We start from the raw sequence: 56,837 nt of genomic DNA on the forward strand, positions 1-56,837 counted from the left end.
CGACCCCTCATGCAGTAGAATGTGGTGCCGAAGCAATTGGCCTACTTAGGACTGAACTTGTTTTTATGGCTCATAGTAGTGCTCCGAGTGAAGCTACCCAAGAAGCAGATTATCGCATCGTTTTAGATGCTCTTGCAGGCCGTCCCCTCGTAGTACGTACGCTAGATGTAGGTGGTGACAAACCACTCCCTTACCTTCCAATTGCTGAAGAAGAAAACCCATTTTTAGGATTGAGAGGTATTCGTTTAACGCTAAGACAGCCAGAGCTGTTGCGTCAACAACTTATTGCTCTGCTTAAAGCTGCAGATGACCGCCCTTTAAGAATTATGTTTCCAATGATTGGACGTGTAGAAGAATGGCGTGCTGCAAAAGCTATTCTTGATGAAGTTAAAGCGACATATCCATGCGCCGACTTACAAATTGGGATCATGATTGAAGTTCCTTCTGCTGCTTTACTTGCACCTATCCTCGCACAAGAAGTGGACTTTTTCAGTATCGGAACAAATGACTTAACTCAATATACATTAGCCATTGACCGTGGACACCCTATTCTATCGGCAGAAGCAGATGGGCTACACCCAAGTATTTTGCAATTGATTGATCAAACTGTAAAAGCTGCACATAAGTATGGCAAATGGGTTGGTATATGTGGTGAACTCGCAGCCGATCCAAAAGCTGTGCCCATTCTAATGGGCTTAGGGGTGGATGAGCTTAGTATGTCACCGAATAGTATTCCTTTGGTTAAAGCCCAAATTCGTACACTTAACTATAGCCAAGCTCAAGTGCTTGCAAAGCGTGCACTTGAATGTGATAGCGCTACTGCTGTACGTCAGTTATCCGAACAAGAAATGTAAAGATTAGGAATGGTAATGGCTAAAGTTTTAACAATTACTTTAAATCCTGCAATTGATGTGACTATACAACTCAATGAGTTACAGATAGGTGAAGTAAACCGCCAAGAATCTGTAGAAATACATGCGGCAGGCAAAGGTTTAAATATTGCACAAGTTTTAAAAGATTTGGGGCATGAAGTTGTTGTTTCTGGTTTTCTAGGAGCAATAAATAGACAGATTTTCGATGACCATTTTAAAGAAGCTCAATTTCAATCTGAATTTATTTATATTGAAGGTGAAACTCGCCAAAATATAAAAATTGCTGAACATTCAGGACGTATGACGGATTTAAATGGAAAAGGTTTTTTCGTATCTGAACTAGATAAGAAGCACCTCTTCCAAAAAATTGAAATGATTTTGCCTCTGGTAGATGTGGTTGCTATTGCTGGAAGCCTTCCGCAGGGATTTAGTGTTGATGAGTTAAAACAACTTATTAAACTTATTCAAGCGCAAGGGAAAAAAGTTGCACTAGATACAAGTGGTAAAGCGTTGGTTGCTGCCATTGAATGTCAGCCATGGATGATTAAACCAAATACAGATGAGTTAGTAGAAAGTTATCAGCTTCCTGCTACAACCTATGCTGAACAAAAAATGCTTTTTGAAAACCTAGCCAAAATTGAACATGTCGTTATTTCGATGGGTGAAGACGGTGTAAACTGGTTACATGACACTCACCCACTTCATGCCACAGCACCTAAAGTAATAGTTAAAAGTACAGTTGGTGCGGGTGACTCTCTTTTAGCAGGTATGATTCATGGCTTATTGAGTGGCTTCTCTGCTGAAGAAACATTAAAAACTGCTACAGCAATTGCAAGTCACGCTGTAACACAAGTAGGCTTTCGTATTCCTAATACTGAAAAGCTAAACCAATTAAAAGCCCAAACAACAATCAATTCATTGAGTGAATCTGATGCCAACTGCTAAACGTTTATTATTTGTTATTAATAGTCCGCAACAGCAAGTCAATGCTTTGATTTTAGCTCGTAAGCTTGCACAAGTCGCGTCCCAACAGGGTTATCAAAATAGCATTATTTCACTTGATGAATTCGAAGTGAATGAAAGCTTTGACCAAATTATCGTTGTTGGACAACGCCCGAAAAATCTTAATATTTTTGGTACGCACCCTTTATCTTTTATTAATATTGAAGAGATCAAAAGTGATGCTCAGTCAGCTCTTCAAACTGCTTTAGATCATTTTAAGTCTGCTCAAGACTGGCAAAATGATAATAGCTTATCAGCATCTACAGCTAAAAAATTTGTTGCGATCACTGCATGTCCTACGGGCGTTGCGCATACTTTTATGGCCGCCGAAGCTTTACAGCAAGGTGCAGAAAAACACGGTTATGATATTGAAGTAGAAACTCAAGGTTCCGTTGGCGCAAAAAATATCTTATCACCTCAAGCTATTGCTGATGCAGACATCGTTATTCTTGCGACTGACATTGAAGTTAATACAGACCGTTTTGTAGGTAAACGTGTTTATAGATGTAGTACAGGTTTTGCTCTAAAGCAAACAGATAAAGCTTTCGCCGAGGCAATCAGTAATGCGCAAGTTTTAGAACAAGGTAAGCAACAAACATCTACAGAAAATAAAGATAAAGCCGAAAAAGTTGGCGTATATAAACATCTCTTAACAGGTGTCTCTTATATGTTACCAATGGTGGTGGCAGGAGGTCTTTTAATTGCCCTCTCTTTATGCTTTGGTCTCAATGCAGCTGAGCAAGCAGGCAGCTTACCAGCCATATTAAAACAAATCGGGGCCGCAGCATTTATGCTTATGGTTCCAATGTTATCTGGTTATATTGCCTACTCAATTGCTGACCGTCCTGGTCTCGCACCTGGTTTAATTGGAGGCTTACTCGCTTCTCAGCTACAAGCAGGTTTTCTAGGAGGTATTGTCTCTGGTTTTCTTGCAGGCTATATCGCACTTTTTATTGCAAAAAAACTCAAACTTCCTACAAGTTTAGAAGCACTTAAGCCCATTTTAATTATTCCGTTATTAGGTACATTATTTGTTGGCCTTATCATGTTTTATGTGGTTGGACAGCCCGTAGCGCATATTTTTGAGCTAATGAAAGATTTCTTAAACAACATGGGTACAACAAATGCCGTGTTAATGGGAATTATATTAGCAAGCATGATGTGTATTGATTTGGGTGGTCCAATCAATAAAGCAGCTTACGCTTTTACTGTGGGGTTACTGACTACAAATACTTATATGCCTATGGCAGCCACGATGGCCGGTGGTATGGTCCCTGCTCTTGGTATGGCTATTGCGACTTTCATTGCTAAAAATAAATTTAGTACAGGAGAAAAAGATGCAGGTAAAGCAGCTTTTGTATTAGGTTTATGTTTTATTTCTGAAGGTGCTATTCCCTTTGCAGCTAAAGACCCTATGCGTGTAATCCCAACATGTATTTTAGGTGGAGCTGTGACTGGCGCACTTGTTGCATTATTCCATTGCGAGTTAGTTACTCCTCACGGCGGTGTATTTGTTCTTTTAATTCCAAATGCAATTAATCATGCTTGGCTATACCTTGCTGCAATCGCTGCTGGGAGTGTGGTTACAGGCATAAGCTATGCTATTGTTAAGAAAAAAATAGAAGATAAAACAGCAACTATTTCATAATTAAAAAGGGAGAAAATAAATTCTCCCTTTTTAATAGTCATTCATTTTATAGAACTTATATCATTTGATTTGAACAGCTCTTGCCATAATGTGTGCAGGCACTTCTTCTGCCAACATTACAGTTAAAGATGGTTCTTTTTGCGACTTAGTAGATAAATTTTGCGATTCTAAAACTGCGCTTACATCTTTTGGAGCTAATCTAAACATGGCACCTGTTGCAGGATCTACAATTAAAATGCCAATTAGCCCACCAAAAAGAATATTACCAAAATACCATCCACTTAATGTACCCGTAACTTCTACAGTCTTACTTTGATAACCTGCTTTACTAAAAGTGACCTGATAACTTTCTGGTTTAAAATAGCCTGCTCCCTTTTTCAAACTTACGGTTGCTGGAGTTTGTCCAGTATGGATTTTTATTCCTTTACGATTTTTAATCTCAATGGTCGCAGACTCTGGAACACTAGTGAAAGTAAGTGTTTGAGAAGAACCAGAAACTATAGTTGCGCAACCATTAATTCCCACAGTTAATGCAATCAACGAACTAATTAGTAATTTTTTCATCATTAAGCTCAAAGAGTTATCAATATTTATTGGAACGCGCACTATAATAAATGAAACAAAAAATAACAATTAAAATACATTTCTTTAGATTAACTATTGAACATTTACTAACATAAATATTATTAAAATTATAATTTATAGATAAAAATAGCTCTATTTCAATAGCTCATTATCTCAAATTACTGTTGAAATTTATTAATAAAAATCAAATACTTGAAACATAAGGCTGATTTTATTTTACTAAATAATAGATGTTTCATGTTAAATGTATGGTAAATTTTACCAATATCAAAACAATACAAACCATTGATATACATAAATATTTATTATTTAAATATATTAATTTTTCATAGTTATGACTTTAGAGACAAAAACTTTCTCGTTCAATGCCACGGTCAAATCATAATTTTTTTTCTACGATGCCTTTGCAAGCAACATCGTTCAATTAACGAGCAAGCAAGTTTAGATGTAATCTCATATATCTGTTCAAAGAGTTTTAGGTCAGGCCCTGATAAGCAGTATGAACCTTTAATAATCTTTGATTATAGAGGAAGAATATTTGCAGTCTATGCAAAGTAAAGTGGCATTCATAAAGATAAGGACAGTTAAACCATGTCATTGTTAAGTGAAGCTATATAACTTTTGCTCAACAAGTAAAGTCCTGATATAACTTGCTTGATGAAACTATATTTTTCAACTATTAAAGATAGTTCACCAGAAATGCGATCCACCAAGGTATGGGGAAAAGTCAATGACAAAGAAGTATGCGCGTTTTTTACCTACAACAGAATCTTTCACTCTTGAAGATTTTCCATATTATTGGATTACTCAAGTACATGCTCAGTATGTACAAAATATTGATAATGCTTTAAAAAAATATGGTTTAGATAACTCACGTCGACGCATTATGTTGGCCTTAAGCAGCAAGCCTCATGCGAGTGTTTCTGAACTTTCAGATATGATTATTTCAAAAATGTCGACCACCACAAAAATTGTTTATCGTTTGAAAGATGAAGGATTGGTTGAGACCTACTCTTGCCAGACTGATGGTCGTATTACTCGTGTAGTACTTACAGAAAAAGGCACTGAAATGATCAATAAGATCAATGACCTAACCAGTGTAGTACTTGAACAGTCTTTTGAAGGTATTACTCCTTTGCAGTTAGAAAAAATGATGGAAAGTTTAAAATTACTTTTAAAGAACCTTTCTCGCTAAGATGAAATAAGAATCTATTTATAAGCAATAGTTAAGCTCTCATTACGAGAGCTTAACTATTTTAATGTCTCTACTTTGATATTGAGAGAAATAGCATCCCACATAAAATAATCAATTAACCTTCTATCTGTTGACTTGAGCTCTTAAGTCCAGTAGAAATTCTCTTTCAATAACTGAATAGCAAATTTCGGAAAATGGCTAAAAGAAAATACAAAAGTGACAAATTTCAGGTACGTCGTATTAACCGTAGCTGGTGGGTACTCGAGAAAGAGCTTGAATCAAACTGCTATTTAAAACATGAGCAAGTGGCAACAAAAACCTTAGCAAACAACTACGCCGATGATTATATCGAACAATACTATATGAACTTGTACATTCAACAACAGTTGAAAAAACCAGAAATCGTATAAAAAGCCTTTTTGGCTTTTTTTATTTTATATAGATTTAGTTTATAAAAACTAAAAATTATGAATAAAAAAAACCTACATCTTGGGGAAAATGTAGGCTATAAAATGCACAAAAAGGAAATATATATCCTTTTTGACAAAAGAATTTTACGATAATATAAGCTATTATTTTATATTACTTTTGTAAACTTAATAGTGCTTATTGTATTTATTTAAACTCTGTTTAGGATACCTTTATTTATATATTGTGAATAAAATTTGATAAATCAAATTTATTAATTTTTTAATTTACTACTTTTCATCATTACATTTAGTTTCGTTAAAATAAATACATAAATATAATTATAAGTTTCTGTTTTAATAAGTTTTTTACAAAAATAAGCATAAATATTTTTTTTACTTAACATGAATAAAAATCAATAAATAACAAAAACATAAATTAAATATTAAGTATATATTGGTTTTAATCTCCCAATTTTAGTTCAAAAAAAGCACACTTAAAATTTATTTATCGCTGTTTTGATTACTACAGAAAGATTACAATAACGACTAATAAATAGATTAATCAACTTGCAATCTTTCTAGGCATGTTATGACTTCAATGTCGAACAACACCCAAAAGCATTTTATTGTTGAGCAAATTCCTCTACCCACCTGGGTTAGTGATGAAAATGGCTTGATATTATATTGCAATGTAGAGTGTACAGAATATTGGCTGGATACCTTTTCTCCATTGCCTCAGCGATGGCTAGATTTTATATATCCTGTCGATTTAGATGAAGTCAAAAATAGATGGCTCGAAGCAATTCGCCTACAAAAAAGAATAGAATTTAAATGTCGACTTTTACAAGTTGAAAATGAATATAGATGGTGCAAACTCTCCATCCAAGCTTCTAAGTATCGCGGCCTATCTCAAAATAATGAATGGTATGTTAGCTTTTTAGATATTGATCACGATATTCAAGAACAACAAAACTTACAGAAGAACATTGAAATACAAAATCAAATGTTAGATATCAGTGTAGATTGCATTAAGGTGCTTAATGTAGACGGCACAGTTTCACATATGAATAAATCAGGATGCCTCGCTTTAGGCATCCCTGTTGATGAAACAGAATTTGGAATGAAATGGCTTGAGTTATTGCCACCTCACATTCGTAAACGCGGGCGGGTCGCTTTAAAAAAAGCCCTTCAAGGTAAAGTTGCCAGATTTGCAGGAATGAGCTGCTTACCAGATCAAGATCCTGAGTATTGGGATAATATGCTTACCCCTATTCATCGGGAAAATGGAGAAATCAGACAAATACTCTGTGTCTCACGTAATGTTACTCAACAGCATTTGGCAGAAAACCAACTTAGGAATATGAGTGAGAGAGATGAACTGACGGGGTTATGTAATCGACGCTCATTTAAATTTCAGCTTAAACGTACCCTTGCCTATTCAAAAGACACGCAAACAAGTGTGGGATTACTTTTAATTGACCTCGATCATTTTAAACATATTAATGATACTTTGGGTCATAGCGCAGGTGATCATTTATTAAAAGTTTTATCCAAACGCTTTAGTCATTGTATGGATGATGAAAGATGCTTTGTTGCCAGATTAGGTGGCGATGAGTTCGCAGTTATTATCAATAACCTCAAATCTGAAAACGATGTTCGTGAATTAGCAGCAATTTTACTGCAACAGTTAAATCAGCCAATTACTTATTTAGGAAATGTATTAAATGGTGGCATGAGCATTGGGTGTGCGATTTATCCCCAAGATGCTATAGACCAGTCAGGTTTACTTAGTTGTGCTGATATGGCATTGCATGACTTAAAAGCGCGTGGTCGTGGTGGTATCCGCATGTATGATCCGTGCATGATGCAAATGACTGAAACTGTCGCTTCTCAGCTTAATTTAGCTCGCCAGTTGATTCGTCATCATACAATCCAGCCATACTATCAACCTAAAGTAGACCTAAATACCCATCGTGTAGTGGGGTTTGAAGCTTTATTGCGCTGGCATACAACCTCAGCACAAAGAGGTTATCCCGCACAAATTGCTGAAGCTTTTAAAGATTATAATTTAGCGAGTAAAATTGGTGAAACAATGCAACACCAAGTTTTACGTGACATAGCCAAATGGATAAATCTTGGTATTAAGCCGCTCCCTGTTTCATTAAATGCGGCTCCAGTTGAATTCTTGAGAGACACCTATGCTGAAAGGCTTTTGAAAAAGATTAATCAATTTCAAATACCGACTCATTATATTGAAGTTGAGGTCACCGAACACATGCTAGGTGATCGTGGTTCAGAATATGTAATCCGTGCACTTAATAAATTAAAGCAACATGGTGTACGTATTGCACTCGACGACTTTGGTACTGGTTTTTCATCATTAACACATATTCGCGACTACCCAATTGACAGTTTAAAAGTAGATTGTAGTTTTATACAAAAGATGCAACACGACCCATCAATTTACGCGATTGTTCAGGCAATTGGTTTACTCGCTCCAAATTTATCACTTGGACTCATCGCAGAAGGAATTGAAACTCCAGAACAAGAAGAGTTACTTCGTCAATTTGGATATAGCATTGGTCAAGGCTTCTTATTTGAATCGGCTATAGATGCCAATCAAGTCATTTCAATACTTAAACAGAATCAACCTTACTTAGTAAGCCATTACAATCCCTGAAGATAAAACATTTAATAAACTTTCTGGCTTTTATTCATACTAAAAATAAACAATATTACTTTTAAAATTGTTCATAATATAAGCACAAAGATAATAATTCGGTGTTTCCACACCATACATTGTCAAAGGACAATAAGGAGCAATATATGAGTTATCACCATATCTTGGTTCCAGTCGATGGCTCTCCTACTTCACTCATTGCTGTTAATCACGCAACAGCAATTGCTAAAGCCTTTGGTAGTAAAGTGACTCTAGTATATGCGCTGACCATAGATCCTTTCATTTCTGTAGAATTTATTGATAGTACAGAATTAGCACAGGATTATTTTAATAAAGCTAAAGCATCTATTCAGAGTATTCTAGACGAGGCTAAAGAACAATTTAGCAAACATGGAATTTCTGTTGATACAAAAATTGTTGAAGGTCAAACAATTCATACAGAAATTATTAAAGCAGCTACTGAGTTAAAAGCAGACTTGTTAGTCATTGGTTCTCATGGTCGAAAAGGCTTTAAAAAATTCTTCTTAGGAAGTGTCACTCAAGCCCTTTTAGGAGAAATTCATTTACCAGTATTAGTCGTAACAGAATAGTTTTACTGAAGCTAAAAAAACCGATCTTTATAGATCGGTTTTTTAATGGACTGTATTACTTAGCCTTATATGTAAACTTAATGAGAGATCCTGGATTCTCTAATGTATTTGTTACGGAGCCATCATCTTTTTGAACATTCCCAGCTGTATCCGTCAACACGTATAAAACATTCCCGTCTGGACTCGCAATCACATCACGATAGCGGTTATTGCTTTTAAACATCGGCACCGCATCATCATAAGTAGTACTGTAAGTTGGATCTAGCTTAATACGGAAAATAACACCGCGTTTTAGAGATGGAACCAATAATGTATTTTCCCAACCAGAAATTGCTTTTTTGCCGCCTTTATAGACATAGGCAGATGACGGCGCAACTGTTGGCCAACAAATATAGGTCATCTCTCCACAAGTTGGATCGTTATAGTTGTAGGTGTCTTGAACGGTATATAAAGTTTTTAATGGTGGGACAAAGTTTTTACCAGTCCATTCAGATTCTTTCGTCACAGGAACCCCTGCGGCTACTTTTACTCCGTTCTGAGCTAAATCCTTAATTGACTTATTGGCTGCTGTTGAATAATTTGCATAAGCATAGCCGCTATCGTCTTTATAACCAGCTACGTTCGGCCAACCATAGTTGCCACCTTTGACAATGAGATTAATTTCATCGTCAGAGTTTGGACCTTGTTCAGACTGCAACAATTTACCATTTGGAGTGAATGCTAAGCCCTGCGGATTACGATGCCCGAGTGTATAGATATGGCTAACCACTCCATTAAAACTTGGATTATCTTTTGGAATACTTCCATCAAGATTTAAGCGTAGTACTTTACCCATGTAGGTGTGATAGTCCTTGCCATTCAGCTCTTGTTGAGTCGGCGTATGTTGTGCTTGATTTGGCAAGAACAAATAAGCAAGCTGGTTACGCCCTTGGTCACCAATCGTATAATAAATCTTTTGATCTGGACCAATGACAAGACGACCAGACTGATGGTCTTTCGATGATGGTAATCCTGCCAATAAATCTACTGGCTTCTCAAGCGTATCTGTTGACTTATTATAGGTATATCGACGAATAATAGTTTGATTCGGTAGCTCTTTATCTGTAGATTTCGGATTTTTAAATGTACCTGAAATGTAGATATAAGGATTATTTTTAAAATCCGGATGGAAAGCAAAGCCTAATAAACCATTTTGTCCATCAGCATCATTGACAATCTCTGGCACCTGAAAAACTGTCTTTACACTGCCCGACTCAGGATTAACTCTTAAAATCTTGCCTGTTGCCCGCTCAGTTAACCAAATTTGATTATCAGGCCCCCATAACAAAGCATGTGGCTTATTTAAATTAGATAGAATAACTTTCTTGTCAAAGTTTTCTGTTTTCGCCTTAGCGAATTGAGATGGAGTAAGAGGAACATCAGCAAATGCTGAATTGAGAGTAACTAACTGAGCGGCGCTTAATAAAGCAATTTTTGCCAGTAAATGTTTATTCATGAGTCCACCTTATAAAATTGTCAAAATTTTCCGAGAATTTTTAAACCTTTACGGATTGGTTTATACAAGTTCTCTATATGATTTGTATTATGATGAATAGCAGAACTATTAAAATCCAAATTTATGAAAGGCTCTGTTGCATAAAAGTAGCTATGCAATTTGTGTAACTAGCATTTTTAAATATCTTTAAGCTTAGTAGAATTAGGTTAGTCAACCTTAAAAACTTATGTTATTCTTCGGGCACTTTTAAATGCCTCAAATCTCTATACCTATGACACTTACGCCACCTTAAGTTTATTTACTCGTCTCATCCGTAAATAACTCATCACTGTTTAGTGATGTGGTGTAGTCGCTTGTGTTGGTATATCACATCACTAGCCTTTTAAATTTAGAACTTAGGCTATTTCTCATGTTATCCAATGTCCGAGAACAATGGTTCTCTAATGTCCGTTCAGATATTCTTTCTGGTCTTGTTGTTGGTCTTGCTTTAATTCCAGAAGCAATTGCATTTTCAATTATTGCGGGTGTAGATCCAAAAGTCGGTTTATATGCCTCTTTTTGTATTGCCGTTATTATCTCTTTCGTAGGCGGTCGTCCGGCTATGATTTCGGCAGCTACGGGTGCCATGGCGTTGGTTATGACAACGCTCGTAAAGGACCACGGGCTTCAATACTTATTTGCAGCGACAGTATTAACTGGCGTCATACAGATTTTGGCCGGATATTTCAAACTTGCCAAACTCATGCGCTTTGTTTCCAAATCAGTGGTCATTGGATTTGTTAATGCACTCGCTATTCTCATTTTTATGGCCCAATTACCGGAATTAATAAGCGTTACATGGCATGTCTACTTACTAGTAGCAATTGGTTTAGGAATTATTTATCTTTTCCCCTATATTCCAAAAATTGGAAAGTTCTTTCCCTCACCCCTTATTTGTATTGTAGTAGTCACATTACTCGCTATTTTTTTAGGGTTTGATGTTCGAACGGTTGGTGATATGGGTTCATTACCAGACACTTTGCCAATATTTCTGATTCCTAATATTCCTTTTAATTTAGAAACTCTTATTATTATTCTTCCATATTCTTTAGCGCTGGCTGCAGTTGGCCTACTTGAATCCATGATGACTGCAACAATTGTTGATGAAATGACAGATACTTCTAGCGATAAATTTCAAGAATGTAAAGGTCAAGGTATTGCTAATATCGCTTCAGGTTTCATGGGGGGTATGGCTGGTTGTGCCATGATTGGTCAATCAATGATTAATGTAAAATCTGGTGGCCGTACACGTTTATCCACTTTTTGCGCAGGAATATTCTTACTTATTCTAGTTGTGTTTTTAAGTGACTGGTTAAAGGTTATTCCTATGGCTGCTTTGGTTGCGGTCATGATTATGGTATCGATCAGTACTTTTGAGTGGAGCTCTCTAGCACAATTTAAAAATAATCCTAAAAGTAGTAATGTCGTTATGATCACTACCGTTATTGTAGTGGTTGCGACCCACAACTTAGCGTTAGGCGTATTAACTGGCGTATTACTTTCAGCACTTTTCTTAGCAAATAAACTGGAAAATGATATTCGTATAGAAACTTCATTTGAAGATCAAGCTCGTCTATACGAATTAAGAGGCCAAATATTTTTTAGTTCTTCTGAAAAATTTATGCAAAGTTTTAACTTTAACGAAGATGCTAAAGAAGTCATTATTGATCTTACCCACTCACATATTTGGGATGTGACTTCAGTTGCGATGCTAGATTCAGTAGTGAATAAATTTCAAAAAAACGGTATTAAGGTAACGGTTCGCGGTTTAAATGAAGCCAGCTCAATCATGATTGATAAATACGGTACTCATGCAAAAATCTAAAAAAGGTCCTTCGGGACCTTTTCTAATTTAAATAACTGCTTTTACTGAGGAGATTTATATAACAACCGATTTGGGCTACCAGAAGGATTTTTTACAACATTACTACTTGCTTGATTTAAAAGATTGGTCGAGATTGTCTGAGGCGTTGCAGTGGGCGTACTTTGCAACATTTCAGCTACGACACCGACAACATGTGGAGCTGCCATTGAAGTTCCATTCAAAACTTTAGTTGCTGTATTACTCCCAATCCAAGAAGAGTTAATCTGGCTTCCAGGCGAAAAAATATCAACACAACTTCCATAATTAGAATAACTAGCTCGAGTATCTGTACTATCTGTAGCAGCAACAGTAATTGCCTTACTTACTCTGGCTGGTGAAGTACTACAAGCATCTGTATTCGAGTTTCCTGCAGCCACAACCATTACGTAACCATTATTAAATAAATTTTCTACTGCACTATCTAAAGATGTGTTTGCTTCACCACCTAAAGACATATTCACTTGTATTAAAGCTTCTTAAAAACTTCAAGATATCCATAAATAAAATATAAACAGTGAATTATAAAAATTCTTGCAAATTTCAATACTAGCTTCAACTAAAATAAATTTACCATTTCTTTAACTATATGTATTCAGTATCAAATATGTAAAGATATATTGCAAAAATATGTGATAATCAAGGAAATGTACAGTCTTTTAAATAGCCATAATTAATAAATACCAAAATCAATTATATTCTATATTTTTTTAATTTTAGTTCTGGCAGCTCAACCTTACACCCAGCTAAATGATGCCTACAATTAATGCTATATTCGATAAAGCCATCTTTAATAAAGTAATTACAACATTCATTTATACTTATGATGGGATCAAATGTCGGTTTTTCCAAGTGACCATTAAAAAACCATTGGTTGCCGTTAGAGAAAGGATAATGTACAGGAATATAATGAAGATATCCGCAAACAGGACACATATGTTTATACATGCCTCCTTCGAAATACTGTACTTTCATCAACACTCCTTTAAAAATAAAAAAGACAACTCACAAGAGCCGACTAAACCAATTATTTGCAGATGATATATATTATTAAACTATACGCCATAGCCTTCTCTTTTTATTTTTCTGTGTTTAATTTATCTAACCTATATGACAAATTCATGAAGTTCTGAGCGTAATCTCACACTCTGTCAGTTTGGTAAAATATATTTTATATAATCCATTAATTAAATGATAATTCCAGTTAAATAATGAAAAGTAAATACTATTTTTTTATTTAACAGAGGGCTATGTGATTAATTTATTTGAATAATTAAATAGATATTACCGCCATATCCAAGAATAAAATTCGCTTTATATTATTGTTTTTAAAAGTCAAATAAAAAAGTCCGTATCTTGGGAAGCTACGGACTTGAAACTCAACTAAACAACAGCTAAACATTTTGCCGCTTAGTGAGAAAGCACTATCTTTTTAATCTAATTAAGTTCTATAGTCAGGTCAATAAGAACACTTAATTTTTATAAAAATCAGGTTGAGTTGTGATTGATCTCACATTTTATCTTCTAATAAGTTTAATCTGTTTTTCTTTACTCAATTACATTCTATTTCAAACAATTAAATTAAAATATTATTAAAGTAATGATTTAAAATAGAATAATGGTTAACTCCAGAAATAAGCTTGAAAGAAACAAAATCCTGATCTTGCCTTTTCTTCATTTCAAAATAATTTTGGCTTTGCCATTTCAACTCATCAAGTTCGAGTTCACCACAGAAAATTGAACATGGAGTAGTAACTCGTTTTGACTGGTGAACAGGGCTATATTTTAAGATATCTTCGCTTGAAAGCGTGAGAGCATGATTTAAATGGGTACTTTGTATAGGTTCCAGATCATAAATTCCACTTAACAAAACCATCTCAGATATCAGTGGATGACCTAAGAACAAGGCTGCTAGATGTGCTCCTGCCGAATGCCCAACTAAAACTACCTCATCAGTTTTCCAGTCTTGCTCTCGAATAAAATCGAGAGCTTGATTAACTTGAGAAGCAATATCTGAAATTTTACTTTGTGGTGCCAAATCATATTCTAAAAGAACACACTGGGCTCCTTTTGCTAGAACATACAGTACGATGAATCCAAAATCTGATTTATCACACCATTGCCAATATCCACCATGAATAAAAATAACAGTCTTTTTGGCTTGTTCTAATGGGAATAAATCTAAAGTTGACCTTGGGTGCGTCCCATATTGAATATCTGCGATATGGGTAAATTTTTGATAGCTCAACAAGCTTGTTCTTTTAAATTCTGCCAATATTTCATGTTCATTCGCTACGGTTCTAGAATTATCATATGGTCGCATAGGTCTCTCACTTCAAAGATTCTTCATGACTATTTAAAGCAAGCTTGGCTGATGAACGTTTGAAATAATAGAAAAATGTAAGAACAACAACTAATGGGACTCCAAACTGTAAAGTTGACTTAAATTCATTGGTAAACCACGTTGTGATAGTAATACTCAAAATTGCGATTAATCCCAACAGTGAAATTAACTGGCTCGCTGGAACCTTAAATTTTAACTGTTCTCCTTTTCGTGCCATATTCCTTCTAAAAAACATATGGGTAACAAAAATACTGCCCCATGTGAACAACGCACCAAACATAGATAAAGCAATCATGATCGGGAAAGCAGAAGCTGGGTTAATCGTATAAACAATACTCGCGACTCCAATACCTACTGCTGACAATAACAATGCATTAATTGGTACACCATTATGACTAATACGGCCAAATAGTTTTGGTGCATCACCAGCTCGTGACAAGCTAAATAGCATACGTGTTGAGATATACAACATACTATTCATGGCTGATAAGGCCGCGACAATTACAATAAAATTTAAAATACTGTCCGCATATGGAATGCCTACAATTTTCATCACCATCACAAAAGGGCTGGTCGCGTCGGCTCCAATTAAAGTTGACCAAGGAACAAGTGCCACAATAAGAAATAAAGACAGTAAATAAAATAGAATTAAGCGAATCGCAGTACTTTTAAAAGCTTTCTTAACAGCTCTTTCCGGATCTTTAGCCTCACCTGCCGCAACAGCGATCATTTCAATACTTAAATAACTAAATATTGAAATGATTACCCCAATCCAGACTCCACTAAAACCATGAGGGAAAAATCCTCCATGCTCGGTTAAATTAGAAAGAACCTGATCTGTGCCCCCATGACTTTGGGTCAAAATACCAATTGCTAAAAGAATAAATACAATAATTGCAAAGACTTTTATGGTCGAAAACCAATATTCAACTAATCCAAAAGCTTTAACACTATAGGCATTAACAACGAGTAAAGTTAGCGAGAAAAAGGCAATCCAGACCCAAGAACCTACATGTGGAAACCATAATTTCATATAGTCAGCAACTGCTGTAATTTCTGTACCGACCGCTAATACAATACACGCCCAATAACAATAACGGACTAAAAAACCCGCAAGAGGACTTACATAATGCTCAGCATATGCTCCAAATGAGCCTGATGTAGGATGCTGAACCGTCATCTCAGCCAAACAAGCCATAATAGCAAATGCGATTAAGCCTCCAATGGCATAACTCACAATGACGGCTGGGCCAGCAAAGCTAATTGCAAACTTGCTTCCCATGAACAGCCCTGTACCAATCGCTCCACCAATTGCAATCATTCCCATCTGTTTTGCGGATAATTTTTTATGTAAACCCGCTTCTCGATTTTGTATTTCATCAAAACTGCTCATAGGCCCTCCTAGCCATTTTCTAATGTTGATCTTTAACGATCAGGTCACTTCACTACGCACCAGATAACGCTCATTTTTCCATTCACTATTCAGCATGATTTGCTTAAGTTGTTGTACGGCATTCCAAATATCTTCAAACCCTAAATATAAAGGTGTAATTCCAAAACGTAATACCTCCGGCTCTCGATAATCCCCAATCACACCACGAGCAATCAGCGCTTGAATAATTTCATAACCGAACTCATGTCTATAACTGACATGACTACCACGATATTTATGATTTAAAGGTGTAATCAGTTCAAAACCAAACTGGGCACACTCTTGTTGAACAAGTTGAATAAACAAATCAGTTAATTTGAGCGATTTCTCGCGTATTTGTTGCATATCAGCTTGTAAGAAAATATCGACACCACATTCGATTAGACTCATAGAAATAATGGGTTGAGTTCCGCACAAGTAACGGCGAATACTGTTAGCTGGTTCATAATGCTGAGCCATATCAAATGGTTTTTTGTGGCTCCACCAGCCTGAGAGAGGTTGCCAGAACTGATCACGATGCTTTCGATTTACCCATAACAACGCTGGAGAACCTGGGCCACCATTTAAATATTTATAAGTACAACCGATGGCAAAATCACTATTGCTCTGATTAAGATCCATAGACACCGCACCAACTGAGTGACATAAATCCCAAATAATCAAAGCATCTTTAACGTGAATTTGTTGATTCATAGATTCCATATCATAGAAATATCCAGTCCGATAATTCACATGAGAAAGAACAACTACTGCTACATCTTTTTCTAAAACACGAGATAAATCATCTGCACCATCAATTAACTCAACTTGATAGCCCTGATGAATCAAATCTATAAAACCTTCAATAATATAAATATCGGTTGGGAAAGCATCTTTTTCTGCAACAATAATTTTACGGTCTGGAAATTTTTCAGCTTGAATTTTTACCGCTGCTGATAAAACTTTGAATAAATTTAATGTTGTGGAATCTGAAATAACGACTTCCCCTTTTTCAGCACCGATAAGCTGCGCGACTTTATCTCCGAGTCTAGTCGGTAAGCCCCACCAATCTGCTTTATTCCAACTATTAATAAGATCCTCACCCCACTCTTTGGCAATAATATGCTGAGCAACCTCTAATGATTTTTTTGGTCTTGCACCCAAAGAATTACCATCTAAATAAATGACATTTTCTGGTAGTGCAAATTCATCTTTAAACTTTTTGAGTTCATCTTCCTGATCCCAATAGAGGCATTGTTCATGAGTAATCATTTGTTATTTCACCTATTTTCAACATTTCCTTTGTATTTGAATTTTATCATGCCAATTCTTTCGATTTATTCGATAATATTTGATTAAAATTTGCTATTTTCGTATAAAATTCGAATTAAAATTAAAAAACATGGATGAAATTCGAAAATGAATGTAGATGCAATTGATCTTAAAATTTTGAAGTACTTACAAGATAATGCTCGGTTAAGTAACCAAGAACTGGCCGATCTCGTTAACCTTTCGGCTTCAGCTTGTCATCGGCGAGTTAAAATTTTAGAAAGCAATGGTGTAATTGAAAAATATCAAGCGAAAGTTAACTATGAAAAACTAGGTATAAAAATTGAGGCAATAGTCGAAATAAAGCTTGCCCAACTCACAGAAAATGATCACAACTTCTTTTTAAGCCAGATCAAAAATTTTGATGAAGTCATTAATGCATATATTATTACTGGTGAATCTAATTATGTTTTACACGTTGCGACCAAAGATTTGAGTTCTTTTTCTCATTTCGTCATTAATACCTTAAATAAAATAAAAGGTGTAGTGAGTATCAATTCCAAGATCATTTTACAAAAGATTGTGCAAAAACCACTTTGATCCCTTATTTTTAATTAAAGAGACATCTCATGATCGAAACAAAGCGTTTAATTTTAAGACAGTGGAAAGAAAGTGATGTTGAGCCTTTTATAACAATGGGCTTAGATCAAGATGTTATGCAATTTTTCCCAAATCTATTAACACCCCAAGAAAGCCATAATTTAATTCAAAAAATTTCATCTCTCATTAATGAAAATGGTTGGGGTTTCTGGGCAGTAGAATTAAAAGAAACTCATCAATTTATCGGGTTTATTGGCTTACATAGTCAACCTGAACAATTTGACTTCTCTCCATGTGTGGAAATTGGGTGGCGACTTGCAAAAGAATTCTGGAAACAAGGTTATGCAACTGAAGGAGCAAAAGCAGTTTTAGACTATGGTTTTAATGTACTGAAGTTAGATAAGATCGTTTCATTTACCGCTAATATAAATACACCCTCTCAAGCTGTCATGGAAAGACTTGGAATGCACAAAGTTAAAAACTTTGATCATCCCAAGGTTCCTTTCCATCACCACCTAAAAGCACATGTGTTATATGAAATTACGAGCTCTTCATTTAATTTTTGCTTAAAGTTAAAATTTTAAATTATTAATAAAAATTTTCTTAATCATCGAAATCATAGCCAACAGATGTAGAGCACTCCCAATACTCATGGATTTTACTCGCGATATCATCTTTTCCCATTGTAGTGAGTACATAAAAGAGTTTAGCCTCTTTATTTTTTCTTAGTATTAAGAGGTTGTAGTAATCATACTCAGGCCCATTAAGACCTAATGTTGGCTGTGCTTCACAGTGCTTTTCTGCTTTGTAATGCCATTCAAGCTTATAAGTATCAAGACCATCAGCAGCATTGATTACAATACCGTCATTGGCTCCGCCAATAAATCCAATTTTCATTGCTTTCTCTAAATTCTTATTAAGGTTAATTTTAAATATAACTTTAAACAAGTATCCTTCAATTTATAAAATGTATGTCAATACGTATCCTATGTAAGCAAAATTAACCATAAATATAGATGACTTTTAAGATTTCTTAATTGCAAAACTTTGGCTGCCTATTTTTACTTTAAACACAGGAAAAGTTTTCTATTAAAAAGCATTTATTATTGTTTTTTGTTTGCAAAATTACACGCTATAATTTTCAAATCATTTATCCTCCCTACCCATCACATTAATCAAAACACCTTTTGAAAGAATTAATGGGTGGAGTTTTAAATTAATTTTATATCTCGAAGTTTCTTTAATTAATGATTTTAAAAAGGATATATGGTAGATGTGTCTTAAAAAATTTGCTTTAAATGATTTTGGAGATATTTAGATATGTCTAAAATCGTAATGTTTGACATGGATGGTACGCTATTAGATCTCGCTTTTGATGATTTCATTTGGAATGAATGTCTTCCCAAGCGACATGCAGAGATACATCAACTTCCACTCGACCATAGCCAAAAAACACTATATCAGTTTTATCAATCACATAGACATACGCTTGTTTGGTATTCATCAGCTTATTGGACCAAAACTGTAGGCGTTGATGTACTCAAATTACAGCAAGAATTTCAGACAAAAATTCAAGCTCGCTCAGGTTGTATTCAGCTTCTGCAGGAACTGAAAGAACAAGGATATAGTTGTTGGTTAGTTACAAATGCTGACCGTGCAAGCTTGCGCCTAAAGCTCGATAATATTGCAATTGAACACTTCTTTGACGTAATTGTATCGAGTGAACAAATTGGTTATGCAAAAGAAGATATTCATTTTTGGCAAGATCTCCAAAAATTACAACCTTTCGATCCAGACGCAACCATTTTTATTGACGATACAACTCCTGTACTCAAAACAGCAGAAAAATTTGGTATCAAACACTTGTTTACTATCTTGCAGCCCTCAAGTCTAAAGAATGCAAGAAAGCATGAAGATTTAGAATATAAAGCACTAGATCGACTTACAGAATTGCTGTCTATTTTGAATCAAATTGATAGAAAGGATAATGATGTCAAAATCGCTTGAAAACGATGCTGTAGAGACCATGCGTATCGACAAATGGTTATGGGCTGCTCGTTTTTTTAAAACTCGTTCAATTGCTAAAGCAGCAATCGAAGGAGGTAAAGTACATCACAATAATGAGCGTGTAAAAGTTTCCAAAGAAATTCGTGTTGGAATGGAACTGATTATTCAACAAGGTTTTGATAAAAAAACCGTTGTCGTAAAAGCGCTTTCGAACACACGTGGTCCAGCACCAGTTGCCCAGCAACTTTATGAAGAAACAGAAGTAAGCATTGCTAGACGGGAGTTGATTGCATCCCAACGAAAATTGCATAATCTTGCTCGACCTGATCATAGACCGAGTAAAAAGGATCGTAGACAGATTAATCGGTTTAAACAGGACAATGATCAGCACTGGTCGTATGGTGATGAATAAAAACGTCGAGTTGTGTCGCACACACACAGACAACACATAGAAGCTATAGAAAAAATCTGTCACTATTAGCCCTGTGAAACAAGTTGAGATTCAATGCATCCACTTGGGTTAAACGTGATGAACTTAGAGTATTGAGGTTTTTGAGATGGATGAGAATAAAAGCAAAGCATTACAAGCCGCGCTAAGTCAAATTGAGAAACAATTTGGCAAAAATACGGTGATGCGTCTCGGTGACAACACTGTTCAAGCAGTTGAAGCTGTATCTACAGGTTCTTTGACTTTAGATATTGCATTGGGGATTGGCGGTTTACCGAAAGGTCGTATCGTTGAGATTTATGGTCCAGAATCTTCTGGTAAAACCACAATGACTCTCCAAGCGATTGCACAATGTCAAAAAGCTGGTGGTACTTGTGCATTTATCGATGCAGAACATGCATTAGATCCACAATATGCACGTAAGCTGGGCGTGGACATTGATAATCTACTTGTATCGCAACCTGATAACGGTGAACAGGCTCTCGAGATTGCAGACATGCTAGTTCGCTCTGGTGCAATTGATTTAATCGTTGTCGACTCAGTTGCTGCTCTTACTCCTAAAGCAGAAATTGAAGGCGAAATGGGTGACTCTCACATGGGCTTACAAGCTCGCCTAATGAGTCAGGCACTACGTAAAATTACGGGTAACGCTAAACGCTCGAACTGTATGGTTATTTTCATTAACCAGATCCGTATGAAAATTGGTGTAATGTTTGGTAGCCCTGAGACTACGACTGGTGGTAACGCATTGAAGTTCTATGCTTCTGTACGTTTAGATATCCGCCGTATTGGTCAAGTCAAAGAAGGTGATGAAATCATCGGCTCTGAAACTCGAGTTAAAGTTGTTAAAAATAAAATGGCTCCTCCATTTAAAGAAGCTATTTTTCAAATCTTGTACGGTAAAGGTACAAACCAGCTTGGCGAACTTGTAGATTTAGCTGTACAACAAGATATCGTGCAAAAAGCAGGTGCTTGGTATTCGTATCAAGGCAATAAAATTGGTCAGGGTAAAAACAACGTTATTCGCCACTTTGAAGAAAATCCTCAAATGGCTGGAGAAATTGAAAAAATTATCCGTGAACAACTGCTAACTACGGGTACTAATGGTGCTGTACAGGTGGAAGATGAAGAAGAAGATCTTCTATTAGAGTCTTAATTATCGCTTATAAGTCTTAAAACGCCCTTCGGGGCGTTTTTTACAAGGAAATATTAAATATGTTCAAAAGAACAGAAGAACAGTCCCAACAACGCGCTTTGCTTACAGGTCAACGTTTGCGCTCATATGCTTTTGCTTTATTGACTCGTCGAGACTATTCGAAAGCAGAACTTATCGAGAAATTGAATCGTTATGCACAAAACCCTGAAGAGGTTAAGCAACTTGTTGAAGAGTTATCTGAGCAAAACTATCAAAGTGACCAACGCGTTGCAGAACTAACATTGGCTAGCCAAATTCGCAAAGGTAAAGGCCCAAAACGTATTAAACAAGCTTTAAAAACAAAACAAATCGAAAATGATTTAATTGCAGATGAAATTCATAACATTGATTGGGTAGAACAGGCTTATCAGCTTAAAGTTAAAAAATTTGGTGAAGAAGTAGAAAAAGATCCTAAACTTAAAGCAAAACAGATGAGATTTTTACAGTATAGAGGATTTGATTTAGATGTAATTATGAAGGCAATCCAACGAAGATCGGATTAGAAGATGGTGGCAACCCCACTAGCAAAACTTCGGCACATCATAGATCTGCTACCGTTGCTACCTTCCGGTCCTGGCGGGGTTCACAGAGTACAATTGCGAAGCCACCAGCGGGGCTACCATTGCAAAACAGAGTATAGAGATTTTTAAAAGAGTTGCAAGCCTTCTTCTCAATTTTAAGCAAGTTTATGTTTCAATTGATTAATTCATCGTCAAAAACATATAAATTCCTAGAATCTCTTATCTTATATTCTTTCTTGATACTTATTTTGAATAAAATATGCTTGAAGATTGTAAACTATTCTTGCATTTATATTGTTAGCTGTTTTAATTGCAGTGATCAATTAAAACCTTAGATAGCTAATGTGAATAGTTTACATATTCCCTTGTCAAGTTAGCTTTTACATAAAATTATGGACCTATACTCATGCGATTGATGAAGCATTCTTTATTATTTATTGCCTTAATGAGCACTACTTCTCTCTATGCCAATATTCCAATTGAATCGCGCGGTTTAAGTCAAAGTGGTGGTAGCTCAACTAACACTTCATCGAATAACGCTTCAGTCCCTAGTAATCTAAATTGGGAATTGATGCAAAAAAACCAACAATTAGAAAATGATATACGCACCTTGCGCGGTCAGTTAGAAGAACAATCGAATGATATTGAACAATTGAAAAAAGAGTTATCTAATCGCTATACTGATTTAGACCAGCGTTTGGAATTACTTAATCAAAAAGTAGATCCTGAAAGTGCAACACCAGACAATACAACTAATAGTGATGCTACAGCTACTGGAAGCTCAGAAGCCCCACCTACCGACAATAAAGCAACAAGTACTACAACTTCTGCAAGTCAAGTTACTTCCCCCTCACAAACGCAAGTAACACAACCAGCTTCACCGCCTGCTACACAAAATCAATCGAACCCTGTAGAACTTGAAAAAGCAGCTTATACTGTTGCTTTAGATGCCTATAAACAAGGTGGAGCAAAAAAAGCGATTGCTCCAATGCAAAACTTTATCAAAAATCATCCTAATAGCGTTTATACAGGGAATGCCTATTTTTGGTTAGCCGAGTTTAATTTAGCAACTGATCCTGTAAATTATAATGAAGCTAAAAAGAACTATAATGTAGTCGCTACGCAATATCCAAATTCTAGTAAAGCTCCCCGTGCGCTTTATCAACTCTACAGTATTGCCAATGATGTCGATAAAAACACTGTATCAGCAAACCAATATAAAGCTAAAATCTTAAGTCAGTATCCAAAATCGGAAGAAGCCAAATTTTTTAATAAATAAAAGTTTTTAAGAAAAAAAGACACCGCAGATTGCGGTGTCTTTTTTTGAATATCTAGGCTTAACGCACAATACCACGTTCTGATTGCTCAACAGAGTCAATTAATAATTGAGCTTCTGGAACATTCGGCAGAATATCATTTTTAATCTGCTCAACAGCTTGAACAGAAGTCAGGCCTGATTTAAAAATCAATTTATAAGCTTCTCTAAGACCTTGAATTGTATCCTTAGACCAACCCTTTCGGCGCATACCTTCAATATTGATACCAAACGCATGTGCTGGATTACCAGATGCCATAACATAAGCTGGCACATCTTTTAAAATTAAAGATGCTCCACCAACCATACTGTAAGAATCGATTTTACAGAATTGATGAATTCCTGAATTACCACCAATAATGACATGATCACCAATATGGACGTGTCCAGCAACACCTACATTATTTGCGAAAATATTATGATCACCAACAATACAGTCATGCGCAATATGCGTATTAACCATCAATAAGTTATGACTACCTATTTTAGTTAAAGCATGATCTTGTACAGTTCCTCTATGTAAACTGCAATGCTCACGAATTAAATTATGATCTCCAATCTCTAACCAAGTTTCTTCACCTTGATATTTCAAGTCTTGGCAAACCTCACCAACACTTGCAAACTGGAAAATCTCATTATTTTGACCAATTTTGGTAAAACCACCAATTACAACATGTGAATGTAATTTAGTACCAGCTCCAATCGTCACATTTGGACCAATAATACAATAAGGTCCTATCTGGACATCCGGGGCAATCACTGCAGATGGATCAATAATGGCCGTAGAATGAATTAAATCGTGATTGCTCATGCCTGCTCTGTTTTTTGGTGTGAAATCATAATTTCAGCGGTTGTTGCTACAATACCGTCAACGGTAGCCGTACAGTTATATTTGTAGATACCGCGTTTTTGCATTACTAATTCAGATTTTAATACAAGTTGGTCGCCAGCAACTACTTGTTTTTTAAATCTAACCTTTTCTGCACCAGCAAAGAGGAATAAAGAACCCGGTTTTGGTGTCTCGTTATTCATAATAAAACCCAGAACGCCTGAAACTTGAGCCAATGCTTCTACAATTAAGACACCTGGCATAATTGGGTATTCTGGGAAATGCCCTTGCAAGAACTCCTCATTAATGGAAACATTTTTATAACCAACAATACTATTGTCAGTAACTTCAGTCACACGATCAACCAATAAGAATGGATAACGATGCGGCAAATATTGACGAATCGTTTGAATCTGCATTGGTAATTCAGGGATGGCAAATTTAGGTGTAGTTGACTCGGTCATAATATTCTATTTACGCAAATTAAAAGTTGATTCAAGAGACTCTATTTGAGCTTGTATATGATCAAGTCGTTTAGTGATTTGGGTCAATGGCACATCTGCTAATTGTCGCAAGCGTACAATCGTCTTTTTCCAATGACTATTTTCAAACAATCCAATTCCTGAAGAATAAGTACCAGCTTCAGAAATATTTTTTGTGACCATTGACATTCCAGTTAAAGTCACATTATCAGCGATTGAAAGGTGACCAGACACACCGCAGGCTCCTGCAAGAATACAGTTTTTGCCAATTTTAGTGCTTCCAGCAATTCCACATTTAGCAGCAATAGCTGTATTGGAACCAATATGAACGTTATGTGCGATTTGCACAAGATTATCAATAATTACCCCATCTTCCAAAATCGTATTATCTAGTGCCCCTCGATCAATACTACAATTTGATCCGATGCGGACATCATTACCAATGATCACTGAACCTAATTGTGCGATACGATGCCATTTCCCTTGATATGGTGCAAATCCAAAGCCTTCACTACCAATTACAGTACTTGCATGAACTCGAACACGATCAAGTAATTTAGCTCCACCCGTAATAGTGACATGAGAATCGATAAAACAATCCTTGCCAATTTCTACATTATCATCCAGACGAGTATGAGACTGAATAATCGTGTTCTCACCTACTACACAATTCTCACCAATTACAACGTAATGGCCAATATATGCTTTTTCAGAAATAATTGCAGAAGTATGAATTTGAGCAGTACTTTCAATACCTATTGATGTGATCTTTTTATCAAAAGCATGGGTAAGGATGGCAAAAGCCAAATATGGATTATCAACAATAATAAAATTTTGTTTATCAGTAAGCTGTTCTTTAATAGAGCTTGTAACAATGTACGCACCCGCACGGCTAGTCTTTGCTTGATCGATATACTTTTCGCCATTTACGAAAGTAATATGAGAAGGTTCAGCATTTTCTAAACTTGCTAAGTTTATAAATTGAAGACTACCCGCACCGACTAACTCACCATTCACTAGGTGAGCTAGTTCATCTAAACGATAATGTTGCACTTTCATTAATTTATTTCATTGAATTAACCTTTTGTATCATTTTATCAGTTAAATCATATTTAGCGTCATAGGCAACAGTCGAATTTTTATTCAAAATAAAGTCAAGATTATTTTCTTTTCGTAATTGTTCAGCTGCTTGCTTCACACGACTCTCGAAAGTTGAGTTCATTCCTTGCAAGCTAGTTTGAACTTTAGACTGCAAACCTTGTTGAGTTGAGTTAAATTCATTTAATTTCGACTGATATTGAGTCTGAAGCTTTTTAATATCATCTTCTTTCATTTTTTGCCCTTGGGTTTGGGCTTGACGTTGAAGACCTTCTAACTCTTTACCCAACTGCTCAAGACGAGTTGTTGTTGGTTTAACAGATTGATTTAAACTTGCATTTTGTTGTTTTAAATAAGTACTACTTTCAACAACTTTAGCAAGATCAATAACGCCATAACCAGCTGCATTAGTCATAGCAGAAACTGTAAGGCCTAATCCCAACATTAATATATTTAATTTTTTCATCTTAATTTGTTTCCTTATTTCATTGCTTAGTCAAGTCGTACTTAGAAAGTACGACCGATTTCAAACTGAATCTCTTTAGTTTCATCACCAGGCTTATCATTTAATGGGAAGGCATAGCTAAGAGATAATGGCCCAATCATGGTAATCCATGTAAATCCTACACCTACGCTATAACGCATATTGCCTAAATCAAAACCGTAATTGTCTTCACAGTATTTTTTAGCATCTGCGATTTGCTGACCATTCATAATCATAGAATAAGAACCAACGTCACATTTAGTATCAAATACTTGACCACCTTCAGCAAATAACACTGGACGTACTTGGCGAGTCCAATCTCCTTTAAAAGGTAATGGTAAAGCTAATTCAGTACCAAATTGTACAAGAGCGTTACCACCTACTTCTTCTGGAGAACCGTCATTTTGCTTGGTTTCTTGTAAATTTACACTTGCATACTTAGGACCCAAGGTACTGTTATCATAACCGCGTACAGAACCATAACCACCTGCATAGAAGTTTTTATAGAATGGTAAATCATTACCATAACCAAGTTTACCGTAACCACGCAGCACGAAACCTGTGTCTTTAATTGGCCAGAATGCCTGTGCATCATAAGTTGCTTTTTGATAATCAACATCACTACCTGGCAAACCAATTTCCAGACCTACACGATGTGACATACCTGAAGTAGGGAAAATTGGTCTATTTAAGGTGTTATATGACCAACCTAAATTTAAGTTATATGTAAAGAACTCACCTTCAAATGCATTATTATATGGAATTGGTGTAACAAGGCATTTACCAGTATATGTAACCGCTCCTGTAACTGGATCTGTAGTTGTTTCCAACTGATCTGATGGGCAGTAAGTATCTTGACCTGTCGCCTTACCCCCATTCGCTAATAAATAATCACGAACATAGGTAGACACATAAGGACCCGTCGTTACTTTAGTATTATCAATACCAACCGAAGCACTCAGGCTTTGGTTTTCATCAATAGGATAACCAAAACTTAAACTACCACCAAAACTATCGGTAACATAGTTATTAACGTTATAGTCATCATTTAGCTTTGTTTTACGATAGTAAACGTTATAACCGCGGCTTACCCCATCAATCGTGAAGTAAGGGTCAGTAACACTTAAGTTATAGTAGTCTTGAGTTTCAGAACGAGATAAATCGATCGAAACACGATTACCCGTTCCCATAAAGTTAGTTTGACTCAAACCTGCTTGGAAGGTGATACCACCACTTTGCGAGTAACCTACCGCTAATGTCGTAGTTCCCGAATGCTGTTCTTCAACATTTACGTTTAAATCCACCTGATCTGGTGAGTTTGGAATACGAGCTGGTTTAATATCAACTGTTTTGAAGAATCCTGTACGCTCTAGACGAACCTTAGACAAATCAATTTTTTCATTACTTGCTAAAGCGCCTTCCATTTGACGCATTTCACGACGTAGTACTTCATCAGCAGTTTTACTATTACCTGTAAAGTTAATACGACGTACGGTTACTTGCTGGCCTGGGTTTACATAATAGTTTAAGTCAACAACACCCGTTTCATTATTAATCTGCGGAACAACGTTCACATCTGCAAAGTAATAACCAGCATTACCATATTTACGCAATAACAACTGCTTAACAGCATTTACTTTTTCTTGAGAATAAGTATCGCCATCTTTATAGATTTTTAAAGCTTGCAGTTCTTCAGGTTTATAAAGTGCATCACCTAAAAACTTGGTTTGACCAAATTTGAACTGACTACCTTCCTCTACAGCAACTTCAATAAAGATGTTCTTTTTATCTTCACTAATATTAAGCTGTGAGTTATTGATATGAAAATTGATATAACCTTTATTCAGATACATCGCACGCAAAGCTTCAAGGCTCGCTGCCATTTTCTCTCTAGCATAACGGTCATTACGGGTTACAACTGAAGCCCAACCGCTTTCTTTAACTGCGAAAGCTTGCTTAATTTCACTGTCTTTAAAAACTGTATTACCAATAATATTGATATTAAAAACTTTAGCCGCCGTACCTTCATTAAAATTTAATTTAAGTTCAACACGGTTATTTGGACGAGCTATCGTATCAACAGTTACATCAGCATCATAACGGCCTTGCTGAGTATATTGCTGCTCTAATTCGGTTTCAATTGTTTGTAAAGCTGACTTCTTAAAAACTTCGCCTTCAGCAATACCCATTTTTTTGAGGCCTTGCTCTAACGCCTCTTTAGGAATAAGTTTGTTACCCTTAAATTCAAGTTTTGAAATAATTGGGCGCTCTACAACATTAAAAACTAAAGTATCGTTATCTCTTGATGCTTTAATATCGTCAAAAAGTCCAGTGGCATACAATGTTCGAATTGCTTCTGCGATCATCGGTTCATTAACGCGATCGCCACTGTTGATTGGCAACATGGTAGAAACATTTGCAGGAGTTAGACGGACCAAACCATCTATACGAATATCTCGAACAACGAAATCATCAGCTGCATATGCTTGTTGTACCGCTGCCATAGCGCTAACAAGTGCCAAAGGCATTAAAAAATGTGTGTGCCGCATGCCAGTTTTTCCAGTAAGTTATAAATCCATATACGTTTACAAACGCATAAAATCGTTAAATAAAGCTAAAAGCATCATACTACCGAGCAGTACCATACCAATTTTTAGACCAAACATTTGTATTTGTTCAGAAACAGGCTTCCCACGAATAGCTTCAATAATGTAATAAACGAGATGTCCACCATCTAGCATTGGAATTGGCAATAAATTTAAAATTCCAAGACTTACACTCATTAAAGCCATAAATGAGATAAAAGTCTGCCATCCCATTTCTGCACTTTGTCCCGCTACTTTCGCGATTGTAATTGGGCCAGAAAGATTCTCTAGACCAATCAATCCCTTAACCATTTTTACTATTGAACTCAATATCATGCTAGAGATTTGGCTAGTCTTATCTAACGACATCTGGAAAGCTTGTATTGGAGTATATTGAATTGTTTGCTTATATTCGTCAGGAATTGTAATTTTTCCTGCATCGCTTTTTACGCCTAAAACCCCACTCACTTGCCCCATGTTGTCACGCTTTCCTTGAGGCATGACTTGCAAATGAACGAGTTGACCATTACGCAACACATCAATATTAAGTAACTTTTCTGGTGAATGTTGTACGACTTCCACAACATCAAACCAATCCTTCATTACTTGACCATTAATTGAAACAATACGATCACCAACCTTCATTCCTTGACGAATTGCTGCCCCATCTGCAGTCAACTCAGTTACAACAGCAGGAATAACTGGACGATAGGGTGAAAAACCCAATACATCTAAAGCTGATTCATTTTGGTTTTTTAAAAAATCTTTAATCGGTAAAACAATATTTTTCTCAGTGCCTGCACGATCTACATCGATATTCAAGCTACCAGTTTCACCTACACGATCAATCAAAGCAAAGTTAAGTTTTTCCCAAGTTTGCGTTTCTTTTCCGTCAACAGCAATAATCTTATCACCTACTTGTAGTTGAGCAGTTGCTGCTGGCGAGTTAGGTATAACTTTACCCACTCTAGTGTTTAGTTGTTCTTGCGCTGGTAAAAATAAAATCCAGAAAAGTAAAACAGCAAAAATCAAGTTAATTAAAGGTCCAGCCGCAACAATTGCTATACGCTTCCATGGTTTTTGACGGTTAAATGCATAAGGTAAATCTTGCTCTGCAACATTACCTTCGCGCTCATCGAGCATTTTTACATACCCGCCTAAAGGCAAAGCTGAAAGTTGGTACTTAATTCCAGATTTTTTTGATGTCCATTTAAGTAATGTTGGACCGAAACCGATGGAATAGACTAAAACCTTAACACCGAGTTTTCGCGCTACCCAATAGTGACCAAACTCATGAATTGCAATTAATGGACCGAGCAAGAGAGCTGCTGCTGCAATCATAAATAATGCGCTCATTTTCAGCCTCCTATACTTGATATATACTGCTGTGCTACATGTCGTGCTACTTCATCTTTATTTAAAATAGACTCGATATTATCAGCAACTGAGTTTTCCAATTTTTGCAAAGTATGCTCTACCACTTGTGGGATATTTGTAAATCCAATCTGTTCCTTTAAAAATGCAGCAACAGCAACCTCATTTGCAGCATTTAAAATAGTAGGTGCTAGCCCTCCTGCACGCATTGCCTGACGAGCTAAATCCAGTGCTGGAAATTTCTGGATATCCGGTGCTTGAAAATTAAGCTGAGAATACTCAAATAAATCTAAAGCAGGAACACTAGTCTGTAAACGTTCTGGCCATGCTAATGCATGAGCAATCGGTGTACACATGTCTGGATTACCCATTTGAGCCAATGTTGAACCGTCAACATATTGCACCATAGAATGAATAATACTTTGTGGATGAACAACAACTGTAACAAAATGTTCAGATATTGAAAACAAATGGCATGCCTCAATTAACTCCAACCCTTTATTCATAAGAGTAGCTGAGTCAACTGAGATTTTCTGCCCCATAGACCAGTTGGGATGCTTACAAGCCTGTGCGGGAGTAACTTTTTCTAATTGTTCTAACGAATGGTTTAAAAATGGTCCACCTGAAGCGGTCAATAAGATTCTTGATACACCCTGTTGCGGTTGTCCATTTCTTTCAGCTTCTAAATAGTTATGAGGTAATGATTGAAAAATAGCGTTGTGTTCTGAATCTACCGGTAATAATAATGCCTGATGATCACGTGCTGCTTGCATCATGATTTCACCAGACATGACCAAAGCTTCTTTGTTAGCTAGCAAAACGCGTTTACCAGCTTTTACAGCCGCCAATGTTGGCAATAAACCTGCAGCTCCAACAATTGCAGCCATAACTACATCAACATCTGGATGAGATGCGATACTTACCAGCCCTTCCTGATCAGTCAAAATTGCAATATTTTGTAATTCTTTTTTTGCAAATAAAGCTACTAATTCGTCAACTTTTTGCTTTGGAACAACTACGACTTTTGGTTGGAATTGTTTACAGATATCAACCAATTCAGGAATTCGACTATGAGCTGAAACTGCAAATACTGAATACTTATCAGGATGTTGATTTAAAATTTTTAAGGTACTTTGCCCTATGGAACCGGTTACGCCCAATATGCAAACAGATTGTGTCATTTATAAATCTACACCAATAAGTTTTAATATATACATTCCCGTTGCAAAGATCGGGGCTGCAGCAAGTAAAGAGTCAATACGATCTAAAACACCACCATGGCCAGGTAGCACACGTCCAGAATCTTTAATACCAGCACGACGCTTAATCATTGACTCAAACAAATCACCTAGAACTGAACCAAATACTGTAATCAGTGACAAGATAAGAAACAGGATTTGCTGTATTAAAGTTAAATTTAGATATTGGTATTGCACAACCAACATTACCAGTATGGTCGTGATAATACCACCATACAAACCTTCTACTGATTTGTTTGGACTTACAGTTGGTGCTAATTTTCTTTTACCAAATTTACGACCAACAAAGTAAGCACCACTATCTGCACCCCACACGAGTAAGAACAGATACATTAACCACCATGGCGAACTTTGCCAGACAACAAAAATTGAAGTTACCGCCGCACAAACTAAAATAATGCCAATTACATATAGAGTAGCGTTATACCACCCATCAAATTCAGGAAAAGATTTGACCCAATAAACGCTTACAAGCCAAGTCAAAATTGAAGCTGACCACAACAGTAATGCAATATCATGGAAAAATAGAGCAACGCCTGAAACGAATGCAACAAGCAGACCGTAGCACCAAGCTTTTGGCTTTACAGCATTTACAGTTTCATGGGGCATTAATTTATACCATTCATACCCCGCAACCCCTGCTGCTACAATCATAAGAACCAACATTGGATAATGTGATTGCGTAGCAAACATACAGCCTAAAACAACTGCGACAAGTACCAATGCGGTAACAATCCGCTCTAACATTATAAGTTCTCTATTTTCTCTTGCTGAATTTGTTCAGATGTTTTGCCAAAACGACGTTCACGCCCTGAAAAAACATTCAATGCATGATCGAATTCTTGTACTGTAAATTCTGGCCATAAAGTATCAGTAAAATACAGCTCAGCATATGCTGCTTGCCATAACAAGAAATTAGATATGCGATAATCTCCACCTGTACGGATTAATAAGTCCACAGCTGGCAGATCGTTTAGACTGACATATTTTTCGAACAAATCAACATTTATTTGATCAGCACCAAATTCACCACGGGAAACCGCTTCAGCAACTTGTTTTGCTGCATTTGCAATATCCCACATCCCACCATAGCTCACAGCAATAGTTAAGGTCATTGTGTTATGGTGTGCTGTCTGTTGCTCTGCATCTTCCATTAAGGCAACTAGGTGTGACGGTAATCTGGAACGATCGCCTATGAAACGCAAAGCAATATTAAATTTCTTCATGCGAGGTATTTGCTCATGAATAGTTTCTTCAAGAAGCTTCATAAGCAGATCGACTTCAAATTGTGGTCGATTCCAGTTTTCACTTGAAAATGCAAAAACCGTTAAAGCATGAATACCTGTTTTTTTACAATGTTCAACGATAGGATCAAGAACATTTTTACCCTCTCGATGTCCATCACCTTTTTGCATTTGATTTTTTTTTGCAAAGCGGTTGTTGCCATCCATGATGATGGCAACATGCTTAGGAAGATGATACTCTTCTGAATCGGTCATAAAATTTAGACCTTCATCAATTCTGCTTCTTTCGCTGCAAGACGCTTGTCTACTTCTGCAACATATTTGTCAGTGATTTTCTGGATATCATCACCTGCACGGCGCTCATCATCTTCAGAGATTTCTTTCTCTTTTAATAATGCTTTGATATCACCTAACACATCACGACGAATATTACGAATTGCAACTTTTGCATTTTCAGCTTCGCTACGCGCAATTTTTTGCATATCACGGCGTGTTTCTTCAGTTAATGCAGGTAAAGGTACACGAATTGCATCCGCTGTAATCGGGTTTAAACCAAGATCACTCTCACGAATTGCCTTATCAATAGCTGAAACCATGGTACGTTCAAATGGCTGAACAAGAAGTGTACGAGAATCTTCAACACCAACGTTTGCCACTTGATTTAAAGGCACATCAGAACCGTAGTAAGGAACCATTACCCCATTTAAGATTGATGGGTGTGCACGGCCGGTACGAACTTTAGCAAACCCTAGTTCCAAAGACTCAAGAGTTTTTAACATACGCTGTTCGCTGTCTTTTTTCAGATCGTTAATCATATGATCTACCTTACTTATTTATTCAAGGATGTTTTAACAAATTTAATTTAGCGCTAGTATAAAGAGCTTTCGTCAACACGTACATTATTTAGTAACGCGCGTACCTTCTTTTTCGCCCATGACTACTGACAATAGCGCGCCTGATTTATTCATATCAAAAACTTGTAATGGCACATTATGGTCACGACATAAACAAATAGCGGTCAAATCCATAACACCAAGTTTTTCGTCCAATACCTGATCAAAGGTTAAATGATCATATTTAACTGCATCCTCGTATTTACTTGGATCTTTATTATATACGCCATCAACTTTGGTCGCTTTTAGAATTAAATTTGCTTCAATTTCAATTCCACGTAAGCAAGCTGCTGTATCAGTTGTAAAGAATGGATTTCCTGTACCAGCAACAAAAACACAAACTTCACCCTGACTCAAGTGACGAATAGCATCACGACTTGAATAAGACTCAACTACTGTACCAATTGGTAATGCAGACATAAGGCGAGTTCTGATATTACGGCGAACCAATGCATCACGCATAGCCAAGCCATTCATTACAGTTGCAAGCATACCCATTTGATCGCCTGTTACACGACCAACCAAGCCATCTTTTTGCAACTGACTACCACGATACAAGTTACCGCCACCAACAACGATACCCACTTGCACACCTAAGCCAACTAAGTGAGCAATTGAAAGGGACATTTGATCAAGAACTTGGGCATCAATACCCATATCTTTGTTACCTGATAATGCTTCACCAGATAGTTTTAATAAAATGCGTGAATAACGGGGGCTAATTGTTTCCGCCATGAGTTTGCTCCAAAACCTCTTAAACTGAATGCTTTTTTGAATCGTTATCGATTAAACCGACTTAATTTTAATTAACTTTGCAAATAAGTCGTATTCATCCGCATCGGTGATTTCGACTTCCAACATATCGCCTGGTTGAATAGTGCTCTTATCGATATCTTCTACAAAGACATTACCGTCAATTTCCGGAGCATCGGCATAAGAACGTGCAACAGCAACAGGATATTCATCTTCCAAACTATCGACTAATACAGTCATCGTTTGACCAATACGTTTTTGCAACTTAGCAGCAGAAATTTGTTGCTGCACTTGCATAAAGCGCTCGTAACGCTCTTGCTTAATTTCTTCAGGCACATGATCGGGTAAATCATTTGCCGTAGCGCCTTCTACTGGTGAGTAGGTAAAGCAGCCAACACGATCAAGTTCAGCTTCAACTAACCAATCGAGCAATATTTGAAAATCTTCTTCAGTTTCGCCTGGGAAACCCACAACAAATGTAGAACGAATTACAAGTTCCGGGCATTTTTCACGCCACAATTTAATTTTTCCGAGTGTATTTTCACTGTGAGCCGGACGCTTCATTAACTTAAGAATACGCGGGCTTGCATGTTGGAATGGAATATCAAGATATGGCAGAATTTTACCTTGTGCCATTAAGTCAATAACCGCATCAACATGTGGGTATGGATAAACATAATGTAAGCGCACCCAGATACCAAGTTGGCCTAGTGCTTCACACATATCAAAGAATTTTGTTTTAACAGGCTGGCCATTCCAGAAATCAAGTTTGTACTTGGTATCTACACCATAAGCTGATGTATCTTGCGAAATAACCAAAATTTCTTTAACACCTGCTCTTTTAAGCGCAGCAGCTTCTTCCAGTACACTTCCAACTGGACGCGATACTAGATCGCCACGCATACTTGGGATAATACAGAAGGTACAACGATGGTTACATCCTTCAGATATTTTTAAATAGGCATAATGTTTTGGTGTTAAGCGAATTCCTTGTTCAGGAACCAAATCAACAAACGGGTTGTGTTTAGGAGGTGCCGGTACATATTCATGCACAGCTTCCATTACATCTTGATAAGCTGCTGCACCAGTAACCTTTAAAACGTTTGGATGCATTTGACGAATTTTGTCTTCGTCTTTACCTAAGCATCCAGTAACGATTACTCGACCATTTTCACTCATGGCCTCGCCAATTGCATCTAGCGACTCTTGTACCGCAGATTCGATAAAACCACAGGTATTAACAACAACTAAATCAGCACCATCATAATCTGATGCAACTTGATAACCTTCAGTCTTTAACTGAGTTAAAATTCGTTCAGAATCTACCAATGCCTTAGGACAACCTAAAGAAACAAAACCGACTTTGGGGGTCTTCATGAATCTGCGCTCCACTTGAATGCGCGTATTGTATGTCTTTTCTTGTCTCAAGCATAGGTGGAAAGCCTACTCTTTGTGTAATGCACCAAAATACGACCAACATTTGCACCAAAACTCACCTTTGCACCAAGTTGGATCATGTTATTATCTATATTCAAGCCATCAGTTTTGATCAACCGATATAAAGACCGATTTCAGCGCGTTTTTAAATACTTTAAAACTTTAAAATAACCCATAAACAAAGTTGGCGTATATTTTGCATCGTTCATGTTCTATAACGGTGAAAATCCGATAACCAATGAAGATGCCATTGCGCTATTTTAAGACAGGAACGATTCGCTAATGGATCAACACAACCCTATCGACTATCGCCTATTGGTAGACAATTTAACTACTGCGATTTTATTGATCGATGGTAACTTGAATATTTTTTACTTAAATTCTGCCTGCGAAGCACTATTTGACATTAGTTTGCTTCGAGCTTCAGGACAGCCGGTTTTGAACTTACTTCATGCACCAGATGATACTTTTAATACACATGAAGCTTTATTAAACACCATAAAAACGGGTCAACCTTATACTCGTCGAGAAGCGGTTATTAATGTCAACTTTAAAGACCTTCATGTTGATTACACAGTGTCTCAATTAAATGCAGGTAAAAGTTATCACCCATTACTCTTGCTTGAGCTCAACCCGATTGATCGCATGTTAAAGATTTCTAAAGAAGAAAATCTGGTACAACAACATCAGGTGGCTAGGCAGCTTGTACGTGGCGTGGCTCACGAAATTAAGAACCCACTGGCAGGTATTCGTGGTGCAACTCAATTACTCGCTCGCAGTTTAAACGATAAGAGTTATGCTGAATTTACAGATGTCATTATTAATGAAGTAGATCGTTTAACTAACTTGGCAGATACTATGTTGGGTTCTAGACAACTCCCAAGTTATGAAAATGTTAACGTACACGAGCCTTTGGAGCGAGTGCGTTCACTTATCGCCAACCAGACAAAGAAGAAAATTAAAATTATACGGGATTATGATTTGTCTTTACCCGATGTTAATGCCGATCGTGATCAATTAATACAAGTCATGCTCAACATTAGTGTAAATGCAATTCAAGCCATAACAGAAAACAAAGCATTTTTTATAGATCACGAACCGGAGTTAATTCTACGTACACGCATACAACGTCTTGTCACGATTAACGGTGTACTAAATCGATCTACAGTGCGAGTCGATATAGAGGACAATGGACCAGGCATTCCTGAAAGTATTTTGGAGTCAGTATTCTATCCATTGGTTACTGGACGAGCAAAAGGTACTGGGCTTGGCCTGAGTATTGCACAGAATATTATGCATCAACATAACGGAATGATTGAATGCCAATCTGTTCCTGGAAAAACAATTTTTAGCTTATATTTACCTTGGGAGTCAGACCGTGTCGCGAAATAAAATATGGGTTATTGATGATGATCGCGCCATGCGATGGGTATTGGAAAAGACCTTTAAAGAGGAAGGTTTTGATGTTACCAATTTTGAAGAAGCTCAAACTGCGCTGGAACGTTTGCACCATGATGCTCCCGATGTCATCTTAACTGACATCCGCATGCCTGGAATTGATGGTTTAACTTTTTTGTCTAAAGTCAAAAACACCCATCCAGATTTACCTGTCATTATTATGACAGCACATTCTGACTTAGAGTCTGCTGTATCAAGCTATCAAACGGGTGCATTTGAGTATTTACCAAAACCTTTTGATATTGATGAAGCTTTAGCTTTAGTCAATCGCGCGATCCTGCACATTAATAAACTACAACAGCAAGAAGCTACAAAAACAGCCTCACCTCTTCAATCAACAGAAATTATTGGTGAATCTCCGGCAATGCAGGAGGTTTTCCGCGCCATCGGTCGTTTATCTCAATCTCATATTACTGTTTTAATTAATGGTGAATCAGGTACAGGTAAAGAACTAGTTGCGCATGCTTTACACAAGCACTCCCCACGCCGTGCTAAGCCTTTTATTGCTTTAAATATGGCTGCAATTCCAAAAGACTTGATTGAAACCGAGTTATTTGGTCATGAAAAAGGCGCTTTTACAGGAGCAAACACTCAGCATCAGGGCCGCTTTGAACAGGCAAATGGTGGAACATTGTTCCTTGATGAAATTGGTGATATGCCATTTGAAACTCAGACTCGATTGCTTCGCGTACTCGCTGACGGGGAGTTCTATCGTGTAGGTGGACATATTCCCGTTAAAGTAGATGTTCGAATTGTAGCGGCTACACATCAGGATTTAGAAAAGCTGGTAAATGAAGGTCGCTTCCGTGAAGACCTATATCACCGCTTAAATGTTATTCGTATTCACATTCCTAAACTTGCTCACCGTAGCGAAGATATCCCGATGCTTGCGCAGCATTTTCTTGCTCGTGCAGGCAAAGAGCTTGGTGTAAGTCCAAAAATCTTACGCACTGAAACAACGGACTACATGCAACAGTTACCATGGCCCGGTAATGTTCGCCAACTAGAAAACACATGCCGCTGGTTAACTGTAATGATCACTGGTCGTGAAGTTTATCCAGAAGATTTACCATCAGAGCTTAAACAAGTTCCATTGCAAAAGAATAGTGATTCTGGACAACCTGCACCTTCATTTGAGCGTATCTCCTTACACCATTGGGATGAGCTACTAAATCAATGGGCCATTCAAAAGCTTAAGAATGGTGAAATGAAGATTTTGGATATTGCCACACCGATGTTTGAACGCACATTGATTAACGCAGCTCTACAACAAACACGTGGACGCAAACGTCACGCAGCGGAATTATTAGGTTGGGGTCGCAATACCTTAACACGCAAATTAAAAGAACTTGGAATGGATTCTGCAGATGATGATGAAGAAGATGAGCACAAGGTTACTCAAACTGAGGCCTAAAACACTTATGCGTTAACTTCAGAGCGGTTAAGTCATTCTTAGCCGCTTTTTTTAAGATCGGATTTCCATTAAATTTTAAAATAAACACGAGGTTACATCATTTAATCATTTCAAAAACAAACTAACCCCATATTTTTTATTATTTTATTTGCTTTAATTAGTTAATTACTGTTCAGCATATGATCTAAAAAAATAGCAATCAGCATCCTTAAAGATAGTTTTGCTATACTAAATAAGCAAAGTTAGTCGTAATTATTAAATTTTATGCATGATTCAGTCATGGATTCACATCATCTTGTATGTGAAAAACCTCAAACACGCCGCGGTATTGAACGTCGTTTAGCCCTATTGTTAAGCGCGACCGAGCTGTTTCTAGAGAAAGGATATGATGCAGTATCTCTTGATGATATTGTCAATCATGCAGGCGGTTCTAAGGCGTCAATTTATAAGTATTTTGGCAATAAAGATGGTTTATTTACAGCAATTTGCGATTACCGCCGCGAAATGTTCTTTAAAGATATTTGTGTACCATTTCAGCCTTCACAAAGCTCTCTACGCGATTATTTAGTTCAAACTCTGATCCGCTTTTATACTCATATTATTCAACCTGAACACATCGCTTTTTTACGTCTAGTTATAGAGCAAACACAATGCAATGCAACTTTGAGTCAATATCTATATGAAAAGTGCGCTCTAGACGTACAAAACACAATTGCTCAAGCACTTCTCTTCTCTCACCAAGCAGAAGAAATTTTTTGCGCATCTCCAGATTATTCCTCTTTAATGTATTTTGGAATTTTACGTGATATCGAATGGCGTATGATTATGGGAATGCCACTTCCACCTAATGAGAAAGAAGCTATTGATTATATTAATTATTGCGTAGATATTTTCTTAAAAGGCCATCATAAAGTCTAATTCTTTTGCATTTTAAAATGCTTATAGTATAGTAGACTTCTTTTTTCCCACATCCACCCAGCCAACAACAGATAATTGTTATATTTCAAAACAATTATTATGGAGTAGCTACATGGCTCTAAGACATTTCCTGACTTTACGTGATCTATCCACTCTAGAACTTAATCGCATTTTGGAACGCGCAAGCGAGCTTAAAAAAATGCAACATGACAATAAGGTCTACCAACCTTTTGTCGGTAAAGTATTGGGAATGATTTTTGAGAAATCAAGCACACGTACACGTATCTCTTTTGAAGCAGGTATTAACCAATTTGGCGGTAGTGCGATTTTTTTATCGCCTCGTGACACACAATTAGGCCGTGGCGAACCAATCGAAGATTCAGCACGTGTAATTTCAAGTATGCTTGATATTGTGATGATTCGTACCTTTGGTCATGACATTGTTGAACGTTTTGCTTCTTATTCAAAAGTGCCTGTAATTAACGGCTTAACTGATGACCACCACCCTTGCCAGTTATTAGCAGATTTACAAACATATATTGAACATCGCGGCAGCATCGAAGGCAAAACCGTTGCTTGGATTGGCGATGGTAATAATATGTGTAATTCATACATTGAAGCTGCACACATGATGGGTTTCAAACTCAAGATTGCATCGCCAAAAGGATATGAACCTAAACCTGAATTTTTAGCGGAGTTTGGTCATTGCGTTGAGCTTTATGATAATGCGGAAGATGCAGCAGTAAATGCCGATCTCATTGTGACTGATGTATGGGCAAGTATGGGCCAAGAAGAAGAACAAAAACTTCGTGAAAAAGCCTTTGCTGATTTTCAGGTTAACGAAAAATTAATGGGTCTTGCTCACCCAGACTGTTTATTTATGCACTGCTTACCTGCTCATCGTGGCGAAGAGATTTCGGAAACCATGCTCGATCATAAAAATGCAGTGGTATGGGATGAGGCAGAAAACCGTCTTCATGCTCAAAAAGCTTTAGTCGAATTTTTATTGAATGAAAATCTAAAAGCTTAAGTATTTAGAAAAAAACAGCATCTTTATGATGCTGTTTTTTTATTTTTATAAGACTTGTAGTTCTCTAGTTAATTATTTTTAAAATTTTGATAACGTTGTCGAATATATAAACACTCTATATTTCAACTCTGATCTAGAATCGTGTATAACATTCTACACAATAAGCTAAGCCTACTCTTGTAGAGTGCGATCATGACAACCGTTGAACAATCATTATCCCAAATTCCCACATTTTCAATTATTCATGAACATTTATTTAGTTCAGCCCAACCTTCTGTCGAACAACTAAAATTGATTAAAGAGTATGGGTGTAGTACAGTCATTAACCTTGCTTTAACTAATGCTTCAAATCATCTTGAAAATGAAGATCGTATTTGTTTAGACCTTGGTTTAAATTACATTCATATTCCAATTGATTGGGAGATTCCTTCTGCTGAGCAGTGCTTATTAGTTTTAGATTTGATTGATCATTTAGTGCAAAATGAAATTGTTTGGATACATTGTGCCAAAAATAAACGTGTAAGTTGCCTTATGTATGTCTATAGACAGTTTTATATGAATATGGATATGCCTACGTCTCAAGATTTATTGCACGAAATTTGGGAACCAAACGAAACTTGGACTGGACTCATTCATAGTATTACCTTACAGCTACAAGGCCGTAAGGCAACTCTAGAACTTCAGCAATCTTTGCAACAGGCCGATCATTTAGTGTGATGAGAGACTAAAACAGTCGCTGTTGCCAAAATGCCTTCTTGACGACCGGTAAACCCTAGTTTTTCGGTTGTCGTTGCTTTAATGCTAATTTGATTAATATCTACATTTAGAACGTCAGCAATGCTTTGGCGCATTTCTAAATTATGCTTAGCTAGTTTTGGACGCTCACAAGCCACCGTAATATCGGCATTATTTAACTGATATCCGCGGTCTAAAATTAATTGATAAACATGCTTTAACAATACTCGACTATCTGCGCCTTTGTATTCTGGATCAGTATCAGGAAAATGCTGTCCAATATCTCCAAGCGCTAAAGCGCCTAATAAAGCATCACATAGCGCATGAAGTACGACGTCACCATCCGAGTGTGCTTTCAAACCATGTGTATGTGGAATTTGAATACCCGCCAATGTAACGAAGTTCCCCTCTTCAAAGGCATGTACATCTATTCCTTGTCCAATACGAATCTGAGCAACCATATAAATTATTACCTTCCATAAAAACTTAAGAAATCTTGTATTCAGCCTTTCTGTTTCGCTATAGTACACCTAGCAAAGTAGACTGAAAGTATAAGCGATCATGCTGTCTAATACTGATATGAATCAATTGAAAAGATTAAGTTTTGTCGTGACACTGAGTTGTTTATGTTCACCTCTTGTCTTTGCAGAATCAATAGACTGTTCCAATACTGGAACTAAGCTTAAAATCTGCTCAAAAACATTTAGTGAATCAAGAAAGCAACTCAATAATAAATATCTTTCTGCATATTTAGTTACTGATGCCCCCTTACAGCTTTTACAGGATACACAAAAGTTATGGTCTAAACATACTCAGCAATGCAAGAGCAATACATGTATTCAACAACAGTTTGATTTACGTACTGATGACTTAAATTTTTATGCGTCGCTTAAGCAAACGCTTACCCAACATTATCTTAAGTTTGAGAATGGACATATAGCAAATCAGCCTGTACACATTCAAGTCCATCAACTTGCGAAAGACAAAATCAAGATTGAAGGGATAGCATACCGCAGCCCAAATAATCGCAAAGAAACTCAAACGATTTCATTGATGGCGTATAGTTCGCCTGAGCAAAAAAGTGAAATTTTAGACAATGAGCACAACTGTAAATATCAGTTTAATTTTCAAAAAGCTTTACTGAAGGTAAAAACTCAGCAAAAAGGCTGTGAACGTTTCAGTGGAATCTACCGCTTATATGATTAACGCTTAAAATAAAAGCCAGTGCTTAAACACTGGCTTTTTAGTTCCTACACTGGATATTTTTGTGCAATATCCTGACCCACTAGAACTGCGGTCGCCGCAGACAAAGTCCAACCTAAGTGCCCATGCCCTGTATTATAAAAGACACGAGGTTGTTTAGATTGTTTTACTACTGGCAGCATATTTGGCATCATAGGCCTTAACCCAGCCCAAGGCACCACATGCTCTGTGGAAATATCAAAATTACGGTTTACCCAATTCACTAATGGTTGAATACGATCAGCCCGTATGTCGCGGTTATAGCCATTAAACTCAGCAGTCCCTGCCACACGCAGTCGATCTTTACCTAAACGAGAGGTCACAATTTTTGCACTTTCATCTAACAAGCTCACCCAAGGAGCATTCTTCACACTGTGCTCATCTTTTAATTGCACTGTAATTGAATAACCTTTTACTGGATACACATTTACTCGCTCACCAATCATGTCGGCAAGTTGATAACTCCCTACACCACCACAAACCACAAGTACATCACCTTCTAGCTGAATGTTGTCGGACTCAACCAGATAGGGATGCTCAGCACTTGGCTGACAAGTTACGACTACTTTGTCTGCGCTGCACTTAATATCCATAACTTCTAGGCCGAACTTATATTCAACGCCATATTGTTTAGTCTTCTCGGCCAAAGAGGTTGAATATTTATGAATATCACCCGTCGCATCACTTGGTGTGTAATAACCACCGAAATAGTCACCCGTCAAAGATGGTTCTATTATTTTCATTTCATCAGGTGAAACCGAATAGCGCTCCAATGTACCTTTGTTCAATACATTATTAACTTGTTTAGCAATCTCGTAGTCAGCCTTACTGTGATACATATGGAGAATTCCACGTTTCTCTAAATCAAACTCAAGTTGCTCTTTTTCAGCTACTTCAAATAAACGCTTACGAGCGAGTAATGCCAAACGAACTGTCTCAATCGTATTCGCTTCATAGTTTTTAATATGTGATAGAAATTCAACTAGCCAACTATACTTATGCAAACTAAATGAAGGGTTCAACAATAGAGGAGCATCTTTTTGTCTCATCCATTTAAAGCCTTTAATCACGGTAGCTTTTTGGTTCCATACTTCGGCGTTACAAGCCGATAATTGCCCTCCATTGGCAAATGATGTTTCCATTGCAGGATATAAATGTCGATCAATCACTGTGACTTGATAACCCAGTTGAGATAACTCATAAGCAGAGGTAACCCCTGTGATTCCCGCACCTATCACAATAACATGTGGCATAACAGACTCCTCAGAAATGCAAAACATTTCATCAGTACAGCCCATCTGTCATTGGTACCTGAGAGTTTCGACCCCAACGTTACCTTTTAACGTTTAGATCTTCCCCTTCGGTGAGTTTATAATTTATAAGTTATTGTTTTCCATTCTTATAAATCTAAGCTTCTCTCCAGATTTTTTAATTATTACAGTCCTTTTGCCTGAGAGTTTCCGGGCTTGTTGCTCCTTCGGCGGGTTCTTAATGAACCTCTCTCCCGCAATAATTTTGTATTTATATAAGCAATGTATCTGCCACATTAGAAAAAACGCATTCTTTTCTTGTAAACTTTTGTATAAGCAATTTTAAAAATATAAGTTATTGATTTAATTAGCAATAAAAAAGGTGAATTTTTATAAATTCACCTTTTGCACTTAAATTAGAGTTTTCCGTTGAGCACTTGGTCTGAAACCGTACCCTTCCATTGCTCACGCAAAGTTGGTAAATAGAATTTTTCACCAATAGTGACCAGCTCAGCATCAATCAATGCATGAACTTCGTGCATAAAAATATAATCCAAAGCAACTAAAGAAAGCTGATGATTTTTTTGCGCTGTTTTCTTACGTTTTACCTGTGCTTGTTTCACTAGCTCATTTGCAAAGTTTTTATCTTTATAAGCAGTAATTGCATTTAAACGAAGCTCTATCACACCCCATCCCGCTAATAGCTTTTTAAAGACTTCAAAATCTTTTGAGGTTGATTCCCACGTTACGTTTTCTAAAGCATTATTTTCAGGTAAAACTGGTAATAATAAATCCGCTGTACTTGGGAAAATCTTTTTAAGATTTAACAGAAACTTAACCGGCTGATCACTAGGATAATCATTAAATTGCACGTGTTGTTGGGTATCTGTCAAATAAATAGAGAGCATTCAAAAATCCTTAACTAAGCAGCTGTTTTTAATAATTTTATCTCTAACTTTGCGAAATAAATGCAAAACAAAAAACAATATAAAAACAGGACAAGGTGGGCATTTTAACAATTATGACGGCTTATTCAACGCCAATTCGCCATTAATTAGTGAAAGTTTCAACCTTCGTGATAAAAAGCTCTCCGAAGAGAGCTTAATTTTACATAGGATAATTAAAAATCTACTGCAATTCCTGATTTTGATTAACCTTGATATTGATCAACTTTATGGTTTGGTTGATCTACAAGCAATTCAATAAAAGAGGGAATAGATGTAGTGTTAAGCAGATACGGATTAAACTCATCAACATGATGATGATGAAAGAACTCTTTTATTTTCGTGTTAATGGGAGCAAATTTCATACTCCAATGTTTAAATAACCGTTGTTCGGATGGTTCTGAAAAGATGATTTCACAGTTCTGATGTCTCGAATCTTTCAAAATTAATTTATAAAATAGCGATTCGACCTGTTCTTTCTCACCTTCTAAATACTGCAAGAAGTATCCATTACCATAGTAAAGTACTCCTGTAATATCATTATGTGAGTTGAATTTGACTGCTTCAGTGAGAATATCAATTAAATCTTGTTTTATTTGACTATGTTCACTATTGGTTTTACTTGCATACATAAAGCCTATTAAACTCATAGCGATACTCGAAGATAGATTTCATTGTACATTCTGACATTTGCACACATTTCTTACAATGTAACCTAATTAAAACCTTGTATTTCAAAAGTAAAGATTATTTTCTTTTTGAAAATGACAAACTTTAACAACCCGAAATCTTTTGTAAATTAATACCAACTTAACAAGTTAATGAGACACTATTAATTTTAGTACAATTGAAAATTGTTTTTAATGTGTGGATGTCTAATGGAGAATCATGAAGTTATTCTTCAAGATGAACATCATAAACAGTTTAAAATTGTCAAAGTTCAAGATGTTCGTTTTGATAAGAATACCCTTAACAATAGCTATCAATGGTTATGGATATTTGATCATAGTTCGGAGTTTTTCCCATTTGAGTTATGGGATGAGCTTGATCATGCAACTGTTCATCAAAAAATCAAACTTGGTAATCAAGTTTTCAAGATTATCAAGATTCTGACGAAGAAAACGAAAGTTAGGCCCTCATGAAAGATAACTACTTAACCAAGTTAAAACCACTGAAACCAATGCTTTCGGCTGTTCAATCGGAATCATATGGCCCGTATTTTTAATTATCTCAAGCTTTGCATGTGGCAATTGATCTAATAATTCTATGGCTTCTTCCTTGGAGCGGAGCTGGTCCTCAGCACCAGAAATAATTAAAGTTGGACATGCGATCTTACTCATATCATAAGAGCTTCTATCTAACATCGATTGTTTTACGAACTCTTCATAACCCAAAGTTTTTCCCATTTCTTGGATTCTTTTTACAAGAGCACGATTCTGCACATTTGATGGATGAAATGTTTTTTCAATTGATATTGAGCTTAGCCCATGGAAAGTTTTCTCAGAATTAAGTTTAATTGCGGTTAACTTTTGATTTTTCTGCTCTTCTGTATCTGAACGTAATGAAGAGGCTATTAAAACAAGCGCCTTAACCTTTTCAGGAAATTGCTCCACTATAGATCTAGCGATATATCCTCCAAGTGAGAATCCAATCAATACAAAGCTCTCAGGCGCATTTTTAACAATATTCTGAGCAATCTCTTTTATTGTTTGCCCTTCTTTTAAAGTAGCTCGAGATATATTCCACTCTTTAGGCACCTCATTTATGACTTCATTCCACAGAGATTCGTCAAGCATATAACCAGGAATTAAAACAACTGAAAGTGGCTTTTGATTCATAAGTTTTTTAATACCTTACTTGTAAATTATAGCTAACAGCATTTTATGCTAATAAAAAATCGATAATTAGAATATTGAAGTAAAAAATAAAATCACTATATAAATTAAACAGTATTAACTCTACAAGCACGCCAGACTAAAACATTCCCTTTTTACGCTTGAAGGAGGTACACATGAAAGTTAGAGCATCACGTACGTATTCCGCTTCAGCAAATAATTATTTTATTTCCAAGGAATATGATTGTACTGTTATTCCTGTAAAAGGAATGTGTTTTATAGATTCTGGTTTAACTGAGAGTGGAGTGATTGAACCAGTAGAGATTATTGAAGTGACTATAGAACCAGAAACTAACTCGTATCATGTTCTTTTAGCACGCGATATACATGACTACGAAAAAGAAGAGCTAAAAAAGAAGTTTGAAGCTATGAAATCTCATGGCTGGGAATATATAGAAGGCTTACTTTGATATTTTCCTATCTCAAGCTATAAGTTAGTCTCTACCTATAAAAGCCCTCAGATGAGGGCTTTTATATAAATATTAACGCTTACATTGTTTTTAGTAATTACTTACTATTTGGCGAAACCATTTTTTCAGGTTTAACTACTTCGTCAAATTGTTCTGCTGTAACTAAACCAAGCTCAACAGCTACCTGCTTCAAAGTTTTATTTTCTTTATAAGCAGTCTTTGCAACTTTTGCAGAATTTTCATAGCCGATTACCGGATTTAGAGCTGTAACCAGCATCAGAGAATTATGCAAGAAGTGATCAATCTTGTCGCGATTAGGCTCAATTCCTACTGCACAATGGTCATTAAAGCTATTACACGCATCACCAAGCAATTGAATAGACTGCAATAAGTTATAAGCAATCACAGGCATAAATACGTTTAATTCAAAGTTACCTGAAGCACCTGCTACATTAATGGTCGTATCATTTCCAAGCACTTGCGCAACAACCATGGTCATTGCTTCACTTTGTGTGGGGTTTACTTTCCCCGGCATAATGCTTGAACCAGGCTCATTTTCTGGAATACGGATTTCACCAAAACCACAACGCGGTCCACTTGCCAGCCAACGAATATCATTCGCGATTTTGTTTAAGCTTACAGCCAAAGTTTTTAATGCACCTGATGCAAAAACAGCTGCATCACGACCTGCAAGTGCTTCAAATTTGTTAGGCGCAGTTACAAATGGCAAGCCAGTCAGCAAAGCAAGTTGAGCAGCTGCTTTTACGGCATAGTCAGGATGTGCATTTAACCCAGTCCCTACCGCTGTGCCACCTAATGGCAACTCATATAAACCAGTTAAAGCTTGCTGTAATCGAACTAATCCATGCTCAAGCTGAGATACATAGCCACTAAATTCTTGGCCTAAGGTTAATGGAGTAGCATCTTGCAAATGAGTACGGCCAATTTTGACAATATCTTGAAATTCATCTGACTTTCTTTGCAAAGTCGCTTTAAGTTGCTCTACAGCAGGGATGAGTAATTCGTTAATTTGTAAACTTGCTGCCACGTGAATGGCGGTTGGAAATGAGTCGTTTGTTGATTGAGCACGATTGACATGGTCATTTGGATGTACAGGTTTTTGGGCACCTAACACTTGACCTAATTTTTGGTTTGCAATATTTGCAATCACTTCATTGCAGTTCATATTACTTTGCGTACCAGAACCGGTCTGCCAAACGACTAAAGGAAACTGTGAATCCCATTTACCATCAATTACTTCTTGAGCCGCGCCCACAATATATTGACTCAAATCTTGTGGTAATTGCTCAAGTTCAGCGTTAGTTATTGCAGCAGCTTTTTTTACCAAACCCATTGCTCGAATCATGGCACGGGGTAATCGTTCTTGCCCGATTTTAAAGTTCTGCAAGCTGCGTTGAGTCTGTGCTCCCCACAATGCTTCATTTGGAACTTCAATCTCACCCATAGTGTCATGTTCAATTCGTGTTTGCATAGAAACCTCGGTTATCTCAATAAAGAACTCACGGGCTGAAGCAAGTGTTTGCTCTGGCTAGTTAATTTTGAATATCGTACTCAAGCATACTAGCATTGTAAATAAGAATCATTATCCTATCTCCCATTTAGAGTATTTTGATAAAAGCGCCATTCATCTTCGATCATTTGTTTTAACGGGCGTTTTGGTGACCATTGCAATAATGTTTTCGCTTTTTCAATATTAGCCCCAACTTGATCTAACTCAACATGTTTATAAATTGCTGGTTGTGTTGAAATCTCAGCTTGAGTGACCTGTGAAATTTCATCGAGTAATTGACGAATTGAATGAACTTGGTCATGGGCAATATTAAATGCTTCGCAACAATGCGTTTGTTCACGCAGCCAATGTAAACTCGCACTAACCGCCTCACATAAATCTAAGACATGTAGAAAACTGCGTTCAGTCGTATGATCTGACGTTTCAGCTTGATCTTGTAATTCAATCAAATCACGTTGCATTGCAGCGACTTGCATGGCAAGTGGTACGATATTTTTAGGCAGCTGAGCGACATACTCTCCAAGCACTCCATGCTCAAATGCACCCACGATATTAGATAATCGTAAAATCGCAATTTTCCACTCATGATCAATTTTATAAGTATCACGGATAATTTCTTCAATCATCTGTTGAGACTTAATATAAGGATTAGGATAAGCATAATTAAATTCTTCTGTTTCGCTCAATTGCAAACCAGATTTCCCATAAGCTGCAAGGCTAGACAGATGAATGAAGTGACGAACACCCGTACGTTGCATGGCACGCAGTAAACTCATGATGCAGCTAACATTATCATTATAATATTCAAGAGGTTTAAGGTTAGACTCTTCAATTGATTTAAATCCGGCAGTATGAATAACTGCATCAATTGAATATTGCTCAAACACCTTATTTAGCGCTGGTGTATTACGTACATCAAGTTTGACAAATGGAACATACATACCAGAAATAAACTCTAGTCGCTCCAAAGTTTGCAAGGTTGAATTAGCCAAATTATCGACGATTACCACCTCTTGCCCTTGAGCCATTAGACTCAACGCAATGTGTGAACCGATAAAGCCTAAACCACCTGTCACTAAAATCATTGTATACTTACCTTTCTCTTAATGTATCTACGCCCATTTAGACGTATGACCATAGTGAATTCTCAATGAGTACATTACTACTAATTACCTCTGCTCCTACTTCCATTCATGCTTGGCATGCGTTAGGACTTGCTCAGGCACTCAAAAGTAAAAATGAAGACTTCCGTGTATTCTTTTACCAAGATGGCGTGCAGGTTGCTAATGATTTTCAATGGGTTCCTGACGACCAGCGTAATTTAACGCATGAATGGCAAAAGCTTGCGATTCGTCTTCCTGTTTGTGTGAGTGCTGCCCTCGCTCGTGGTATTACAGATGCAGAAAATGCCAGTCGCCATCACCTTACTCATCACAACCTTGCCAAAGACTTTGAACTTGTCGGGTTAGGTGAACTTGCTGATGCAGTACAGTCAGCATCTCGTCTTATTCAATTTTAAGTTACTTTGTTTGCTTAGATTGTTGCTTTTAAAAGGTATATTGTGTGAAATCTGTACTCGTCATTTTAAGCCAAGCCAATTTAACCAGTCTTCAAATCAATGAAAGCCTTTCTGCTACTATGGTTTTAGCAACCTTTGGCTCACCAGTCAAAGTATTATTGAAAGATGCAGCTCTTAGTCTTCTGCAAAATGATTTGAGTTTTGATCAGTTTTGTCAGGCTTTCAAAGTGGCCTCAAATATGGTCGAAAGTTTTGAGTTCTACGACTTGAGCCCTATTCTGATTGAAAGTAAAAATCAGCAGCATCCTCTTGTACAAAAAACCGAACAAGAGATTGAATTCGTTCAGTTGAATGCTGAGTTCATTCAATCTTTTGATCATGTTCTATATTGGTAGATAAAGGTGTAAGTTTAATGAATCCGTCAACGCTTTATCTTGTGCAATCTTCTTACCATTCTACGCCGAAGATTATTGATGAATTAAGTTATCTTTTTCAGATAGGTGATCAAGTTGTTTTTATGGGTGATTCAGTTGCACACCTTTCTGCTGAAATGATTCAACCATTTGAATCTGTTTCATGCTTAAGCATCGAAAAAGACTTACTTGATACAGATACTTTATCTCAGGTGAAGGTATTAGATTATGATCAATTTGCTGATCTGGTTTTAACGTTTAATCGCTGTATTTCTCTTAAATAATTATTTAGGCTAGTTTCATGAATTTAGAATTAGACCAAGATGGTCATTTGGTTGATTACACAATCTGGAATCCTGAAGTTGCCCAAGAACTTGCCAAATCGCTTGATCTTGAACTCACCGATTGGCATTTTGAAGTTTTAGCGGCTGTACGTCAGTTTTATCAACAGTTTGGACATTCTCCAGCAACTCGCCCGCTGATTAAATTCTTAATAAAAACCGTCAGTCCAGATATTAATAATGCTGTTTTACAGCAAAAATTTAATACTGGTTTAGTGGCGCGTCACTTAAGTCGTTTAGCAGGGATTCCTAAACCAGCAAATTGTTTATAAAATTAAGTAAATTTCTTGGCAGCAGCGACGCATAAAATTGTTGCTGCTGTAACCACCAACATTGACCAACTTACTTGTTCGTGTAACAAGACCGCAGCAATACCTAATCCCATTAAAGGTTGCAAGAGTTGTAGTTGGCTAATCGCAGCAATTCCTCCTTGCGCAAGCCCTTTGTACCAAAAGAAGAAACCAATCAGCATACTAAATAAAGACACATAAATAAGACCTACTAAAGCTGATGTAGATATGTTCTGAAATGAAGCTGGCATATAGAAAATAGTCAAAAATAGCATAAAAGGTAGTGACAAAATAAGCGCCCAACAAATGACCTGCCATCCACCAATTTTTTTTGAAAGTACACCGCCTTCTGCATAGCCAAAGCCACAAAAAATGATCGCCATCAACATATAAAAGTCTCCTATCCCAAGTGAGGTATCACCAGAAATCAAAAACATATAAGTGAAGACAACCGCACTCCCTAAGACTGCAAATATCCAGAAAAATTGATTCGGTTTTTCACCGCCTCTTAACACAGCAAATATTGCAGTTGCGAGAGGTAAAAGGCTAACAAAAACGATTGAATGAACTGCATTCATGTATTGCAGAGCAAGCGCTGTAAATAGAGGAAAACCTATCACCACACCTAAAGAAACGATGGCAAGAGGCCACCAATCTTGCTTGGCTGGTTTTTTTTGTTTTAAAACCAAAATAAGAATAAGGCCTAAAATACCTGCAATTGCCGCACGTGCCGCAGTTAGAAAACCAGGATCGAAACCCATTACGGCTACGCGTGTTGCTGGTAGTGATCCCGCAAAAATAGCCACGCCAATAAAACCATTCACCCAGCCATTCATAAACCTATTCATAATTTTCTCCGTCACTATACGAAGAATTTAAGCTGTGCTAAGGTGAATAAACCAGATACAAAGCAGTACAATTTTAAAGAACTGTAATGTATTAATAACCAGTACAGTTCGGATTGTAAGTCAGTGAACCAGAACAAAACCAAAATTGAAATTGTCATTTCAGAGATTGAGCAACAAATAAAAAATCGATCTTTAATGCCTGGAGCACGCTTGCCTTCTGTTCGTAAGTTAGCAAATAATCTTGGCTTTTCTGTATCAACGGTTGTAGAAGCCTATGAAAGATTAATTGCTCTAGGCAAAATCGAATCAAGAAGTGGGTCTGGATTCTATATTGTTGGTCCGCTTGCCCCTCTTTCTTTAAGCGAATTAGGTCCTAAATTAGATCGTTCAGTCGATCCATTATGGATTTCACGCCAATCTTTGGAGGCGAAAGCAGATGTTTTTAAACCCGGTTGCGGTTGGTTACCTGATGAATGGATGCCATTAGACAGTATTCGTAAAGCATTAAGGTCGGCTGCAAGGAGCCCAGATGATTGTTTGATGGGTTATTCAACGCCATTAGGACTACCAGCTCTACGTGATTTACTGGCAAGACGCGCTCAAGCAAAAGGTATCAATGCAAATCTTAATCAAGTACTTTTAACAGACTCAGGAACTCAAGCGATTGATTTAGTATGCCGATTTTTACTAAAGCCCGATGATGTCGTTCTCATTGATGATCCTTGTTATTTTAACTTTCATGCATTACTTAAAGTTCATCAAGTTAAGGTTATTGGTATTCCCTACACACCAACAGGTCCTGACTTAGAAGCATTTAAAGAAGCAATTGCAACTTATAATCCACGTCTTTATATCACCAACTCAGGAATTCATAATCCAACTGGTGCAGTACTTTCTCTTTCTACGGCGCATCAATTATTAAAACTCATTGAACAATCAAATTTGATTGTTGTTGAAGATGATATTTTCTCAGACTTTGAATATAGCCCTGCTCCTCGACTTGCTGCTTTGGATAATCTTTCACGTGTAATCTTTATTGGAAGTTTTTCTAAAACGTTATCAGCATCTATTCGCTGTGGTTATATCATTGCAAAACTAGAATGGATTGATCAGCTCACAGACCTGAAAATTGCCACAAGCTTTTCTCACAATGGCGTGTCAGCTGAAGTTTTATTAAGTGCTTTAACAGATGGCTCGTACCGTAAACATATAGAATTACTAAAGGTTCGTTTAGCAAAAGCGATGCACGATACTATTACTAAACTTGAACCATTGGGTATAAAGCCATGGATTAAGCCACAAGCGGGAATTTTTGTTTGGTGTCATTTGCCAAAGGGAGTTGAAGCTTCAGAAATTGCAAAATACTGTATTAACCATCAGGTTATTCTTGCGCCAGGAAACGCGTTTAGCCAAGCTTCTAATGCTGGTCAATTCATCCGCTTTAATGTAACCCAGTCAAATCATGACCACATCTATAAGACTCTAGCTGATGCGATTCAACAAGAGTCTTCATGACTGGTAATAAGAGAAATTAAGCTTGTTTCTGCTTTTGCTGTATATATGCAAAATAACCCGGCCCAGCTGAAACTTGAACTTGTTTTGCATGTAAAGGTTCACGGCAAACCGAACATACCATGACTGGTTCAAACTTATGACCACAAGTTTTATGACGATATTCTAAAGGTTTGCCTAAGCCTTGATCCATCCATTTATCTGCCCAATTCGCCATAGACAAAATAATTGGATAAAGTTCAAAACCTTTATCAGTCAATTTATATTCAAAGCGTTCCTGACGATCAAAATAAGGAGCTTTGACTAAAATTTCATATTCAACCAACCGCTTTAAACGATCCGAAAGGACATGACGAGTGACACCTAATGACTTTTGAAAATCGTCAAAACGGCGTATTCCCATAAAAGCATTACGTAATATTAGCATCGTCCATCGATCGCCAATCACTGATAGCATACGAGCAACCGAACAAGGTTGATCACCGATGTCATCCCATTTCATCTTTATGCGTTCCTCGATATTTCCTAGCCTAATGGCCCTATTGTTTATACCCTAAACCACTTACCACGAATTATGCAAGATTCATTATAAAAATAACTTCTTATCAACTTTATAAAAGAATTTTTTATTATAAAAAAATAGTAAGCTATTATATGAATTCACTTAACAAATATAACTCACCCAATTGTATAGTGAGTTATATCTATTATTATTCATCATTAATTTGAGATGAATACGCCCTTCAAAATATGACCTGCTTCTAGTTTCACACTTGCTGGAATTCGTACCAGACAATTGGCCTGTATTAGATTACTGAGCATGTGTGATTGCTGTTTTGCCAGACTTTTAACTTTAAGTTGTCCATTGTCAAAATAAGCATGCATCCGTAGAAAACGTTCACGCGCATCATCTTTTAAATCATGATCTAAAATTGCACTAAACCACTCTGGTCCAGCTAAGTTTCCCTGCAAAGTGTCAAGTAATGCTTTACCGTAAATCTGCATAGACACATAGACCGCAGCTGGATTACCCGGTAATCCCAGCAAATAACAACGGTGATCTTTTTCCGTGTGAGAATATTCAGCAAAAAAGAGTGGCTTGCCCGGCTTTTGTTTTACTTTCCAAAAGATCTGTTCAAAGCCAGTCTCAAAAGCGCATGGTCGAACAAAGTCATAATCACCTACTGATACTCCGCCTGTGGTTATGATGACATCATGACTGTCTTTTAACTCATTAAAGTAATGCGTGACTTGCGCCGCTTCATCTGTCACATGAATGAGTTCAACCTGCAAGCCATAATCTTCAAACCAAGCTTTTAGTAATGGGCCATTTGCATCAAATATTTTACCTTCAGCTAGATCTTCTGCTGTTTCGGCAACTTCATCACCCGTGATCAAAACAGCGACTTTCGGCGCACGATAGACCTCAACGGTTTGCACACCTGCCATACTTAAAGCAGCCAAACTTCCAATATTCAAAAATTGTCCAACTTGTGCAAGTAACTGCCCTTGCTGGATTTCTTCGCCAGTAAAACGAATATCAGCTTGAGGTCGTATATGCTCCGTTAAACAAATCTCTTGAGGCGAAACAACCGATACGATTTCTTGCCTCGCAACATGCGTTGTACCTTTAGGAATTTTACCGCCCGTAAATATACGAATTGCCTGACCTTCACTCAGAATGTCATGACTTTCGCTTCCAGCACGAATCTCGCCAATAACCCGAAACTTTTGATTGTTTAAATCTTCGGCATGACAACAAAGTGCATAACCATCTACAGCACTCTGAGAAAAGCTTGGTAGATTAATTTCTGAATAAATTTCCTTAGCAAGATACCTATTCAGGCTATTTTGAAGAGGTTGCTGAATCGAACCTAATTTTTTTGGTCGGTTACTAATCAGCTCAAGTGCTTCATTTATGCTAATCAAACCACGTTCTGCACCACAACCTGACATTATTCATAGCCTCCTGGATGTGGTAAGTCACGGCAAACATCAAAAATATGAACTAAGGCAGGTAAAATAGCAGCCATTGATTCGCTCGCTCCACCACGACTTCCCGGTAAAGTCACCACTAAAGAACGATCAATAAAACCAGCCACTCCACGTGACATTGCAGCATATGGCGTGCGTTTTTGTCCAAATGAACGAGCAGCTTCCATTAAGCCATCTAGCTTACGCTCTAAAAGTGGCTCTAGCGTATCAACTGTAATGTCACGCTTACCAATTCCTGTTCCACCAACCGTCATAATGCAAGCATATGATTTGCTCAACTCAAGCACTAAGTTTTTTAAAGTATCCGCTTCATCTGGCAAAATTTGGTAATGAATTGGGTCGAATCCTGCTTCGGTTAAAGTTTCAACCACAGATTTTCCAGCAGTATCGGGCTTTCTACCCGCTGCCACGGTATCGGATAAGACAATAACAGCAGCAGAAACAGGCTGACGAAGAACGCGCTTAAAGTGTGATTTTCCACCTTTTTTCTTAAGCAATTTACATTGATCCATCCAAAGCTCTTCTGGTTCACAATGTGGCTTTAACATGTCGTAAATAGTTAACCCTGCAAGACTTGCAGCCGTTAAGGCCTCCATCTCTACGCCAGTTGGACCAATGGTTTCAACTACAGCAACGATCTTTACAAAATCATGTTCTAGTTCATATTCAACATCTGCCCGATAAATAGGCAGTGGATGACACAAAGGAATCAGCTCATCGGTACGTTTTGCTGCCAAAATTCCTGCCACACGTGCGGTTTTTAATGCATCACCTTTTTCCGTATTCCCTTGTCTTAATAATTCAATACAGTGCGGTGGTGCATATAAAATTGCTTGTGCTTCAGCAACACGATAACTTTCCGGCTTCATTCCTACATTTTTCATTATTTATCCTAGTCGTACTTATTTCAGTGTGAGTGTTCATGGCCGGCATGATGGTGATGCTTGTGTTCGTGCGGTGCATCCTTACGAATACAGCAGCCCTCTACATAATGACTCGTGCCATCTGTAAAGAACTCTTCTTTAAACACAGGAACTTCATGTTTTACCCGCTCAACCGCTTCTTCGCATGCTTGAAAAGCTTCACGGCGGTGGGCTGCATAAGCAATGGCAATGATTGCTGTTTCGCCAACATCTAAATATCCAATCCGATGAACTACTCGCACAT

59 protein-coding genes, 1 other RNA gene, 1 pseudogene and 1 riboswitch (2 of these 62 cut by a window edge) are annotated in these 56,837 nt (G+C 37.0%); of the genes and pseudogenes, 28 read left to right on the forward strand and 33 right to left on the reverse strand.

The annotated features are described in order from the left end of the window. The 3 genes in view from ptsP to RFW85_RS01965 are tightly spaced (at most 15 nt apart) and all read left to right on the forward strand, a layout consistent with a single transcriptional unit that may run on beyond the window. Positions 1-854, forward strand: partial view of a phosphoenolpyruvate--protein phosphotransferase gene (ptsP, locus tag RFW85_RS01955; protein ID WP_170248731.1) — the 3' end only. It extends 1,999 nt beyond the left edge of the window; 854 of the gene's 2,853 nt are visible here — the last part of the coding sequence; its start codon lies beyond the left edge, outside the window; it ends in the stop codon at positions 852-854. A 15-nt stretch (positions 855-869) separates the two neighbouring features. Then, a complete protein-coding gene (gene pfkB / locus RFW85_RS01960; protein WP_170248730.1) occupies positions 870-1,817 on the forward strand; it encodes a 1-phosphofructokinase in 948 nt (315 codons plus the stop codon). Next, a complete protein-coding gene (locus tag RFW85_RS01965) occupies positions 1,804-3,522 on the forward strand; it encodes a fructose-specific PTS transporter subunit EIIC (RefSeq protein ID WP_170248729.1) in 1,719 nt (572 codons plus the stop codon). Before pfkB ends, RFW85_RS01965 begins: the two co-directional genes overlap by 14 nt. A 60-nt stretch (positions 3,523-3,582) precedes the next feature. Here RFW85_RS01965 and RFW85_RS01970 read toward each other — a convergent pair whose 3' ends face one another. Next, positions 3,583-4,086 (reverse strand): hypothetical protein, encoded by a 504-nt coding sequence (locus tag RFW85_RS01970; RefSeq protein WP_170248728.1) that lies wholly within the window; start codon positions 4,084-4,086, stop codon positions 3,583-3,585. A gap of 751 nt (positions 4,087-4,837) precedes the next feature. Between RFW85_RS01970 and RFW85_RS01975 the strand changes: the two genes are divergently transcribed. The 4 genes from RFW85_RS01975 (at position 4,838) to RFW85_RS01990 (ending at position 8,982) form a co-directional block, all read left to right on the forward strand. Beyond that, positions 4,838-5,302: a MarR family winged helix-turn-helix transcriptional regulator gene (locus RFW85_RS01975; RefSeq protein WP_002121027.1), complete on the forward strand. Its 465-nt coding sequence runs from the start codon at positions 4,838-4,840 to the stop codon at positions 5,300-5,302. Positions 5,303-5,496: 194 nt separating this feature from the next. Further along, complete coding sequence (locus RFW85_RS01980; RefSeq protein ID WP_170248726.1) at positions 5,497-5,712, forward strand: hypothetical protein; 216 nt, start codon at positions 5,497-5,499, stop codon at positions 5,710-5,712. Positions 5,713-6,301: 589 nt separating this feature from the next. Then, positions 6,302-8,392 carry an EAL domain-containing protein gene (locus RFW85_RS01985; RefSeq protein ID WP_170248222.1) on the forward strand — a complete coding sequence of 697 codons (2,091 nt, stop codon included), beginning with the start codon at positions 6,302-6,304 and terminating at the stop codon, positions 8,390-8,392. A gap of 146 nt (positions 8,393-8,538) precedes the next feature. Then, complete coding sequence (locus RFW85_RS01990; RefSeq protein WP_170248221.1) at positions 8,539-8,982, forward strand: universal stress protein; 444 nt, start codon at positions 8,539-8,541, stop codon at positions 8,980-8,982. A 55-nt stretch (positions 8,983-9,037) separates the two neighbouring features. Here RFW85_RS01990 and RFW85_RS01995 read toward each other — a convergent pair whose 3' ends face one another. Next, positions 9,038-10,477: a glucose/sorbosone family PQQ-dependent dehydrogenase gene (locus tag RFW85_RS01995; protein WP_170248220.1), complete on the reverse strand. Its 1,440-nt coding sequence runs from the start codon at positions 10,475-10,477 to the stop codon at positions 9,038-9,040. Positions 10,478-10,886: 409 nt separating this feature from the next. On the opposite strand from RFW85_RS01995, the gene RFW85_RS02000 reads away from it, so the two are divergent. Continuing rightward, the gene (locus RFW85_RS02000; RefSeq protein ID WP_170248219.1) at positions 10,887-12,341 is read left to right on the forward strand and encodes a SulP family inorganic anion transporter; all 1,455 of its coding nucleotides are present in this window, start codon (positions 10,887-10,889) and stop codon (positions 12,339-12,341) included. A 41-nt stretch (positions 12,342-12,382) separates the two neighbouring features. On the opposite strand, the pseudogene RFW85_RS02005 reads toward RFW85_RS02000, so the two are convergent. The 5 genes and pseudogenes from RFW85_RS02005 to kynU all read right to left on the reverse strand — a co-directional run. Then, positions 12,383-12,841 (reverse strand): annotated as a pseudogene (locus RFW85_RS02005) (S8 family serine peptidase); the annotation flags it as partial. Between the two features lie 229 nt (positions 12,842-13,070). Then, positions 13,071-13,352, reverse strand: a complete 282-nt coding sequence (locus RFW85_RS02010) for a DUF6527 family protein (RefSeq protein WP_170248218.1) — start codon at positions 13,350-13,352, stop codon at positions 13,071-13,073. A gap of 601 nt (positions 13,353-13,953) precedes the next feature. Continuing rightward, complete coding sequence (locus RFW85_RS02015) at positions 13,954-14,700, reverse strand: alpha/beta hydrolase (RefSeq protein ID WP_170248217.1); 747 nt, start codon at positions 14,698-14,700, stop codon at positions 13,954-13,956. A 7-nt stretch (positions 14,701-14,707) separates the two neighbouring features. Further along, complete coding sequence (locus RFW85_RS02020; protein ID WP_170248216.1) at positions 14,708-16,114, reverse strand: amino acid permease; 1,407 nt, start codon at positions 16,112-16,114, stop codon at positions 14,708-14,710. 39 nt (positions 16,115-16,153) lie between these two features. Beyond that, on the reverse strand, positions 16,154-17,404 hold the full coding sequence (gene kynU / locus RFW85_RS02025; RefSeq protein ID WP_170248215.1) for a kynureninase: 1,251 nt from the start codon (positions 17,402-17,404) through the stop codon (positions 16,154-16,156). Between the two features lie 147 nt (positions 17,405-17,551). Between kynU and gigD the strand changes: the two genes are divergently transcribed. Both gigD and RFW85_RS02035 read left to right on the forward strand, forming a co-directional pair. Further along, positions 17,552-18,001, forward strand: a complete 450-nt coding sequence (gigD, locus tag RFW85_RS02030) for an Lrp/AsnC family transcriptional regulator GigD (RefSeq protein WP_004791887.1) — start codon at positions 17,552-17,554, stop codon at positions 17,999-18,001. A 29-nt stretch (positions 18,002-18,030) separates the two neighbouring features. Beyond that, positions 18,031-18,585 carry a GNAT family N-acetyltransferase gene (locus tag RFW85_RS02035; protein ID WP_170248214.1) on the forward strand — a complete coding sequence of 185 codons (555 nt, stop codon included), beginning with the start codon at positions 18,031-18,033 and terminating at the stop codon, positions 18,583-18,585. Between the two features lie 19 nt (positions 18,586-18,604). Here the strand turns inward: RFW85_RS02035 and RFW85_RS02040 are convergent, their stop codons facing one another. Beyond that, entirely contained in the window at positions 18,605-18,898 is a 294-nt protein-coding gene (locus RFW85_RS02040) for a hypothetical protein (protein WP_023187860.1), read from the reverse strand. 423 nt (positions 18,899-19,321) lie between these two features. On the opposite strand from RFW85_RS02040, the gene RFW85_RS02045 reads away from it, so the two are divergent. The 4 genes from RFW85_RS02045 to RFW85_RS02060 all read left to right on the forward strand — a co-directional run bounded on the left by RFW85_RS02045 (position 19,322) and on the right by RFW85_RS02060 (position 22,154). Next, entirely contained in the window at positions 19,322-20,008 is a 687-nt protein-coding gene (locus RFW85_RS02045; protein WP_216076520.1) for an HAD-IA family hydrolase, read from the forward strand. Next, a complete protein-coding gene (locus RFW85_RS02050) occupies positions 19,992-20,420 on the forward strand; it encodes an RNA-binding S4 domain-containing protein (RefSeq protein ID WP_005068915.1) in 429 nt (142 codons plus the stop codon). The genes RFW85_RS02045 and RFW85_RS02050 overlap by 17 nt, the downstream gene beginning before the upstream one ends. Before the next feature lie 145 nt (positions 20,421-20,565). After that, positions 20,566-21,612: a recombinase RecA gene (gene recA / locus RFW85_RS02055; protein WP_002115680.1), complete on the forward strand. Its 1,047-nt coding sequence runs from the start codon at positions 20,566-20,568 to the stop codon at positions 21,610-21,612. Positions 21,613-21,671: 59 nt separating this feature from the next. Then, a complete protein-coding gene (locus RFW85_RS02060; protein WP_086265604.1) occupies positions 21,672-22,154 on the forward strand; it encodes a regulatory protein RecX in 483 nt (160 codons plus the stop codon). A gap of 13 nt (positions 22,155-22,167) precedes the next feature. On the opposite strand, the gene ffs is transcribed toward RFW85_RS02060, so the two are convergent. Further along, positions 22,168-22,264, reverse strand: an RNA gene (gene ffs / locus RFW85_RS02065) — signal recognition particle sRNA small type. A gap of 314 nt (positions 22,265-22,578) precedes the next feature. Between ffs and RFW85_RS02070 the strand changes: the two genes are divergently transcribed. Beyond that, positions 22,579-23,451, forward strand: coding sequence for a YbgF trimerization domain-containing protein (locus RFW85_RS02070; RefSeq protein ID WP_309171081.1), 873 nt, complete (start codon positions 22,579-22,581; stop codon positions 23,449-23,451). Between the two features lie 58 nt (positions 23,452-23,509). On the opposite strand, the gene lpxA is transcribed toward RFW85_RS02070, so the two are convergent. The 12 genes from lpxA to rimO form a co-directional block, all read right to left on the reverse strand. Continuing rightward, positions 23,510-24,298, reverse strand: coding sequence for an acyl-ACP--UDP-N-acetylglucosamine O-acyltransferase (gene lpxA, locus RFW85_RS02075; protein WP_170248211.1), 789 nt, complete (start codon positions 24,296-24,298; stop codon positions 23,510-23,512). After that, the gene (gene fabZ / locus RFW85_RS02080) at positions 24,295-24,780 is read right to left on the reverse strand and encodes a 3-hydroxyacyl-ACP dehydratase FabZ (RefSeq protein ID WP_002115603.1); all 486 of its coding nucleotides are present in this window, start codon (positions 24,778-24,780) and stop codon (positions 24,295-24,297) included. The genes lpxA and fabZ overlap by 4 nt, the downstream gene beginning before the upstream one ends. A gap of 6 nt (positions 24,781-24,786) precedes the next feature. Next, positions 24,787-25,857: a UDP-3-O-(3-hydroxymyristoyl)glucosamine N-acyltransferase gene (gene lpxD / locus RFW85_RS02085; protein WP_170248210.1), complete on the reverse strand. Its 1,071-nt coding sequence runs from the start codon at positions 25,855-25,857 to the stop codon at positions 24,787-24,789. Between the two features lie 4 nt (positions 25,858-25,861). Continuing rightward, positions 25,862-26,362, reverse strand: a complete 501-nt coding sequence (locus RFW85_RS02090; RefSeq protein WP_014206985.1) for an OmpH family outer membrane protein — start codon at positions 26,360-26,362, stop codon at positions 25,862-25,864. Positions 26,363-26,403: 41 nt separating this feature from the next. Beyond that, positions 26,404-28,929 carry an outer membrane protein assembly factor BamA gene (gene bamA, locus RFW85_RS02095; RefSeq protein WP_216076519.1) on the reverse strand — a complete coding sequence of 842 codons (2,526 nt, stop codon included), beginning with the start codon at positions 28,927-28,929 and terminating at the stop codon, positions 26,404-26,406. 36 nt (positions 28,930-28,965) lie between these two features. Next, the gene (rseP, locus tag RFW85_RS02100) at positions 28,966-30,321 is read right to left on the reverse strand and encodes an RIP metalloprotease RseP (RefSeq protein WP_170248209.1); all 1,356 of its coding nucleotides are present in this window, start codon (positions 30,319-30,321) and stop codon (positions 28,966-28,968) included. A gap of 2 nt (positions 30,322-30,323) precedes the next feature. After that, the gene (gene ispC, locus RFW85_RS02105; protein ID WP_309171082.1) at positions 30,324-31,520 is read right to left on the reverse strand and encodes a 1-deoxy-D-xylulose-5-phosphate reductoisomerase; all 1,197 of its coding nucleotides are present in this window, start codon (positions 31,518-31,520) and stop codon (positions 30,324-30,326) included. Next, positions 31,521-32,345 carry a phosphatidate cytidylyltransferase gene (locus tag RFW85_RS02110; RefSeq protein WP_017385994.1) on the reverse strand — a complete coding sequence of 275 codons (825 nt, stop codon included), beginning with the start codon at positions 32,343-32,345 and terminating at the stop codon, positions 31,521-31,523. Next, positions 32,345-33,097, reverse strand: a complete 753-nt coding sequence (gene uppS, locus RFW85_RS02115) for a polyprenyl diphosphate synthase (protein ID WP_068563093.1) — start codon at positions 33,095-33,097, stop codon at positions 32,345-32,347. The genes RFW85_RS02110 and uppS overlap by 1 nt, the downstream gene beginning before the upstream one ends. 5 nt (positions 33,098-33,102) lie before the next feature. Then, complete coding sequence (frr, locus tag RFW85_RS02120; RefSeq protein ID WP_002115638.1) at positions 33,103-33,657, reverse strand: ribosome recycling factor; 555 nt, start codon at positions 33,655-33,657, stop codon at positions 33,103-33,105. Between the two features lie 84 nt (positions 33,658-33,741). Then, positions 33,742-34,470, reverse strand: coding sequence for a UMP kinase (gene pyrH, locus RFW85_RS02125; RefSeq protein WP_000852257.1), 729 nt, complete (start codon positions 34,468-34,470; stop codon positions 33,742-33,744). 51 nt (positions 34,471-34,521) lie between these two features. After that, the gene (rimO, locus tag RFW85_RS02130) at positions 34,522-35,865 is read right to left on the reverse strand and encodes a 30S ribosomal protein S12 methylthiotransferase RimO (protein WP_309171083.1); all 1,344 of its coding nucleotides are present in this window, start codon (positions 35,863-35,865) and stop codon (positions 34,522-34,524) included. A 342-nt stretch (positions 35,866-36,207) separates the two neighbouring features. Here rimO and glnL point away from each other — a divergent pair, with 342 nt between their 5' ends. From glnL to RFW85_RS02160, 5 genes are all read left to right on the forward strand, one after another. After that, positions 36,208-37,317 (forward strand): nitrogen regulation protein NR(II), encoded by a 1,110-nt coding sequence (gene glnL, locus RFW85_RS02140; protein ID WP_170248207.1) that lies wholly within the window; start codon positions 36,208-36,210, stop codon positions 37,315-37,317. After that, the gene (glnG, locus tag RFW85_RS02145; protein ID WP_033847310.1) at positions 37,304-38,797 is read left to right on the forward strand and encodes a nitrogen regulation protein NR(I); all 1,494 of its coding nucleotides are present in this window, start codon (positions 37,304-37,306) and stop codon (positions 38,795-38,797) included. Before glnL ends, glnG begins: the two co-directional genes overlap by 14 nt. Positions 38,798-39,061: 264 nt before the next feature. Then, complete coding sequence (gene adeN, locus RFW85_RS02150) at positions 39,062-39,715, forward strand: multidrug efflux transcriptional repressor AdeN (protein WP_309171084.1); 654 nt, start codon at positions 39,062-39,064, stop codon at positions 39,713-39,715. Positions 39,716-39,827: 112 nt separating this feature from the next. Beyond that, positions 39,828-40,745 carry an ornithine carbamoyltransferase gene (argF, locus tag RFW85_RS02155; protein ID WP_033847312.1) on the forward strand — a complete coding sequence of 306 codons (918 nt, stop codon included), beginning with the start codon at positions 39,828-39,830 and terminating at the stop codon, positions 40,743-40,745. A gap of 192 nt (positions 40,746-40,937) precedes the next feature. Beyond that, a complete protein-coding gene (locus tag RFW85_RS02160; RefSeq protein ID WP_086265613.1) occupies positions 40,938-41,462 on the forward strand; it encodes a protein tyrosine phosphatase family protein in 525 nt (174 codons plus the stop codon). On the opposite strand, the gene ispF is transcribed toward RFW85_RS02160, so the two are convergent. Continuing rightward, positions 41,450-41,941 (reverse strand): 2-C-methyl-D-erythritol 2,4-cyclodiphosphate synthase, encoded by a 492-nt coding sequence (gene ispF / locus RFW85_RS02165; RefSeq protein ID WP_068530955.1) that lies wholly within the window; start codon positions 41,939-41,941, stop codon positions 41,450-41,452. The genes RFW85_RS02160 and ispF overlap by 13 nt on opposite strands. Before the next feature lie 100 nt (positions 41,942-42,041). On the opposite strand from ispF, the gene RFW85_RS02170 reads away from it, so the two are divergent. Further along, positions 42,042-42,686, forward strand: a complete 645-nt coding sequence (locus RFW85_RS02170) for a hypothetical protein (RefSeq protein ID WP_216076518.1) — start codon at positions 42,042-42,044, stop codon at positions 42,684-42,686. A gap of 44 nt (positions 42,687-42,730) precedes the next feature. Here the strand turns inward: RFW85_RS02170 and RFW85_RS02175 are convergent, their stop codons facing one another. The 3 genes from RFW85_RS02175 to RFW85_RS02185 form a co-directional block, all read right to left on the reverse strand. Next, positions 42,731-43,975, reverse strand: a complete 1,245-nt coding sequence (locus RFW85_RS02175) for a D-amino acid dehydrogenase (protein ID WP_170248205.1) — start codon at positions 43,973-43,975, stop codon at positions 42,731-42,733. A gap of 175 nt (positions 43,976-44,150) precedes the next feature. Then, a riboswitch (glycine riboswitch) is annotated at positions 44,151-44,239 on the reverse strand. A 149-nt stretch (positions 44,240-44,388) separates the two neighbouring features. After that, the gene (locus tag RFW85_RS02180; protein ID WP_170248204.1) at positions 44,389-44,880 is read right to left on the reverse strand and encodes a hypothetical protein; all 492 of its coding nucleotides are present in this window, start codon (positions 44,878-44,880) and stop codon (positions 44,389-44,391) included. A 242-nt stretch (positions 44,881-45,122) separates the two neighbouring features. After that, a complete protein-coding gene (locus RFW85_RS02185; RefSeq protein WP_005073889.1) occupies positions 45,123-45,566 on the reverse strand; it encodes a BLUF domain-containing protein in 444 nt (147 codons plus the stop codon). A 228-nt stretch (positions 45,567-45,794) separates the two neighbouring features. On the opposite strand from RFW85_RS02185, the gene RFW85_RS02190 reads away from it, so the two are divergent. Beyond that, positions 45,795-46,058 carry a hypothetical protein gene (locus RFW85_RS02190; protein WP_002115584.1) on the forward strand — a complete coding sequence of 88 codons (264 nt, stop codon included), beginning with the start codon at positions 45,795-45,797 and terminating at the stop codon, positions 46,056-46,058. Here the strand turns inward: RFW85_RS02190 and RFW85_RS02195 are convergent. Then, positions 46,053-46,754, reverse strand: coding sequence for an alpha/beta hydrolase (locus RFW85_RS02195; protein WP_309171085.1), 702 nt, complete (start codon positions 46,752-46,754; stop codon positions 46,053-46,055). The two genes, RFW85_RS02190 and RFW85_RS02195, sit on opposite strands and share 6 nt — an antisense overlap. Before the next feature lie 173 nt (positions 46,755-46,927). Here RFW85_RS02195 and RFW85_RS02200 point away from each other — a divergent pair, with 173 nt between their 5' ends. After that, complete coding sequence (locus RFW85_RS02200; RefSeq protein ID WP_086265618.1) at positions 46,928-47,221, forward strand: hypothetical protein; 294 nt, start codon at positions 46,928-46,930, stop codon at positions 47,219-47,221. 97 nt (positions 47,222-47,318) lie between these two features. Here the strand turns inward: RFW85_RS02200 and fumC are convergent, their stop codons facing one another. Both fumC and RFW85_RS02210 read right to left on the reverse strand, forming a co-directional pair. Next, entirely contained in the window at positions 47,319-48,713 is a 1,395-nt protein-coding gene (gene fumC, locus RFW85_RS02205) for a class II fumarate hydratase (RefSeq protein WP_170248203.1), read from the reverse strand. Between the two features lie 116 nt (positions 48,714-48,829). Next, complete coding sequence (locus RFW85_RS02210) at positions 48,830-49,837, reverse strand: UDP-glucose 4-epimerase (protein WP_063099004.1); 1,008 nt, start codon at positions 49,835-49,837, stop codon at positions 48,830-48,832. Between the two features lie 65 nt (positions 49,838-49,902). Here RFW85_RS02210 and tusD point away from each other — a divergent pair, with 65 nt between their 5' ends. The 4 genes from tusD to RFW85_RS02230 are packed head-to-tail and all read left to right on the forward strand — an operon-like array spanning position 49,903 to position 51,297. Next, entirely contained in the window at positions 49,903-50,271 is a 369-nt protein-coding gene (tusD, locus tag RFW85_RS02215) for a sulfurtransferase complex subunit TusD (protein ID WP_002115623.1), read from the forward strand. 44 nt (positions 50,272-50,315) lie between these two features. Beyond that, on the forward strand, positions 50,316-50,666 hold the full coding sequence (locus RFW85_RS02220; RefSeq protein WP_046812288.1) for a hypothetical protein: 351 nt from the start codon (positions 50,316-50,318) through the stop codon (positions 50,664-50,666). Positions 50,667-50,683: 17 nt separating this feature from the next. After that, a complete protein-coding gene (locus RFW85_RS02225; protein WP_170248202.1) occupies positions 50,684-50,968 on the forward strand; it encodes a DsrH like protein in 285 nt (94 codons plus the stop codon). A 17-nt stretch (positions 50,969-50,985) separates the two neighbouring features. Next, positions 50,986-51,297: a TusE/DsrC/DsvC family sulfur relay protein gene (locus tag RFW85_RS02230; RefSeq protein WP_170248201.1), complete on the forward strand. Its 312-nt coding sequence runs from the start codon at positions 50,986-50,988 to the stop codon at positions 51,295-51,297. 2 nt (positions 51,298-51,299) lie between these two features. Here RFW85_RS02230 and RFW85_RS02235 read toward each other — a convergent pair whose 3' ends face one another. Next, positions 51,300-52,163 (reverse strand): DMT family transporter, encoded by an 864-nt coding sequence (locus tag RFW85_RS02235; protein ID WP_309171086.1) that lies wholly within the window; start codon positions 52,161-52,163, stop codon positions 51,300-51,302. A 123-nt stretch (positions 52,164-52,286) separates the two neighbouring features. Here RFW85_RS02235 and RFW85_RS02240 point away from each other — a divergent pair, with 123 nt between their 5' ends. Continuing rightward, positions 52,287-53,678: a PLP-dependent aminotransferase family protein gene (locus tag RFW85_RS02240; protein ID WP_170248200.1), complete on the forward strand. Its 1,392-nt coding sequence runs from the start codon at positions 52,287-52,289 to the stop codon at positions 53,676-53,678. Between the two features lie 16 nt (positions 53,679-53,694). Here the strand turns inward: RFW85_RS02240 and RFW85_RS02245 are convergent, their stop codons facing one another. The 4 genes from RFW85_RS02245 to RFW85_RS02260 all read right to left on the reverse strand — a co-directional run. Beyond that, positions 53,695-54,177: a helix-turn-helix domain-containing protein gene (locus RFW85_RS02245; RefSeq protein ID WP_032053986.1), complete on the reverse strand. Its 483-nt coding sequence runs from the start codon at positions 54,175-54,177 to the stop codon at positions 53,695-53,697. A gap of 218 nt (positions 54,178-54,395) precedes the next feature. Next, positions 54,396-55,631, reverse strand: coding sequence for a molybdopterin molybdotransferase MoeA (locus tag RFW85_RS02250; RefSeq protein ID WP_309171087.1), 1,236 nt, complete (start codon positions 55,629-55,631; stop codon positions 54,396-54,398). Then, a complete protein-coding gene (gene moaCB, locus RFW85_RS02255; protein WP_000799987.1) occupies positions 55,631-56,554 on the reverse strand; it encodes a bifunctional molybdenum cofactor biosynthesis protein MoaC/MoaB in 924 nt (307 codons plus the stop codon). Before moaCB ends, RFW85_RS02250 begins: the two co-directional genes overlap by 1 nt. A 23-nt stretch (positions 56,555-56,577) precedes the next feature. Continuing rightward, positions 56,578-56,837, reverse strand: the 3' portion of a protein-coding gene (locus tag RFW85_RS02260) for a molybdenum cofactor biosynthesis protein MoaE (RefSeq protein WP_170248198.1). 226 nt of this gene lie beyond the right edge of the window; the window shows 260 of its 486 coding nt (coding positions 227-486); the start codon falls outside the window, past its right edge; its stop codon occupies positions 56,578-56,580.

Origin of the sequence: Acinetobacter sp. 12966, from assembly GCF_031196995.1 — a bacterium.
GTDB lineage: Bacteria > Pseudomonadota > Gammaproteobacteria > Pseudomonadales > Moraxellaceae > Acinetobacter > Acinetobacter geminorum.

Excerpts from the sequence above, each read along its gene's own strand:
- pyrH (WP_000852257.1), bottom strand. The coding sequence starts at position 34,470 with ATGGCGGAAACAATTAGCCCCCGTTATTCACGCATTTTATTAAAACTA.
- RFW85_RS02175 (WP_170248205.1), bottom strand. The coding sequence starts at position 43,975 with ATGCCACATGTTATTGTGATAGGTGCGGGAATCACAGGGGTTACCTCT.
- RFW85_RS01990 (WP_170248221.1), top strand. The coding sequence starts at position 8,539 with ATGAGTTATCACCATATCTTGGTTCCAGTCGATGGCTCTCCTACTTCA.
- glnL (WP_170248207.1), top strand. The coding sequence starts at position 36,208 with ATGGATCAACACAACCCTATCGACTATCGCCTATTGGTAGACAATTTA.
- recA (WP_002115680.1), top strand. The coding sequence starts at position 20,566 with ATGGATGAGAATAAAAGCAAAGCATTACAAGCCGCGCTAAGTCAAATT.
- pfkB (WP_170248730.1), top strand. The coding sequence starts at position 870 with ATGGCTAAAGTTTTAACAATTACTTTAAATCCTGCAATTGATGTGACT.
- RFW85_RS02210 (WP_063099004.1), bottom strand. The coding sequence starts at position 49,837 with ATGATTTTAGTGACAGGTGGTTTAGGCTTTATCGGTTCACACATTGCG.
- RFW85_RS02010 (WP_170248218.1), bottom strand. The coding sequence starts at position 13,352 with ATGAAAGTACAGTATTTCGAAGGAGGCATGTATAAACATATGTGTCCT.
- ispC (WP_309171082.1), bottom strand. The coding sequence starts at position 31,520 with ATGACACAATCTGTTTGCATATTGGGCGTAACCGGTTCCATAGGGCAA.
- fabZ (WP_002115603.1), bottom strand. The coding sequence starts at position 24,780 with ATGACCGAGTCAACTACACCTAAATTTGCCATCCCTGAATTACCAATG.
- RFW85_RS02110 (WP_017385994.1), bottom strand. The coding sequence starts at position 32,345 with ATGTTAGAGCGGATTGTTACCGCATTGGTACTTGTCGCAGTTGTTTTA.
- RFW85_RS02225 (WP_170248202.1), top strand. The coding sequence starts at position 50,684 with ATGAATCCGTCAACGCTTTATCTTGTGCAATCTTCTTACCATTCTACG.
- RFW85_RS02195 (WP_309171085.1), bottom strand. The coding sequence starts at position 46,754 with ATGAATCAAAAGCCACTTTCAGTTGTTTTAATTCCTGGTTATATGCTT.
- RFW85_RS01975 (WP_002121027.1), top strand. The coding sequence starts at position 4,838 with ATGACAAAGAAGTATGCGCGTTTTTTACCTACAACAGAATCTTTCACT.
- rimO (WP_309171083.1), bottom strand. The coding sequence starts at position 35,865 with ATGAAGACCCCCAAAGTCGGTTTTGTTTCTTTAGGTTGTCCTAAGGCA.
- RFW85_RS02045 (WP_216076520.1), top strand. The coding sequence starts at position 19,322 with ATGTCTAAAATCGTAATGTTTGACATGGATGGTACGCTATTAGATCTC.
- RFW85_RS02040 (WP_023187860.1), bottom strand. The coding sequence starts at position 18,898 with ATGAAAATTGGATTTATTGGCGGAGCCAATGACGGTATTGTAATCAAT.
- RFW85_RS02020 (WP_170248216.1), bottom strand. The coding sequence starts at position 16,114 with ATGAGCAGTTTTGATGAAATACAAAATCGAGAAGCGGGTTTACATAAA.
- RFW85_RS02235 (WP_309171086.1), bottom strand. The coding sequence starts at position 52,163 with ATGAATAGGTTTATGAATGGCTGGGTGAATGGTTTTATTGGCGTGGCT.
- RFW85_RS01980 (WP_170248726.1), top strand. The coding sequence starts at position 5,497 with ATGGCTAAAAGAAAATACAAAAGTGACAAATTTCAGGTACGTCGTATT.
- kynU (WP_170248215.1), bottom strand. The coding sequence starts at position 17,404 with ATGATTACTCATGAACAATGCCTCTATTGGGATCAGGAAGATGAACTC.
- RFW85_RS02060 (WP_086265604.1), top strand. The coding sequence starts at position 21,672 with ATGTTCAAAAGAACAGAAGAACAGTCCCAACAACGCGCTTTGCTTACA.
- RFW85_RS02015 (WP_170248217.1), bottom strand. The coding sequence starts at position 14,700 with ATGCGACCATATGATAATTCTAGAACCGTAGCGAATGAACATGAAATA.
- argF (WP_033847312.1), top strand. The coding sequence starts at position 39,828 with ATGGCTCTAAGACATTTCCTGACTTTACGTGATCTATCCACTCTAGAA.
- RFW85_RS02200 (WP_086265618.1), top strand. The coding sequence starts at position 46,928 with ATGAAAGTTAGAGCATCACGTACGTATTCCGCTTCAGCAAATAATTAT.
- fumC (WP_170248203.1), bottom strand. The coding sequence starts at position 48,713 with ATGCAAACACGAATTGAACATGACACTATGGGTGAGATTGAAGTTCCA.
- moaCB (WP_000799987.1), bottom strand. The coding sequence starts at position 56,554 with ATGAAAAATGTAGGAATGAAGCCGGAAAGTTATCGTGTTGCTGAAGCA.
- RFW85_RS02185 (WP_005073889.1), bottom strand. The coding sequence starts at position 45,566 with ATGAGTTTAATAGGCTTTATGTATGCAAGTAAAACCAATAGTGAACAT.
- tusD (WP_002115623.1), top strand. The coding sequence starts at position 49,903 with ATGAGTACATTACTACTAATTACCTCTGCTCCTACTTCCATTCATGCT.
- RFW85_RS02250 (WP_309171087.1), bottom strand. The coding sequence starts at position 55,631 with ATGTCAGGTTGTGGTGCAGAACGTGGTTTGATTAGCATAAATGAAGCA.
- RFW85_RS02090 (WP_014206985.1), bottom strand. The coding sequence starts at position 26,362 with ATGAAAAAATTAAATATATTAATGTTGGGATTAGGCCTTACAGTTTCT.
- ispF (WP_068530955.1), bottom strand. The coding sequence starts at position 41,941 with ATGGTTGCTCAGATTCGTATTGGACAAGGAATAGATGTACATGCCTTT.
- RFW85_RS02180 (WP_170248204.1), bottom strand. The coding sequence starts at position 44,880 with ATGCTCTCTATTTATTTGACAGATACCCAACAACACGTGCAATTTAAT.
- lpxD (WP_170248210.1), bottom strand. The coding sequence starts at position 25,857 with ATGAAAGTGCAACATTATCGTTTAGATGAACTAGCTCACCTAGTGAAT.
- adeN (WP_309171084.1), top strand. The coding sequence starts at position 39,062 with ATGCATGATTCAGTCATGGATTCACATCATCTTGTATGTGAAAAACCT.
- RFW85_RS02245 (WP_032053986.1), bottom strand. The coding sequence starts at position 54,177 with ATGAAATGGGATGACATCGGTGATCAACCTTGTTCGGTTGCTCGTATG.
- RFW85_RS01985 (WP_170248222.1), top strand. The coding sequence starts at position 6,302 with ATGACTTCAATGTCGAACAACACCCAAAAGCATTTTATTGTTGAGCAA.
- RFW85_RS02230 (WP_170248201.1), top strand. The coding sequence starts at position 50,986 with ATGAATTTAGAATTAGACCAAGATGGTCATTTGGTTGATTACACAATC.
- RFW85_RS02160 (WP_086265613.1), top strand. The coding sequence starts at position 40,938 with ATGACAACCGTTGAACAATCATTATCCCAAATTCCCACATTTTCAATT.
- RFW85_RS01995 (WP_170248220.1), bottom strand. The coding sequence starts at position 10,477 with ATGAATAAACATTTACTGGCAAAAATTGCTTTATTAAGCGCCGCTCAG.
- frr (WP_002115638.1), bottom strand. The coding sequence starts at position 33,657 with ATGATTAACGATCTGAAAAAAGACAGCGAACAGCGTATGTTAAAAACT.
- RFW85_RS02190 (WP_002115584.1), top strand. The coding sequence starts at position 45,795 with ATGGAGAATCATGAAGTTATTCTTCAAGATGAACATCATAAACAGTTT.
- gigD (WP_004791887.1), top strand. The coding sequence starts at position 17,552 with ATGAATGTAGATGCAATTGATCTTAAAATTTTGAAGTACTTACAAGAT.
- rseP (WP_170248209.1), bottom strand. The coding sequence starts at position 30,321 with ATGAGCGCATTATTTATGATTGCAGCAGCAGCTCTCTTGCTCGGTCCA.
- RFW85_RS02070 (WP_309171081.1), top strand. The coding sequence starts at position 22,579 with ATGCGATTGATGAAGCATTCTTTATTATTTATTGCCTTAATGAGCACT.
- RFW85_RS02035 (WP_170248214.1), top strand. The coding sequence starts at position 18,031 with ATGATCGAAACAAAGCGTTTAATTTTAAGACAGTGGAAAGAAAGTGAT.
- bamA (WP_216076519.1), bottom strand. The coding sequence starts at position 28,929 with ATGCGGCACACACATTTTTTAATGCCTTTGGCACTTGTTAGCGCTATG.
- uppS (WP_068563093.1), bottom strand. The coding sequence starts at position 33,097 with ATGACCGATTCAGAAGAGTATCATCTTCCTAAGCATGTTGCCATCATC.
- RFW85_RS02050 (WP_005068915.1), top strand. The coding sequence starts at position 19,992 with ATGTCAAAATCGCTTGAAAACGATGCTGTAGAGACCATGCGTATCGAC.
- RFW85_RS02170 (WP_216076518.1), top strand. The coding sequence starts at position 42,042 with ATGCTGTCTAATACTGATATGAATCAATTGAAAAGATTAAGTTTTGTC.
- lpxA (WP_170248211.1), bottom strand. The coding sequence starts at position 24,298 with ATGAGCAATCACGATTTAATTCATTCTACGGCCATTATTGATCCATCT.
- RFW85_RS01965 (WP_170248729.1), top strand. The coding sequence starts at position 1,804 with ATGCCAACTGCTAAACGTTTATTATTTGTTATTAATAGTCCGCAACAG.
- RFW85_RS02000 (WP_170248219.1), top strand. The coding sequence starts at position 10,887 with ATGTTATCCAATGTCCGAGAACAATGGTTCTCTAATGTCCGTTCAGAT.
- RFW85_RS01970 (WP_170248728.1), bottom strand. The coding sequence starts at position 4,086 with ATGAAAAAATTACTAATTAGTTCGTTGATTGCATTAACTGTGGGAATT.